44 protein-coding genes (1 of these 44 running past the window's edge) are annotated in these 57,671 nt (G+C 72.8%); 28 read left to right on the top strand and 16 right to left on the bottom strand.

Annotation, left to right across the window (positions count from 1 at the left end; genetic code table 11):
- The 5 genes from A3Q37_RS05120 to A3Q37_RS37140 form a co-directional block, all read left to right on the top strand.
- A protein-coding gene (locus tag A3Q37_RS05120) for a hydrolytic protein (protein ID WP_065478116.1) crosses the window boundary here: on the top strand, window positions 1-301 show its final stretch. The gene continues 1,043 nt to the left of window position 1, outside the view; 301 of the gene's 1,344 nt are visible here — the last part of the coding sequence; the start codon falls outside the window, past its left edge; the stop codon is at window positions 299-301.
- 775 nt (window positions 302-1,076) lie between these two features.
- Window positions 1,077-2,627: a phage tail sheath family protein gene (locus tag A3Q37_RS05115; protein ID WP_065478113.1), complete on the top strand. Its 1,551-nt coding sequence runs from the start codon at window positions 1,077-1,079 to the stop codon at window positions 2,625-2,627.
- A 75-nt stretch (window positions 2,628-2,702) separates the two neighbouring features.
- Window positions 2,703-3,143, top strand: a complete 441-nt coding sequence (locus A3Q37_RS05110) for a phage tail protein (RefSeq protein ID WP_006127703.1) — start codon at window positions 2,703-2,705, stop codon at window positions 3,141-3,143.
- The gene (locus A3Q37_RS05105) at window positions 3,140-3,655 is read left to right on the top strand and encodes a hypothetical protein (protein WP_065478110.1); all 516 of its coding nucleotides are present in this window, start codon (window positions 3,140-3,142) and stop codon (window positions 3,653-3,655) included. The genes A3Q37_RS05110 and A3Q37_RS05105 overlap by 4 nt, the downstream gene beginning before the upstream one ends.
- Window positions 3,652-3,810, top strand: a complete 159-nt coding sequence (locus A3Q37_RS37140; protein ID WP_003966147.1) for a DUF6760 family protein — start codon at window positions 3,652-3,654, stop codon at window positions 3,808-3,810. Before A3Q37_RS05105 ends, A3Q37_RS37140 begins: the two co-directional genes overlap by 4 nt.
- A gap of 39 nt (window positions 3,811-3,849) precedes the next feature.
- On the opposite strand, the gene A3Q37_RS37655 is transcribed toward A3Q37_RS37140, so the two are convergent.
- Window positions 3,850-4,893, bottom strand: a complete 1,044-nt coding sequence (locus A3Q37_RS37655) for a hypothetical protein (protein ID WP_255311743.1) — start codon at window positions 4,891-4,893, stop codon at window positions 3,850-3,852.
- 1,789 nt (window positions 4,894-6,682) lie between these two features.
- Between A3Q37_RS37655 and A3Q37_RS37650 the strand changes: the two genes are divergently transcribed.
- The 12 genes from A3Q37_RS37650 to A3Q37_RS05045 all read left to right on the top strand — a co-directional run bounded on the left by A3Q37_RS37650 (window position 6,683) and on the right by A3Q37_RS05045 (window position 20,656).
- Window positions 6,683-7,099, top strand: a complete 417-nt coding sequence (locus A3Q37_RS37650; protein ID WP_255311742.1) for a hypothetical protein — start codon at window positions 6,683-6,685, stop codon at window positions 7,097-7,099.
- 62 nt (window positions 7,100-7,161) lie between these two features.
- Window positions 7,162-7,587, top strand: a complete 426-nt coding sequence (locus A3Q37_RS05095; protein WP_006127700.1) for a phage tail protein — start codon at window positions 7,162-7,164, stop codon at window positions 7,585-7,587.
- Window positions 7,588-7,644: 57 nt separating this feature from the next.
- Complete coding sequence (locus A3Q37_RS05090; protein WP_065478104.1) at window positions 7,645-8,367, top strand: LysM peptidoglycan-binding domain-containing protein; 723 nt, start codon at window positions 7,645-7,647, stop codon at window positions 8,365-8,367.
- Window positions 8,364-10,148 (top strand): VgrG-related protein, encoded by a 1,785-nt coding sequence (locus A3Q37_RS05085; protein ID WP_065478100.1) that lies wholly within the window; start codon window positions 8,364-8,366, stop codon window positions 10,146-10,148. Before A3Q37_RS05090 ends, A3Q37_RS05085 begins: the two co-directional genes overlap by 4 nt.
- A gap of 61 nt (window positions 10,149-10,209) precedes the next feature.
- On the top strand, window positions 10,210-10,527 hold the full coding sequence (locus A3Q37_RS05080) for a PAAR domain-containing protein (RefSeq protein ID WP_006127697.1): 318 nt from the start codon (window positions 10,210-10,212) through the stop codon (window positions 10,525-10,527).
- Window positions 10,524-10,982 carry a GPW/gp25 family protein gene (locus tag A3Q37_RS05075; RefSeq protein WP_065478097.1) on the top strand — a complete coding sequence of 153 codons (459 nt, stop codon included), beginning with the start codon at window positions 10,524-10,526 and terminating at the stop codon, window positions 10,980-10,982. The genes A3Q37_RS05080 and A3Q37_RS05075 overlap by 4 nt, the downstream gene beginning before the upstream one ends.
- Entirely contained in the window at window positions 10,982-12,946 is a 1,965-nt protein-coding gene (locus tag A3Q37_RS05070) for a putative baseplate assembly protein (RefSeq protein WP_065478094.1), read from the top strand. Before A3Q37_RS05075 ends, A3Q37_RS05070 begins: the two co-directional genes overlap by 1 nt.
- The gene (locus A3Q37_RS05065) at window positions 12,943-13,518 is read left to right on the top strand and encodes a phage tail protein (protein WP_065478091.1); all 576 of its coding nucleotides are present in this window, start codon (window positions 12,943-12,945) and stop codon (window positions 13,516-13,518) included. Before A3Q37_RS05070 ends, A3Q37_RS05065 begins: the two co-directional genes overlap by 4 nt.
- A gap of 841 nt (window positions 13,519-14,359) precedes the next feature.
- Window positions 14,360-15,154, top strand: coding sequence for a zinc ribbon domain-containing protein (locus tag A3Q37_RS05060; protein ID WP_255311741.1), 795 nt, complete (start codon window positions 14,360-14,362; stop codon window positions 15,152-15,154).
- Between the two features lie 389 nt (window positions 15,155-15,543).
- A complete protein-coding gene (locus tag A3Q37_RS05055) occupies window positions 15,544-16,521 on the top strand; it encodes a terpene synthase family protein (RefSeq protein ID WP_065478089.1) in 978 nt (325 codons plus the stop codon).
- A 222-nt stretch (window positions 16,522-16,743) separates the two neighbouring features.
- The gene (locus A3Q37_RS05050) at window positions 16,744-19,113 is read left to right on the top strand and encodes a peptidoglycan recognition protein (protein WP_065478086.1); all 2,370 of its coding nucleotides are present in this window, start codon (window positions 16,744-16,746) and stop codon (window positions 19,111-19,113) included.
- A gap of 61 nt (window positions 19,114-19,174) precedes the next feature.
- Window positions 19,175-20,656 (top strand): carboxylesterase/lipase family protein, encoded by a 1,482-nt coding sequence (locus A3Q37_RS05045; protein ID WP_107471494.1) that lies wholly within the window; start codon window positions 19,175-19,177, stop codon window positions 20,654-20,656.
- Here the strand turns inward: A3Q37_RS05045 and A3Q37_RS05040 are convergent.
- The 7 genes from A3Q37_RS05040 to A3Q37_RS05010 all read right to left on the bottom strand — a co-directional run bounded on the left by A3Q37_RS05040 (window position 20,653) and on the right by A3Q37_RS05010 (window position 27,744).
- Entirely contained in the window at window positions 20,653-21,699 is a 1,047-nt protein-coding gene (locus A3Q37_RS05040) for a CopD family protein (protein WP_065478083.1), read from the bottom strand. The two genes, A3Q37_RS05045 and A3Q37_RS05040, sit on opposite strands and share 4 nt — an antisense overlap.
- 145 nt (window positions 21,700-21,844) lie before the next feature.
- Window positions 21,845-22,060: an EF-hand domain-containing protein gene (locus A3Q37_RS05035; RefSeq protein WP_006127690.1), complete on the bottom strand. Its 216-nt coding sequence runs from the start codon at window positions 22,058-22,060 to the stop codon at window positions 21,845-21,847.
- 39 nt (window positions 22,061-22,099) lie between these two features.
- Window positions 22,100-22,924 carry a polysaccharide deacetylase family protein gene (locus A3Q37_RS05030; protein ID WP_065478079.1) on the bottom strand — a complete coding sequence of 275 codons (825 nt, stop codon included), beginning with the start codon at window positions 22,922-22,924 and terminating at the stop codon, window positions 22,100-22,102.
- A 399-nt stretch (window positions 22,925-23,323) separates the two neighbouring features.
- Complete coding sequence (locus A3Q37_RS05025) at window positions 23,324-23,839, bottom strand: ATP-binding protein (protein WP_065478076.1); 516 nt, start codon at window positions 23,837-23,839, stop codon at window positions 23,324-23,326.
- Between the two features lie 296 nt (window positions 23,840-24,135).
- Window positions 24,136-24,903: an enoyl-CoA hydratase/isomerase family protein gene (locus A3Q37_RS05020; RefSeq protein WP_065478073.1), complete on the bottom strand. Its 768-nt coding sequence runs from the start codon at window positions 24,901-24,903 to the stop codon at window positions 24,136-24,138.
- A gap of 83 nt (window positions 24,904-24,986) precedes the next feature.
- Window positions 24,987-26,237 (bottom strand): Ig-like domain-containing protein, encoded by a 1,251-nt coding sequence (locus A3Q37_RS05015; RefSeq protein WP_065478070.1) that lies wholly within the window; start codon window positions 26,235-26,237, stop codon window positions 24,987-24,989.
- A 265-nt stretch (window positions 26,238-26,502) separates the two neighbouring features.
- Window positions 26,503-27,744, bottom strand: coding sequence for an Ig-like domain-containing protein (locus A3Q37_RS05010; RefSeq protein ID WP_065478068.1), 1,242 nt, complete (start codon window positions 27,742-27,744; stop codon window positions 26,503-26,505).
- 153 nt (window positions 27,745-27,897) lie between these two features.
- On the opposite strand from A3Q37_RS05010, the gene glgX reads away from it, so the two are divergent.
- Window positions 27,898-30,189, top strand: a complete 2,292-nt coding sequence (gene glgX / locus A3Q37_RS05005; RefSeq protein WP_065478064.1) for a glycogen debranching protein GlgX — start codon at window positions 27,898-27,900, stop codon at window positions 30,187-30,189.
- 10 nt (window positions 30,190-30,199) lie between these two features.
- Here glgX and A3Q37_RS05000 read toward each other — a convergent pair whose 3' ends face one another.
- From A3Q37_RS05000 to A3Q37_RS04985, 4 genes are all read right to left on the bottom strand, one after another.
- A complete protein-coding gene (locus tag A3Q37_RS05000) occupies window positions 30,200-30,853 on the bottom strand; it encodes a response regulator transcription factor (protein WP_065478062.1) in 654 nt (217 codons plus the stop codon).
- 92 nt (window positions 30,854-30,945) lie between these two features.
- Window positions 30,946-32,235 carry a sensor histidine kinase gene (locus A3Q37_RS04995; RefSeq protein WP_065478058.1) on the bottom strand — a complete coding sequence of 430 codons (1,290 nt, stop codon included), beginning with the start codon at window positions 32,233-32,235 and terminating at the stop codon, window positions 30,946-30,948.
- Between the two features lie 14 nt (window positions 32,236-32,249).
- Complete coding sequence (locus A3Q37_RS04990) at window positions 32,250-33,050, bottom strand: ABC transporter permease (RefSeq protein ID WP_065478055.1); 801 nt, start codon at window positions 33,048-33,050, stop codon at window positions 32,250-32,252.
- A gap of 1 nt (window position 33,051) precedes the next feature.
- Window positions 33,052-33,969, bottom strand: coding sequence for an ABC transporter ATP-binding protein (locus tag A3Q37_RS04985; protein WP_065478052.1), 918 nt, complete (start codon window positions 33,967-33,969; stop codon window positions 33,052-33,054).
- 198 nt (window positions 33,970-34,167) lie between these two features.
- Between A3Q37_RS04985 and A3Q37_RS04980 the strand changes: the two genes are divergently transcribed.
- The 4 genes from A3Q37_RS04980 (at window position 34,168) to A3Q37_RS04965 (ending at window position 40,103) form a co-directional block, all read left to right on the top strand.
- Window positions 34,168-36,144 carry an ABC transporter ATP-binding protein gene (locus A3Q37_RS04980; protein WP_079137666.1) on the top strand — a complete coding sequence of 659 codons (1,977 nt, stop codon included), beginning with the start codon at window positions 34,168-34,170 and terminating at the stop codon, window positions 36,142-36,144.
- On the top strand, window positions 36,141-38,024 hold the full coding sequence (locus A3Q37_RS04975) for an ABC transporter ATP-binding protein (RefSeq protein WP_065478049.1): 1,884 nt from the start codon (window positions 36,141-36,143) through the stop codon (window positions 38,022-38,024). The genes A3Q37_RS04980 and A3Q37_RS04975 overlap by 4 nt, the downstream gene beginning before the upstream one ends.
- Before the next feature lie 121 nt (window positions 38,025-38,145).
- Window positions 38,146-39,462, top strand: a complete 1,317-nt coding sequence (locus tag A3Q37_RS04970; protein WP_065478045.1) for a diacylglycerol kinase family protein — start codon at window positions 38,146-38,148, stop codon at window positions 39,460-39,462.
- Entirely contained in the window at window positions 39,459-40,103 is a 645-nt protein-coding gene (locus A3Q37_RS04965; protein ID WP_065478042.1) for a phosphatase PAP2 family protein, read from the top strand. The genes A3Q37_RS04970 and A3Q37_RS04965 overlap by 4 nt, the downstream gene beginning before the upstream one ends.
- 23 nt (window positions 40,104-40,126) lie before the next feature.
- On the opposite strand, the gene A3Q37_RS04960 is transcribed toward A3Q37_RS04965, so the two are convergent.
- A complete protein-coding gene (locus tag A3Q37_RS04960; RefSeq protein ID WP_065478037.1) occupies window positions 40,127-40,840 on the bottom strand; it encodes a nucleotidyltransferase domain-containing protein in 714 nt (237 codons plus the stop codon).
- Between the two features lie 75 nt (window positions 40,841-40,915).
- Here A3Q37_RS04960 and A3Q37_RS04955 point away from each other — a divergent pair, with 75 nt between their 5' ends.
- On the top strand, window positions 40,916-42,835 hold the full coding sequence (locus tag A3Q37_RS04955) for an SMI1/KNR4 family protein (protein WP_065478034.1): 1,920 nt from the start codon (window positions 40,916-40,918) through the stop codon (window positions 42,833-42,835).
- 82 nt (window positions 42,836-42,917) lie between these two features.
- Here A3Q37_RS04955 and A3Q37_RS04950 read toward each other — a convergent pair whose 3' ends face one another.
- Window positions 42,918-43,979, bottom strand: coding sequence for an NAD(P)/FAD-dependent oxidoreductase (locus A3Q37_RS04950; RefSeq protein ID WP_065478687.1), 1,062 nt, complete (start codon window positions 43,977-43,979; stop codon window positions 42,918-42,920).
- Window positions 43,980-44,122: 143 nt separating this feature from the next.
- On the opposite strand from A3Q37_RS04950, the gene A3Q37_RS04945 reads away from it, so the two are divergent.
- Entirely contained in the window at window positions 44,123-44,713 is a 591-nt protein-coding gene (locus A3Q37_RS04945) for a TetR/AcrR family transcriptional regulator (protein ID WP_065478031.1), read from the top strand.
- A 400-nt stretch (window positions 44,714-45,113) separates the two neighbouring features.
- On the top strand, window positions 45,114-47,159 hold the full coding sequence (locus A3Q37_RS04940) for a M4 family metallopeptidase (protein WP_065478028.1): 2,046 nt from the start codon (window positions 45,114-45,116) through the stop codon (window positions 47,157-47,159).
- Window positions 47,160-47,250: 91 nt separating this feature from the next.
- On the opposite strand, the gene A3Q37_RS04935 is transcribed toward A3Q37_RS04940, so the two are convergent.
- Together A3Q37_RS04935 and glgP are read right to left on the bottom strand one after the other, a co-directional pair.
- Window positions 47,251-48,471, bottom strand: coding sequence for an alginate lyase family protein (locus tag A3Q37_RS04935; RefSeq protein WP_065478025.1), 1,221 nt, complete (start codon window positions 48,469-48,471; stop codon window positions 47,251-47,253).
- A 244-nt stretch (window positions 48,472-48,715) separates the two neighbouring features.
- On the bottom strand, window positions 48,716-51,385 hold the full coding sequence (glgP, locus tag A3Q37_RS04930) for an alpha-glucan family phosphorylase (RefSeq protein WP_065478022.1): 2,670 nt from the start codon (window positions 51,383-51,385) through the stop codon (window positions 48,716-48,718).
- Between the two features lie 686 nt (window positions 51,386-52,071).
- Here glgP and A3Q37_RS04925 point away from each other — a divergent pair.
- The 3 genes from A3Q37_RS04925 to A3Q37_RS04915 all read left to right on the top strand — a co-directional run bounded on the left by A3Q37_RS04925 (window position 52,072) and on the right by A3Q37_RS04915 (window position 57,414).
- On the top strand, window positions 52,072-54,090 hold the full coding sequence (locus A3Q37_RS04925) for an alpha-1,4-glucan--maltose-1-phosphate maltosyltransferase (RefSeq protein ID WP_065478019.1): 2,019 nt from the start codon (window positions 52,072-52,074) through the stop codon (window positions 54,088-54,090).
- Window positions 54,087-55,793: a maltose alpha-D-glucosyltransferase gene (treS, locus tag A3Q37_RS04920; protein WP_065478016.1), complete on the top strand. Its 1,707-nt coding sequence runs from the start codon at window positions 54,087-54,089 to the stop codon at window positions 55,791-55,793. Before A3Q37_RS04925 ends, treS begins: the two co-directional genes overlap by 4 nt.
- A gap of 199 nt (window positions 55,794-55,992) precedes the next feature.
- Complete coding sequence (locus A3Q37_RS04915) at window positions 55,993-57,414, top strand: maltokinase N-terminal cap-like domain-containing protein (protein WP_065478013.1); 1,422 nt, start codon at window positions 55,993-55,995, stop codon at window positions 57,412-57,414.
- Window positions 57,415-57,671: the final 257 nt, after the last annotated feature.

Raw genomic sequence — 57,671 nt, 5'->3', positions numbered from 1 at the left:
CGCCTACAAGGTTCCGGCCGGGAAGGTGTTCCGCGTCACGGACGTCGTGGTGGCGAACTTCCAGGGCGACGAGGGCCTCGTGACGATCTCCTTCGGAGAGAACAAGATCACGACGATCGCTCTGGAAACCTTCCGCAACCAGGACTATCACTGGGTCACCCCCATTCAGGTTCCGGAGAACGCCACCGTCACCGCTTCCGTCACCTGCGCCAAGCCCGGCACTCCGGCTACCGGAACTCAGGCTTCCGGGTGCCATCAGGTTCTGAATGTCAGCGGCGTACTGAGCGATCTCGCACGGTAGAAGAACGGCAGAAGGAACGATAGAAGGACGGCGGAAGGGCGGCAGAGGGACAACCGGCAGGGCGACGGAATCAGCGACGCCGAGCCCTCCGCTCCGCCTTCCGACGAGACAACAGCAGAAACCCGGCCGAGAGGAAACCCGGCGTGCCGGGGAGTGGCGGAATCGCCTTCCCGGATACGCCGGCGGCCTCCCCCGGTTCGGTCGCCCGCGGCGTCGGCAGCACAGGAAGAATATCCGCTTCCGGTGACCACGGGCACGAACCGACCTGCTCAGGGCCAGTTCTGACGGTTCGACGGCAGATGCCGGGTGCCCGTTCGGAGCGTCTTCGTGCCCGCTTCCCGTCCCCACCCCCGGCCGAATCCACCCACCTTCTCGGCGCATTCTGGCCGAATCGCACCACCTCGGAGTGTTTCGCCGACACCCCCGGACGGTTCCCGGCCACCGGTGGTTTACCGGGAAAAAGAGATACCAAACACATGGGGTCTCCGGCGCGCCGTCCCGCCTTCCCCCAATCCCCCTGCCGGGGCGGCTCGGCCGGGCCGTGGCGTAACACGTTGTTCTCGTTCTCTTCATGTGGACGGCGGAATGCGCGTGGCCGACCGGGAATAGGGGCGAACGCTTCCGAGCGGACCGCCAAGGGCAGGGTTACCCGGCGTACGAGAGTCCGGAAAGGGCAGTCTCCTTGCCCCGCGTCCAGGACTCCGGGACCTACTCCCGGCCCGCGCGGCCGGTCAAGACTGGGCGGTGATCGAGTGACCGTCCAGAAGGAGCGAGCATGCCGTCGTACCTCACCCCCGGTGTTTACGTGGAGGAGGTGCAGTCCGGAGCACGGCCCATCGAAGGAGTCGGCACCGCGGTCGCAGCCTTCGTCGGCTTCGCGGGGACGGGCCCCTTCCACCGGCCGACGCTGGTGACCAACTGGGACCAGTACGTGCAGACGTTCGGCGCCTTCACCGCCGGCACCTATCTGGCGCACGCCGTCTACGGCTTCTTCGCCAACGGCGGCGGCGCGGCCTACATCGTGCGCATCGGCGGCCCCGCGCAGGGCTCGGACGGTGCCGACGGCGCCGGGCAGGCCTCCGTCGCCCAGGCCCCCGCACCCGTCGCGCTCGGCGGGTTCCTGGTCGCCGCCAGGCCCGGCACGGGCGACGGCCTCTCGGTGGAGATCGCCGACGCCGAGGGCGAGAACCCGCCGGAGGACCGCTTCCGGCTGCTGGTCCGCCAGGGCGGCAAGGCCGTGGAGACGTACGACGTGTCCACCCGCAAGAACGTCAAGGGCTACCTGGTCACCCAGACCCGCGACTCCAAGCTGATCCAGGTCACCGAGCAGCCCGGCACGGCGCAGAGCCGCCCCGAGAAGCAGACCGTGGCCCTGGCCCCCGCGACGGCGGCCGCGCCCGGCAACGGGGTGGCCAGGATCGACGCCTCCGAGTACGTGGGCGACGCCTCCGCGCGTACCGGGTTCGCCGGTCTCGAAGCGATCGACGAGATCACGATGGTCGCCGTCCCGGACCTGATGAGCGCCTTCCAGCGCGGCGACATCGACGCCGAGGGCGTCAAGACCGTGCAGCTCGCGGTCATTTCGCACTGCGAGCAGATGGGCGACCGCGTCGCCGTCCTCGACACCCCGCCCGGCATGAACGCCCAGCGCGTCCGCACCTGGCGCAACGAGGACGCCGGTTACGACTCCCGCTACGCCGCCCTCTACTACCCGTGGGTCAAGGTCTTCGACCCGGCGAGCGGCCGCAACTCCCTGGTCCCGCCGAGCGGTCACGTGGCCGGTGTCTGGGCCCGCAGCGACAACGAGCGCGGAGTCCACAAGGCCCCCGCCAACGAGGTCATCCGAGGAGCGGTGGACCTGGAGATCCGGCTCTCCAAGGGCGAGCAGGACCTCCTCAACCCGATCGGCGTGAACTGCGTGCGCGCCTTCCCCGGCCGCGGCATCCGCATCTGGGGCGCCCGCACGCTCTCCTCCGACCCGGCCTGGCGCTACCTCAACGTCCGCCGGCTCTTCAACTACCTGGAGGAGTCCATCCTCCTGGGCACCCAGTGGGTGGTGTTCGAGCCGAACGACGACCGCCTCTGGTCGAGCATCCGGCGCAACGTCACCGCGTTCCTCACCGAGGAGTGGCGGCGCGGCGCACTGTTCGGCCGCACCGCCGAGGAGGCGTTCTACGTCCGGTGCGACCGGAGCAACAACCCGCAGGAGTCGATCGATCTCGGTCAGGTCGTCTGCGAGATCGGGGTGGCGCCGGTGAAGCCCGCGGAGTTCGTGATCTTCCGGCTCTCGCAGTTCTCGGACAGCACGAGCCTCGTCGACGAGTGACCTTCGCGGTCCTCTCCCCCCACCCCTTCACCTCCCTTCACTTCCCTTCCCGATCAGAACAGGTGACACACAGCCATGGCAGAGGGCGACGCTCTTTCCACCCACGTCTTCGGCGTTCAGCTCGGCGGCTATCTCGTGGAGTCCATCCAGGAGATCAGCGGCATGACCGTCGAGGAGGAGGTCGTCGAGGTCCGTCAGGTGACCGCCGACGGCAAGCAGATCATCCGCAAGCAGCCGGGCGCGCGCCAGGCGGGCGAGGTGACGATCACCCGCGGGCTCGACAAGAGCAGCGAGTTCACCACCTGGATCAAGGAGACCCTCAACAACGGGGCCGTCGACACCGCCCGGCAGAACCTCACGATCGAGATCAAGGACTCGACCGGTGAGACCGTCCGCCGCATCCAGCTGATGCAGGGCTGGGCCTCCAAGTGGGAGGGCCCCTCGCTCAAGGCCGGCGAGTCCAGCGCGGCGACCGAGACGGTGACCATCACCTTCGAGGAGATCGTGGTCGAATGAGGCGCCGGACCGTTACGCCGGGCGCCGGGCTCGAAGAAGTCCTGGACAACCTCGCCGCGGCCCCGGCCGCGCGCGAGGACTCCTCCGCACCGGCCTCCTCCGCCCCCGCCCCCGCTCCCGCCCGCTCGCGTGAACGGGACACGTTGCAGACGGAGTTCACCTTCGAGCTGCCGCGCGGGTACGTCGACGACGAGGGCCAGGTGCACCGCGACGGCACCATGCGGCTCGCCACGGCCCGGGACGAGCTGCGGCCCCAGATCGACCTGCGGGTGAAGGAGAACCCGGCGTATCTGTCCGTGGTGCTGCTGAGCCAGGTGATCACCCGGCTCGGCCCGATCACCGACATCCACGCCGGGATCGTCGAGCGGATGTACGCGACCGACGTGGCGTTCCTCCAGGACTTCTACCGCCGCATCAACAGCGAGGGCCACACGCATGCCGCGGTGACCTGCCCGCTGTGCCACGGGTCGTTCGAGGTGGACCTCTCGGGTGGGCGCCTGGGGGAATCGTGACGTACGCGCTTCCCCGGTTGCGGGAGGAGATCGCGTACGTCGCCTACCACTTCCATTGGCAGCGTGAGGACATTCTCGACCTCACCCACGGCGAGCGTCAGCAGTGGGTGCGGGAGATAGCGCGGATCAACACCCGCGTCAACGAAGGCGGGTGATCGTGTGGGGTTCGGGGACTGGCTGCGCCGGACGGGCCGTCAGCGGTCGGTGACGCCGTCGGGGGAGGGCGAAAACCTGGGCGGGGGCGACGACATGTCTGCCGTGCCCACCGGAGTCGCCGTGCCCGCCGTGTCTGCCGGGCCCGCTGTGTCCGGCGAGGCCGGGGGCGGTGGCGACGGTGCCGGTGGCAGTGCCGGTGCCGGCGGCTGGGACGGCGGGTGGCGGCGGGTGGCTCCGCCGTCGGTGACCGTCGCCCGGTCCTCGATCGGTGTGAGCGACGGTCTGCGGTTCCGCTCGCGCCTGGCCTCCTGGCAGAACCCGTCCCTCGGCGGCGAACTCGGCCACGCGGTCCTGCCGTCGGCCCCGGTCGGCCTCATCCACGGCGTCGCCCGCCCGGGCAGCGCCCGGACCGCCTCCCCCGGCGGACCGCTGCTGCTGCGCGCGGTCCGGCCCCAGGACGCGGATGAGCCCCCCGAGCCCACGCAGGACCTGCCGTCCGCCTCGGTGAACCGGGCTGCGGGCCGGGCCAGCCGGACCGGCGGCGGTGCGCGTACGGGGTCGGGGTCCGGGTCAGGGTCGGCTTCTGGTACGAGGCCGGGGAAGCCGGGTCCTGGGGCGCCGTCGGTCCAGCGGTCGGCGTCGGTCCAGAGGTCGGACGGGGCTGCCCCGTCGGCCGCGAGCCGATCGTCGTCGGGGTCACCGGACCGGTCGGGGTCGGCCGGTCGGTCGGGGTCGGCCGGTCGGTCGGGGACTTCCGGTTCCTCGAAGTCCTCGGGTCCGTCCGGGGCTTCAGGGGCTTCAGGGGCTTCAGCACCATCGCGTTCTTCCGGTCCGTCCGGCTCATCCGTAGCTCCGGGTGCCGACTCCTCCGACTCCTCCGGCCCCTCCGGCCCCTCCGGCTCCGACGCTTCCTCGCGTGCCACCACCGGCCACGGGCGCGGACCGGGCTCCGGGTACCGGGCCCGGCCCGCGGCCGTACGTCCGCAGCGGATCGCCCCGCCGCTGATCGTCGCCCGGCGCCCGGCGATGCCGTTGCGGCAGATCGCCGGGCTCCCGCCCGCGGCACCCGTCGCGCCCGTCACACCCGTCACACCTTCTGGTCCTGCCGCCCCTTCGGCTGCTTCCGCCGCTCCGGCTTCGGCTGCTCCTGCCGCTGTCCAACGGGCCGTGTCCGAGCGGCGGAGCGGCCCGGACCGTACGGCTCCGGAACCCCCGTCTCCCGACCGTGCCTCCGGCCCGCCCGCCGCCGAAGGGGTGCGCCCGGCCCTGGGCAAGCCTCTGCGCGCGCTGCCGGACGGAGCCAGGCCGGCCGGCGACGGCGGTCCGGCGGGCGTCGTGCCGTCCGCACCCGCGACGGCTCCCCCGGCCGCGGACATGCCGGTGCTCCAGCGCCAGGCGACGGACCCGCCGAGCTCTCCGGCCACGCCGTACGCGACGCCCCAGGTGCCCGCACCCGGTTCGGCTCAGGCGAAGGCGTCGGCCCGGCAACAGCCGTCGCCGGCACCGGACTCCCGCTCCCGGACATCTCAGCCGTCCCAGCCATCGCGGTCGTCCCAGCCGTCGCAGTCCCGGACACCCGGGCCGTCCACGACCTCGGGCCCCTCCCCCTCCGTGCAGCGAGCACCGGCCCCGCGCGGCGCGACGCCCACCACCTCCTCCCCGGCATCCCGGCCCGACGCTTCCGGCGGTTCACGGGCGCGGGCGCGGGTACGGGGCGGAATCGGCGCGCCGCTTCCCGCGCTGCCGCCGACCGCCCGGCTCGGCGGCGACGCCCCGCTGCTCGGCGACCGTACGTCTCCGGGGGCGGGGACGGGGACACGGCCGGACCCGGTCCGCGCCTCGGGCCACGGACCGGCGACTTCCCCGGGTTCCGGGCCCGTCGTTCCAGCGCACGCACCCGCACCGCAGGGGCCGCCCGCCGCGATGCCACTGCGATCGGCTTCCGCTACGCCTGCCGCGCCCGCCGCACCCGCCACACCCGCCGTACCGTCCTCGTCCTCGCCCGGACCCGCCTCCGTTCAGCTCGCGGCGGCCCCGGGCCACGCCCGTACCTCCTCCGACGCTCCCCCGCCCCCCGTACGCATCCGCCCCGTCGCCCGGGACCGGGCGACGACTCGGGGCTCCGGCGGTACGGCACCGTCGCTCTCGCCCACCGTCCAGCGGTCACGGGCCCTGCTCACCGAACGCCGCCTGACGGTGAACACCGGTTCCGCCGAAGGGTTTTCGGCACCGCCGACGGCAGCTGCGGCGGGCGGCAGCACCGCTCGTCCGGTCGTCGCGGCCACCTGGCGGCGTGACGTACCGCAGCCGGGCCCCGCCGACGCCCGGACCGGAAACCTGCCGAGCGCCCGGCAGCCCACCCCTTCCGGCGCGGTGCCGGGTGCCCGGGTCCAGCGTTCCACGACCGCGACCGCGCACCCTGCCCACCGAGGCAGCGGCGGCCCGGTCACCCCCGGCCGAGCCCGGCAGTCCACCGCCACCACCAACGCACCCGCCTCCGCCCCCTCCCCGGCCCCTGCCGGTGGCGTGCTTCAGCGACTCGTACGACGGTCAGGGCGGGCCACGAACCCCTCGCCCGCATCCCCCGGCGCTCCGCAGCCGAGCCCCGCACACCACACCGCTCCTGCCGCCCCCGTCGTCCAACGCACCGCCGCCTCCCCATCCGCTCCACCGGCTCCAGCCGCTCCGTCCGCGCCGCTCCCGTACGCCCCGTCCTCCCGGCCGGGCATGCCATCAGCACCGTCAACGTCTTCCGGGGCATCGGCGTCGGCCTCCGCAACCGCCCCCGGTCCGCGCCGCGTTCCCGTCGTCCGCCCCCATCCGCCCGCCGCACCCCGGTCAGCGCACGCCGTACCCGTACAGCGGCAGGCGATGCCGGTCGTGCCCGACAGTGCCGGTCCGCCCCTCACCGGGCCGAGCCCTGTCGGCGGTGCCGTTCCTGGCGGGACCCCGCCCCCCTCCGTACGGGTGCCGCCCCGCGCGCCCGCTCAGAGCACCGGGCCGGGGCGGCCGGAGACCCGGGCCCAGGCCGTTCAGCGTGCGGCGGCGAACGCCGGGATCGCCGGGGTGCCCGTGCGGGCCGCCCCGGCGAAGCCCGCAGCCGGGGCCATGGGGGCGGCGGCCAGCGGACCCGTCGGCACTTCCGACGCACCCCCGGCCGACCGGCTGAGCGGGACGGAGATCGAGGAGCTGGCCCGGCGGCTCCTCGATCCGGTGAGCCGGCTCATCCGTGCCGATCTGCGGCGGGGCCGGGAACGCAGCGGGCGGCTGCACGACGGCCGCCGCTGACGGCACCGTCACCGTCACCGAAACGCCCCCGTACGAGAGACCGCAGAGAAGACGAGAGACGCATGACCGACAACATCTTCGCGACGAGCGTGTTCTTCAAGCTCGCGATCGGCGGCAGCGACCTGGGCGCGTTCCACACCTGCTCGGGCCTGGGCGCCGAGGTGGAGATGGAGACGTACGCCGAGGGCGGCAACAACGGGTTCACCTGGCAGCTGCCGGGGCGGATCACCTGGACGAACATCACGCTGACCCGCCCGGTGACCACCGACACCCTCAAGATCGCCCGCTGGCTCAACGAGACGATCCAGCGCGTCGAACCTAAGGACGGCGAAATCGTGGCGCTGCGCCCCGACTTGAGCCGGATCATCAGCTGGCAGGTCCACGGCATCGTGCCGGTGCGCTGGCAGGGGCCGTCCTTCGATCCGGCCAACTCCCAGGCGGCGATAGAGACGTTGGAGATCGCACACGAGGGCCTGGAGCCCTCCTGACCGCACACAGCACATCCAGCAGGACCAGGACACCTGGACACAGGAAGGAGGAACGCAATGTCACCCGCTCTCCGCGCGAGCCGCGCTCGTGCCCAACTCACCATCATGGAGCCGCCGTCGGCCGTCGGCGCCAAGCCCGGCGGCACGCTCGCCCGCCTCACGTTGCAGTTCAACCCCGCCAAACTGTCGCTCAGCAAGAGCACCGAGTGGCGGCGTACCCCGTCCCGGATGGCCGGGCAGTCCGCGCTGCCCGAGTTCGTCGGCAGCGGCCCCCGGGCCCTGTCGCTGGAGGTGTTCCTCGACGCGACCGCCACCCACGACAACTCCGTGGAGAAGGCGGTCGAGCAGCTGATGACCGCCTGTGTCCCCACCCCCAGCAGCCTGGCCCGCAAGACGCCCGCCAGCCCCTGGGTGCGGTTCGACTGGGGGACGTCGAAGACGACCTCGTTCGACGGGGTGCTCTCCAACCTCTCGGTGTCCTACACCCTGTTCGACGTCGACGGGAAGCCGCTGCGCGCCACCTGTTCCCTCTCCATCGAGGAGGCGAGCGTCGATCCGGCGGGCCAGAACCCCACCTCGGGTTCGAAGGAGGCGCGGCGCACGCACCGGGTCGTGGCCGGGGACAGCCTGCCCCTGCTGGCCTGGCGGGAGTACGGCGACGCCACCGCGTGGCGCACCATCGCGTACGCCAACGACATCGACGACCCGATGCAGTTGACGCCCGGCCGGGAACTCCTGATACCCGGGCGGGAAGACCACCTGGCGGAGGAGAGCCGATGACCGGTAAGGACGCCCCCGGCCGTTCCTTCGCCGCCGACCCGATCGTGGAGGCGCCCGCCGAACTGCCCGCCGCCTGGGCCACCCAGCTGGTGAGCTGCGTGGTCGACGAGAACGTGGGCCTGCCGGACACCGCCGTCCTGATGTACCGGGACCCCGACCACACCTTCCTCACCAGGACCGGTATCGGCATGGGGACTCCGCTGAAGATCTCGGTGGTGACCGTGCAGGACCGGGCGCGCGAGCGGCTGTTCACCGGGGAGGTCACCGCGGTCGAGCTGGACACCGACACCACCGGCTCGTTCACCGTCGTACGGGCGTTCTCCAAGGCGCACCGGCTCCAGCGCGGCCGGAAGGTGATGGCGTACCGGAACATGAAGGCGGCGGACATCGTGCGCAAGGTCGCCGCCGGGGCGGGGCTGGCCTGCGGGCGGATCGAGGCCGCGCCGGTCACGTACAAGCAGCTGACCCAGCCGAACGTGTCGGACTGGGAGTTCCTCCAGCACCTCGCGGCCGAGAGCGGGGCCACCGTACGGGTGGACGACAAGGGCCTGTTGCAGTTCACGAAGCCGGACCCGGCCTCCTCGGCGCCCTCGCCCTCGACGTCCGCCACCCGCGACCCGATGGTCCTGGAGTACGGGAACAATCTGCTGGCCCTGCGCGCGGTGCTGACCGGGGCGGACGGGTCGGACAGCGTCGAGGTGCGCGGCTGGAACGTCGACACCAAGACCCGGCTGGTGGCCCGGCAGCAGTCCGTGCGCAGCGACACCGTCGCCCCGGGGATGAGCCCGTCGGACGCGGCGCGGATCTTCGGCTCCGGCGGCTCCCGTACGACGATCGCCGACACGCCGTACCGCACCCAGGCGGAGACCCGGGCCGTGGCCGGGGCGCTCGCCGCGTCCGTCAGCGCCGGGTTCGGGGAGGTCGAGGCGGTGGCGTACGGGAATCCGCAGCTGCGGGCGGGCCTGCCGGTGGCGCTCGGCAACGTGGGCCCCGCGTTCTCCGGCCGCTACACCGCGACCGCCGCGCACCACGTCCTCGAACCGGACACCGGCTACCGCACGACGGTGATCGTCAGCGCCTCCCCGGACCGGTCGCTGTCCGGGCTGACCGCCGGCGGCAACGCCCCCTCGCGCGGCCCGCGCATGCCCGGTCTGGCGATCGGCGTGGTCACCGACATCCGCGAGGAGGGCAAGGGCCAACGCGGCTGGGTGCGGCTGAAGTTCCCCTGGCTCGACGACACGTACGTCACCGACTGGGTGCGCACCGTGCAGTGGGGCGGCCAGGGCGGCGGCGGGGTGTTCAGCCCCGAGGTCAACGACGAGGTGCTGGTCGGGTTCGAACAGGGTCTGCTGGACAGCCCGTACGTGCTCGGCGGGCTCTACAACGGCGTCGACAAGCCCTCCCCGCACGACGTCCCGCTCGTCGACCCCACCAGCGGAAAGGTCAACCGCCGTTCCCTGGTGTCCCGTTCGGGGAACCGGCTGGAGCTGCTGGATGCCCCGCGCGGTCCGGCCGGGGTCCGCATCGCCACCGGCGACAAACGGCTCGACGTCGTCCTCGACGAGAAGAAGGGCGAGATCACGTTGAGCGTCAAAGCCCGTGGCGGAACACGGGAGTTGAGCTCCGTGACGCTGTCCGCCTCGGGCATCACGCTCGACGCGGGCGCCACCGGCGACGTGAACATCAAGGGCCGCTCGGTGACCGTCAACGGCAAGACGGGGGTCACGGTCGACGGCGGACTGCTCGCGGTCCTCAAGGCCAAGCTCATCAGGATCAACTGACCGCCCCCCCCGACCCCGATTCACCCCGAAGTCCCTTTTCACAGCAAGGAGAACCCCGGCCATGCCCCCCGCAGCCCGCACGGGCGACAGCACCGCCCACGGCGGTCTCATCGGCACCCCGCCCCCGGGTGCGTTGGCCGTGGCCACCGTGCTCATCGGCGGCCGGCCCGCGGCCGTCACCGGGAGCCTGCACGGGTGCGTCGTCCCCCCGCACGCGGCGCTCGGCCCCGGCAACGTGATCATGCCCAACCCGGCCGCGGCGATCGGCGGTGCAGTGCTGATCGGCGGACTGCCCGCCGCCCGGATGGGCGACAAGACCACCTGCGGCGCACCCATCATCAGCGGTGCGTTCAACGTCCTGATCGGGGGCCCGATGTGAGCGGCGACGGATATGCCGGACGCGGCGGCGGATTCATCGGACGCGGCTGGGGCTTCCCGCTGCGGGTCGGGCCGACGGGCGGCATCGCGCTGGTCGAGCGGGACCGGGAGATCGAGGAGGCGATCGGGCTGATCCTCGGCACCGCGCCGGGCGAGCGGCCGATGCGCCCGGAGTTCGGCTGCGGCATCCACGAGTACGTGTTCGCGCCCGGCGACGGGGCGACCGCCGGGCGGATCGCGCAGGAGGTCCGCAGCTCGCTGGAGCGGTGGGAGCCGCGGATCGAGGTGACGGATGTGGTGGTCGCGTTCGACGCCGTCGAGGAGGGCACGCTCTACATCGACGTGCACTACACCGTGCGGGCCACCAACGACCTGCGCAATCTGGTCTTTCCCTTCTACACGATCCCGTCGGCGCCCGGTTCCGGGGCCGGCCCGGCCGAAGGGGGTGTGCGCTGATGGCCCTGCCCTCACCCAACCTGGACGACCGGCGCTTCCAGCAACTCGTCGACGAGGCCAAGCGGTTCGTCCAGCAGCGCTCCCCCGAGTGGACCGACCACAATGTGTCCGACCCCGGGGTCACGCTGATCGAGACGTTCGCGTACATGGTCGACCAGTTGCTGTACCGGCTGAACCGGGTGCCGGACAAGAACTACGCGGCCTTCCTCGATCTGCTCGGTGTGACGCTGTTCCCGCCGACCGTGGCACGGGCCGAGATCGACTTCTGGCTCTCCGCGCCGCAGCCGGAGACCGTGCTGCTGCCCGCCGGTACGGAGGTGGCCACGGCGCGCGGTGAGGCCGAGGAGCCGGTGGTGTTCTCCACCTCCGAGGACCTGCCGATCGTGCCGAGTTCGCTGGTCCGGCTGGTGACCGCGCCGGTGTCGGGCGACCAGACGGACCGGACGGCGCCGCTCGGCGCGGGCAAGGACATCCCGTGCTTCCAGTCCCGGCCGGAGCCCGGCGACGCCCTGCTGTTCGGGCTGCCGACAGCCGTGCCTCGGTGCATCGTCGCCGTCCGGCTGGACAGCCGGGTGGAGGGCGTGGGCGTCGACCCGCGGCAGCCGCCGCTGGTGTGGGAGGCGTGGGACGGGGCTCGCTGGGTGGCCTGTGCGACCGGCACCGACTCCACCGGTGGCCTCAACCGGCCGGGCGAGGTCGTGGTGTTCGTCCCGGCCGGGCACACCGCGTCCGTCGTGGCGGGGACCCGGGCGGGGTGGCTGCGCTGCCGGGTGACCGCCCCGGAGCCGGGCCAGCCGTTCTACTCGGAGTCGCCGACGATCCGGGAGGCCGAGGTGTTCACGGTCGGCGGCACGACGGCGGCCGAGCACGCGGAGACCGTCCTCGATGTGCCGCTCGGGGTGTCGGAGGGCGTCGCCGGGCAGCGGTTCACGGTGAGCCGGGTGCCGCTGCTGCTGGACGGGGATCCTCCGGTCGTCCAGGTGTCGACGGACGAGGGCTGGGAGATCTGGACCCCGGTCGAGCACTTCGGGGCGTCCGGGCCCGGGGACCGGCACGTCCGGGTCGACGCGGTCGCCGGGGAGTTCGCGTTTCCGCCGGAGGTGCGGGAGCCGGACGGCACGATGCGCGCGTACGGGGCGGTGCCCGAGAAGGGCGCCCAGCTCCGCGTCCCGCGCTACCGCACGGGTGGCGGGTCGGCGGGGAACGTCGCCCGGGGTGCGATCTCCGTGCTGCGCAGTTCCGTGCCGTACGTCGCGGGCGTCAACAACCGTGAGGCGGCGACGGGAGGCGTCGACGGGGAGACCGTCGAGAACGCGAAGGTGCGCGCGCCCACCATCCTGCGGGTGCAGGAGCGGGCGGTGACCGCCGAGGACTACGAGCTGATCGCCCGGGAGGCCGCGCCGTCCCTGCGCCGGGTGCGGTGCCTGCCGGCCGTACCGGGCGAGGCGGGTGCGGTACGGGTGCTGGTGGTGCCGGACGCGGTGGCGGACGAGGACGGGCAGGTGCGGTTCGAGCAGCTGATCCCGTCGGACGCGGTGCTCGCGGCGGTGACGGAGCGGCTCGACGAACGGCGCCTGGTCGGCACCCGGTTGATCGTCGAACCGCCCGCCTACCAGGGCGTCACGGTCGTCGCCCGGCTGGTGACCGCCGCGCCCGGTGACGTGGACCGGGTGCGGGCCGAGGCGCTGGAGGCGCTGTTCCGCCACATCGACCCGTTGCGGGGCGGGGCGGACGGGCGGGGGTGGCCGTTCGGCAGGCCCGTGCAGTACGGGGAGGTCTTCGCGGTGCTCCAGAACGTGGAGGGGGTCGGGCTCGTGGAGGACGTCCGGCTGTTCCCGGCGGACCCGATCACGGGGCGGCGCGGGGCGGCGGCGGACCGGGTCGACGTGGCGCCGGGGGCCCTGGTCTTCTCGCACCAGCACCAGGTGGTGGTCACCGCGAGCGGGGCCGGTGAGGCCGTATGACGCGGGCGGCGGTGCCCGGGCTGCCCAGCCGCTACCCGATCGGGGAGCTGCTGCCCGCCCTGTACGCGGACGACGACCTGGCCCAGCGGTTCACGGCGGGCCTGGACACGGTGCTGGCCCCGGTCCTGTCCACGCTGGACAACCTGCCCGCGTACGTCGACCCGGCCCTCGCCCCGGCCGACTTCCTGCCGTGGCTGGCGTCCTGGGTGGGGGTGGAGGCCGATCCGGCGTGGCCGGTGGAGCTGCGCCGGGCGGTCGTCGCGCGCGCCGTCGAACTGCACCGGTGGCGCGGTACGCGGCGGGGTCTCGTCGAGCGGCTGCGGCTGGTCTGCGAGGTGCACGCGGAGGTCCGGGACGGCGGGGGCGCGACGTGGTCGGCGGAGCCGGGGTCGGCCCTTCAGCCCGCGCCGACCGGTGAACTCCTCGTCCGGGTCTGGCCGGTGCGCGCGGGTGACGCGGTGGACGCGGTGGACGCCCACCGCGTCCTGGAGGTCGCCACCGCCTCGTGCCCGGTGCACCTGACCTGCCGCGTCGAGGTCCTGCCGGGCCCGCCCGAACAGACTGGAGACTGACGTGACGCGTTCGTGCCCGGCATGCGGTACGGCCAACGGCGAGACAGACGACTTCTGCGGCAACTGCGGGAGCTATCTGGGCTGGTCCTCGGAGCCTGTACGAGGGGGGCGGGGGGCCGAGCCGGGGCTGGTGCCGGAGTTGGCGCCGGAGCCGGAGTTGGTCCCGGAGCCTGCCGCCGAGCCTACGGGGAGGCCGGGGGCCGAGCCGGGGCCCGCTCCGGTGGCGGGTGCCGAGCCGGAACCGGAGGCGGCCCCGGGGCCTGCCCCCCAGCCGACGGCGAATCCGGTGGCCGAGCCACGGTCCGGCCCCGCCCCCGCCTCCGCGCCCGTACGACGAGGGCGCACGCCGGAGGCCGAGCCGGAGCCGGAGTCGGTCCCCGAGCCGACGGCGAACCCGGTGGCCGAGCCGGGTCCCGCTCCGATGCCGGGGCCCGCTCCGGCGCAGGGTGCCGAGCCGGGATCCGTTCCCGCTCCGGCCTCCGCGCCCGTACGGCGAGGGCGTACGCCGGAGGTCGCACCGGAGCCGGAGTCGGTTCCCGAGCCTGCTCGCGGGCCGGGGGCGAATCCGGCCGCCGCGGCCGAGGCTCCAGCCCCGGAGGCCGCACCCGACCCCGGCCCGCCCGCGCGGCCGGAAACCCCCGCGCGCCCCGAACAACCGCCGGAGGCGCCCCCGTCGGTTCCCGCGCGCCCTGCGGCACCCGCACCCGCCCCCGTACCGCAGCGGCCTTCCGCTCCTCCACCGCCCCCCGTGCCCCCGGTACCTCCGACGCGGCCCGCACCCGCCCCCGTACGCCCCGGCGTCCCGGCGTCCTCGCCGGCGTCAACTTCGGCCTCCGGGTACGTGTCCGAGGCGGACGAGCCGGTGCGGGCCGTGCAGCCCGCTCGGCCCGTGGCGCGGCGGCCCGTCGTGCGGCCCGTGGTGGCGGACGAGGCGCCGGACGGGCCGCCCTGTCCGGCCTGCGGTACGCCGAATCTGGCCGGGCGGAAGTTCTGCCGGCGGTGCGCCGCCCCGTTGCAGGTCCGGGAGCAGCCCGCCGCCCTGCCGTGGTGGCGCACGGTGTGGCCGTTCCGCCGCCGGGTGCGCGGCGGTTCGGGCCGGGCGCTGCGGCGGACCCTGCTGGTGCTGGCCGTGGCCGCACTGGTGCTCGCGGGCTTCCTGTTCTTCCCGCTGGGGCGGTACGTCTACGAGGACGTCCGGGACAAGCTCGGCGGCACGGCCGAGATCAGCCCCACCGGGGTGACCGCGAGCGCGGCCGCTCCCGGTCATCCGGCGAGCGCGGCGGTCGACGGTCTGACGAACAAGTACTGGGGCGCCCCCGCGCTCGGCGCATCCCTGACCTGCTCGTTCGAGACGCCGTTCCGGCTGGTCGGCATCGTCGTGCACACCGGGGTGTCGAAGGAACCGCAGGAGTTCCGGCGGGGCGCGCGGCCGACCCGGGCGGACCTGCTCGTCACCACCGAGGACGGCAAGGTCCACCGGAAGGCGGTGACCTTCAACGACAAACCGGGTGAGCAGACCGTACGGATGGGTATCAGCGACGTCCGCTCCGTCGAGCTGGTGCTGCGGGAGGCGACCGGGCAGGGCGAGGGCCGGCCGATCGCGGTCGGCGAGGTGGAGTTCTTCCGGCGCTCCTGAACCGGGACTGCCGCCGTCGCCCCAGGAGTTCACCAACGCCTCAGTAACGATCGGAGAGTTATTGGCGATCAAACAATTTCGGTCACAAATGGCTTCCCTCGGCACCCCCACACGGGGTTGACTGGGCATTACCCATGGTGACGCGCCCGCCCACCGGCTCGTCGGCCCTGCCCCGGCGCCGCGGCTCCCCGCGGAGGAAGGAGGACAGCGAATGGCCAGCTCTCCCGCCTCGCGACGTCACTCCGCCGCCCGGCCCCGGGGCTCCCGGCAGCCGCGTCCCGACGGGCCCGTCCCCTGCTCGATCACCCGGAACGCGCCGTTCACATCGTCCGTCCGTATTCATCAGACGAGGGGCAGCAATGAGCCAGATCACGTTACCGGCGTTTCATATGCCGTTCCAGAGCGCTGGATGCCACCCAGGCTTGGCGAATACCCGTGAGGCCGCCTGGGAATGGGCCGAATCCGAGGGTCTCGACCTGTCCGTACCGGCCCGGAAGAAAATGATCCGGACCCGCCCGGAACTGTGGATATCCCTCATCTTCCCGAAGGCCTCTCAGGACCATCTCGACCTGTTCTGTCAATGGCTCTTCTGGGCCTTCCTGGTGGACGACGAGTTCGACGACGGCCCGGCCGGACGCGATCCGCTGATGTGCGAGAGGGCGATCACCCGCCTGGTGGACGTCCTCGACGGGGCCGCGCCGAACGGCCCCATGGAGCGGGCGCTCGCCGGGCTGCGGGACCGGACCTGCCCCGGGCGGTCACCGCAGTGGAACCGGCAGTTCCGGCGGGACACCGCCGCCTGGCTGTGGACGTACTACGCCGAGGCCGTCGAGCGGGCCGCCGGCCAGGTTCCCAGCCGGTCCGAATTCGCCAAGCACCGGCGGGATTCGGTCGCCATGCAGCCCTTTCTCTGCCTGCACGAGATCACGGCGGAAATCGATCTCCCGGAATCCGCCCGGAGCCTGCCCGCGTATATCGCCCTGCGGAACGCGGTCACCGATCATTCCGGGCTCTGCAATGACATCTGCTCCTTCGAGAAGGAAGCCGCTCTCGGCTACGAGCACAACGCCGTACGTCTCATTCAGCGCGACCGGGGATGCACACTCCAGGAAGCCGTGGACGAGGCCGGGATCCAACTGGCCCGGATAGCGGAGCGGGTGCAGCGGGCGGAAAAGGAACTGATCCAGGAAATCGAGGCGGCGGGTATCACCGGCCCGACCCGGGCGGCCCTGGAGCGCTGTGTCCAGGACTACCGGGGGCTCGTGCGCGGCGACTTCGACTACCACGCGCGCGCCGAGCGCTACACCCGTCCGGATCTGGTGGAGCTGGACGAACGGGACTCGCTGTCCCAGTACTTCGCGGCCTGAGCAGCCGGACCGGGCAGACCGGGCGGGGTGGGTGGTTCGGCCGAGCCACCCGCCCCGCCCCCGCCGGCTCCGCCCACCACCCCACGCGCATGGAAGACTGTCCGCGAGCATGTCCCGGGTCGCCCCACCGACCGGGCCGACGGTCCCGTCGTGCCCCCGGTCAGCGACCGACCGGCCGGAACGCCCTGCCCTCCGTCCGCGTCGTCCCCCGGGGAATCACACGTGAATGCACAGCGAAGAGTCTGGGCCACGGCCGCCGTCACCACGGCGGCCGTGGCAGGTGTCCTGGTGTTCCAGGGCATGACCGGCATCTCCGGCACCGGCCCCGACCGCGACGGACGGGCGGCCGACGCCAAGTCCGCCCCGGTGAAGGCCGATGTGCACCGGACCGCGCTGAAGACCTCCCCCGACGGCAGCTCCGCCTCGCTCGCGCCCCGCGACACCGAACCATTCAGCCTGCTCGGCGTCACCTGGACCGACCCGGCCGCCAAGGTGACCGGCCGGGTCGAGGCCCGTACCCGCTCGGCCGCCACCGGCGAGTGGACCGGCTGGCTGCCGCTGGACACCGAGATCGACGCGCGTACCGAAGCCGGCCGGTCCGGCGTCCGGGGCACCACCGAACCCCGCTGGGTCGGCCCCTCCGACGGTGTCGAGGTCCGTGTGCGCACCGCGAACGACGCCCGGGCCGGACTGCCCGAGGGGCTGCGGCTCGACACCGTCGACCCGGGCGGCAACCCGGCCCCGCTCGCGGCGGACGCCGACACCGCACCACCCGGCGCCGAACCCACCCCGCCCGACGCCGACGCCACCCCGCTCGCCGCCGAACCGGCCGCGTTCGCCGTCGACGAGACCCCCACCGACGAGCCCTCGCCGAGTGAGGAACCCCCGGTCACCCCACCCACCGAGGAACCGGGCGCGACGCCCACGGACGAGCCGGCACCCACCCCGACCCCCGAGTCACCGCCGCCGAACCCCACCCCCACCCCGAGCACCGCGTCCCCGACGCCGTCCGCCTCGCCGACGACGACGCCCACCGGCTCCCCGGCGCCGACGGTCCCGCCCGCGCCGCCGTCCACCGTTCCGCAGCCGCCGATCGTCTCCCGTACGGCCTGGAAGGCGGACGAGTCGCTCAACAGCGAGGCGCCCGACTACCTGGACGGGGTCAAGGCCGTCTTCGTGCACCACACCGCGCAGACCAACGCGTACTCCTGCGCCGACTCGCCGGCCATCGTGCGCGGTCTGCACACGTACCACGTGAAATCGCAGGGCTGGAAGGACCTCGGCTACAACTTCGTCGTCGACAAGTGCGGCACGGTCTTCGAGGGCCGCAAGGGCGGCGTGGACCGGCCCGTGATGGGGGCGCACACCTACGGCTTCAACCGGGACACCGCCGGGATCGCCGTGATCGGCATGTACACGGACACGCAGGCCGCGACCGCCGCGACCACCGCCGTCGCCCGCGTCGCCGCGTGGAAGCTCGGGCAGTACAAGGGCGACCCGGCCGGTTCGGTGCAGCTGACCGCCGGGGCGACCGGCAAGAACTTCGCCGGGAAGGCGTTCACCGCGGGCCAGGCCTACCCCTTCCAGCAGATCTCCGGGCACCGCGACGGGTTCAACACCGAGTGCCCGGGCGGCAGTCTGTACGCCCAGCTCCCCGCCATCCGAGCGCTGGCCGCCGGACCGGTCACGGGGCTGACCATCGCCTCGGTTACCGGAGCGAGCGCCTCCGGCTCCACGTACTACACCCGGTCGAAGGTCACCGTCGGATGGCGGGCGACCACGCCCGCCTCCCTCATCAGGAGTTACGAACTGCTCGTCGGCGGAAAGCCCGTGGCCACCGTCAAGGGCGGCGTCACCTCGGCCGCCGCCACCCTCGCCGTCGGCAAGCACACTGTCCAGGTGCGGGCCACCCACCAGTCGGGGAAGACGTCCCTGTCCCCGGCCGCGACCGTGGTCGCCGAGACCACGCCGCCGGTCTTCTCCACCAAGCCCGCCCTCACCCTGCGCCCCGGCACGGTGAACGCCACCGCCGTCCCGCTCACCCTGAAGTGGAAGGCCACCGACGCCGCCGCCCTCAAGGAGGTCCGGCTCACCGCGCCCGTCGCAAAGACGTACGGCCCCACCACGGGCAGCGCCTCGCACACCGCGAAGCCCGGCACGGCGACCGCGTGGAAGATGACGGCGTACGACCACGCGGGCAACACGGCCGCCGCCTCGGTCTCCGGCACCCCGGTGATCCTCCAGGAGTCCGCCGCCACGAAGACCGGCACCTGGACGACGAAGTCCTCCGGCAACTACCTCGGCGGCAAGTCGTACTCCAGCGGCACCAAGAACGCCAGCCTGACCTGGACGTTCACCGGCCGGTCAGCCGCCTGGGTGGTGTCGCGAGCCGCCACTTCGGGGCAGGCATACGTCTACGTCGACGGCAAGAAGGCCGCCACGGTGGACCTGAAGTCCGCCACCACCAAGTACCGCGACGCGATCTGGACGGCGTCGTGGCCCTCCAGTGCCAAGCACACGGTCAAGATCGTCGTCGTCGGCACGAAGGACCGCCCGACCCTGACCACGGACGGGCTGGTCTATCTGAAGTAGCCGCCCGCGACCGGAGCAGGGCGGCCGCACCACCGCACCGCGAGAGGAGTTGGCAGGCACCATGACCGACATCGTGGCGGGGGCTCCCCCGCAGGTGAGGACCGTGCACGGCACCATGCGCGGGGCGGTGGAGCGGGGCGTCGCGGTCTTCCGCGGCATCCCGTACGCGGCCGCGCCGGTGGGCGCGCGGAGGTTCCGCGCGCCCGGACCGCCGGAGCCGTGGACCGGAGTGCGCGAGGCCGTGGCGTACGGCCCGACCGCCCCCAAGCGGCCCTACGCCCCGCCGCTGGACCGGCTGCTGCCGGACCCGGCGGTGCCGGGCGACGACTGGCTGAACCTCAATGTGTGGACGCCCGCGCCGGGCGCGACCGGGCTGCCCGTCCTCGTGTGGATCCACGGGGGCTCGCTGGTGCACGGCTCCTCGGCGGTGCCGGTGTACGACGGATCCGCGTTCGCCCGGGACGGGGTGGTCCTCGTCTCCGTCAACTACCGCCTGGGCGTCGAGGGCTTCGGCGTCCTCCCGGACGCGCCCGCCAACCGGGGCCTGCTGGACCAGCTGGCCGCCCTGGAGTGGGTGCGGGACAACATCGCGGCGTTCGGCGGCGATCCGGACCGGGTGACGGTGGCCGGGGAGTCGGCGGGCGCAATCTCGATCGCCGGGCTGCTGGCCGCGCCCCGGTCGGCGGGGCTCTTCCGGCGGGCGGTGCTCCAGAGCGGGGCGCCCGCCGCGCTGCCCCCGGACGCGGCGCGCGGCACGACCGAGCTGATCGCGCAGCGGCTCGGGGTGCCCGCGACGGCCGCCGCGCTGGCCGCCGTGGACCCGGAGACGCTGCTGGACGCGCAGACCGAGGTGACCAGCGGCGGCAACCCGCTGACCGGCCGCAACTCCTTCCAGCTGGTCGTCGACGGCGACCTGCTGCCGCAGGACCCGGTGGCGGCGCTGGAGGCGGGCGCGTCCGCCGGGGTGGATCTGCTGCTGGGGACGAACACCGAGGAGTACCGGCTCTGGTTCGTGCCCGGCGGCCTCACCGAGAAGATCAGCCGGCTGAAGCTGCGCCTGGCGCTGCTGAAGTTCCGGGTGCCGAACGCGACCGCCCGCACGTACCGCGCCAACCGCCCGGACGCCACGCCGGGTGAGATCCTCGGAGCGCTCGCGACGGACCTGCTGCTGCGGATCCCGCTCAACCGGCTGGCCGACGCCCGGACGGACACGCCCGGTGCGACGTACGTGTACGAGTTCGGCTGGCCCACCCCCGTACAGCGACTCGGCGCCTGTCACGCGCTGGAGCTGGGCTTCGTCTTCGACACGCTCGCCCACCCCGACACCCGGGCCCTGACCGGCCCGGACGCCCCGCAGGAGCTGGCGGACGCGATGCACCGGGCGTGGGTGGACTTCGCGACGGGCGGGGACCCGGGGTGGCCGTCCTGGGACGCGCGGCGGCCGGTGGGGTTCTTCGGCCATGACGGACAGAGCGGTCCGGCCGTGGTCCTGGCCCCGCGCGACGACGAGCTGCGGAGCTGGGAGCCGTACCGGAACGCCTAGGGTCTGAGCGAGATCCAGTGCGGGTCGGGGACCACGGTGAGGACCGCCGAGACGACCACGACAAGCCCCAGCACGACCTGTTCGCGGCGGGCGAGGCGGTGCGCGACGGCCGGGTCGGTGTCCCGGAGCATGCGCCGCCGCGCCGCCAGGGCCAGCATGCTGACGACGGCCATCAGCGCGAGCTTGAGCAGCAGGGTGCGCCCGTAGGCGGAGGTGAACACCACGTCCAGCGGCAGCCGGCGCAGGGTCGAGGCGGTGCCGGTGGCGGCGAGGGCGACGTACAGCCAGATCGCCAGGCGCGCGTACCGGCCGAGCAGCGCGCGGGCCGCGACGGGGGAGCCGCGCCAGAGCCACATGGTGCGCAGGACGTACAGCAGGACGCCGGTCCACAGCGACGCGGCCGTCAGATGGACGACGGTCAGGGCGGCGCCGAACTCGGGGCTGTACGCCTCCGGGTGAGCGCGCAGGGCCTCCGCGCCGATGACGACGGCGAGCGGGGCGAGCGCGAGGACGGGGCGTTTGCTGCCGGCGCAGAGGGCGGCGAGGACCAGGCCGTTGGCGATGAGGAGGAGCAGTCCGCCCTCGCGGGTGCCGTAGGTCTCGGTGATCCCGAGGTCGCTGACGGCGGCGAGCCGGACGATCTGCCCGGCCGCGGCGGCCGCCCCGGCGAGCGAGGCGAACACCGCCCAGCTCCGTACGGCGGTACGGGGGCGGCCCCGGACGGGCCGGATGAGCTGCGGGGCGACCAGTTCGCCCAGGTGGAGGGCGAGCGCGGCGAACAGGACGGTGCGGAGCACGGTGGTGAGCCCCGCGCCGGGTATCCGGAGTTCGCCGGTGCCGCGGGCCATGAGGCCGGGCCCGAACAGCGCGATGAGGAGGGCGAGGACGCCTGCCGCACCGAGCAGGAGAGGGGCCGTCCACGAGCGGCCGGACGGCGACGGCGCGGTCGCCCGCCCGGGTATCTCGCCGGGGCGCGGCACGCTGCCCGCCGACGTCGTCGGCGGGATCGGCGTGGCCGGGTCGGCCGGGGGTCCGGAGAACATCACGGCTCGATCCTCGTCGGTGGACAAAGCCGCAGCAAGCCGCGCACGGCGGACGGGAGGGGCTCCTCCGGACGTACCCGCGGCGGCCGGCCCCGACGTGAGGAAGGAGGGACCGACCGCCGCGACGGTTGAAACTGTGCTCTGCTCAGGCCTTGTTCTGCGCGGCCCAGAACTCGTCGAAGGTGAGCTGGCCGTCGCCGTTGGCGTCGTGTGCGTTGATGATCGCCTGCGCCACCGTCTCGGTGACGAAGGGGTCGCCCAGCTGGGCCATCGCGCTCTTGTACTCGTTGGCCGTGATGAGGCCGTCGCCGTTCGCGTCGAACTTCTCGAATACCGCGCGCGCCGACTCGATGTCCGCCACTGTTCCGCCCCTTCGTGATGCCGGATGTCAGGGGTCAGATTATCGGGCCGTACGGGTGAAGCCGGCGGCCGGTCGGCCCAGTAGCTCCGTCGCCGTGACCGCGTGCAGCCCGCGTCGGCCGATCTCCGCGAGGAGCAGCGGCAGGGCCTCGACGGTGACCGGGCGGCCGAGGCTGAGCTCCACCACCGATCCGTTGCGCAGCTCCCCGGCGACCTTCCGGGTGACGGCGGCGACGCGGGTGGCCTCGTGGTCGCGCGACTCGACGTCGCAGCCGAGGACATGGGGGTAGCCGGCCCGCCGGGCGAGGCGCTGGACGAGCGGGGAGGCGTACGCGGTGGGCGAGGGCCGGAACCAGGCGCCGATGGACCCGGTGAGCCGGCGCAGCCGCCGGGCGCAGGCGGCGATCTCCTCGTACGCGGCACGCTCGTCCAGGGCCGCGAGGTCGAGGTGGTGCTCGGTGTGGTTGCCGATCTCGTGGCCCCCGTCGAGGATGCGGCGGGCCAGTCCGGGGTGCTCGGCGAGCCAGGTCCCGACCGCGAGGACCGTGACGCGCGCCCCGGCCCGTTCGCACCGGGCGAGCGCGGTACGGGCGAGGTCGGGGTCGCCCCGCCCGTCGAAGGTGAGGGCGATGCGGGGCCGGTCGCGGGGCCCGTGCGCGATCCGGAAGGGCAGCCCGGGGAAGCGGTGCGGGGCGGCGGCCGTGGCGGGGGCGGCGGAGCCGGTGGGGCCGGGAGCACTGGGCCCGGGGGCGACGGGGGTGCCAGGGGCCGGGGCGGCGCAGCCTGCGGCAAGGACGGCGACCAGCGCCCCGGCGCCCGCGCCGAGCACGTCGCGGCGGCCCATCGGAGCCCTGCGTCCGTCCATGCCCGCCCACCTCACGTTCCACGGATTTCACCGATTCCCGGGGACACAGTAGAGGCGCGCTGACCGAAATAAGACGATTGCGCAGTTCAGCAGATGATCAATGAATCATTCAAGCACTGCCATAAAAATGCATGGAAAACCAGGCAAGTGACCGAGCACACCTACGATTCAACCAAGAGTTGCCCGTTTGTTCCTTAAATGTTCCGACAAGTCGCTTTGGCACCGGGGTCGCCCGTCTGCCATAGTCGGAGCCACGACCCCCATCGACCCGGGTTCAGGTCGTCACAAGCGGCCGCGGACACACCCCCCATTTCGCGGCCCCCCACAGAAGCCCCCGCAGCGCCGCACCACGGCCGACCGGGGGCTTCTGCGTTCCGGCGGCGCGGAGCCCTCCCCGTATCAGCGGTCGGAGATCCGCATCTCGAACCAGGTGGTCTTGCCGCGCGGCAGCAGGTCCACGCCCCAGCGGTCGGAGAGCTTGTCGACGAGGAAGAGCCCGCGGCCACTGACGTCCATCTCGCGCACCGGCATCAGACACGGCAGCCCGCGCGAGGGGTCACGCACCTCGACCCGGATCCACCCCCGCCGGCGCACCATGCGTAACCCGAAGACCCGGGCCCCGGTGTGGCGCACCGCGTTGCCGACGAGCTCGGAGACCAGGAGCACCGCGTACTCCGCGGTCTGCGGCGAGAGGGCCCACTGACGGAGGACGACACAGGAGGTGAGCCGACGGGCCGTCGCCGCCGACTCCGGGCGGGACGGCAGCCGGACTTCCTTCTCGGTCGGATTTCCGAACAACTCCAGCGCCTTGAACGCCTGTTCGTCATCCATGGTCGACGAACTGCGTGCCGCCGTCGCGCTACTGCGCGGTCGCGGCTGCTCCACACCCTCCAGGCCCGCCATGCCCACCATCATGGCCGCACGGATCGCCTTCCGGGGCCGTTCCTTCGGAATCCGCACCCCGCATCGACACGACCCCGGGAAGGCTTTTGGCATATGCCTTCGGCAACACAGCCCCGCGAACGGCTTGCCTGAGCTGCGACGACACCCCACCCGACGCACACGGCCCGAACGACGACGGCACCGGGCCTTAAGGTTGCCTTAAGGCCCGGATAATCCGCCCTCAGGGATGAACCCCCACGCGAGGCCCACCCGAGCCGACTACCCGCGGCCCCGATCTGACTACGGATCACCGGCCATCTGACTATGGATCAGCGGAACGTCGCCTTCCCCGGCCCCTCCTCCACGAAGCTGCGCATGCCCCGCTCGCGGTCCTCCGTGGCGAACAGGCCGGAGAACCAGTTGCGCTCAATGGTGAGGCCGGTGTCGATGTCCGTCTCCAGGCCCGCGTCGATCGACTCCTTGGCCGCGCGCAGGGCCAGCGCGGGGCCCTTGGCGAGCTGGGCGGCCCAGGTGTGGGCCTGGTCGTAGACCTCGGCGGCCGGGACCACGCGGTCGACGAGGCCCAGGGTCAGGGCCTCCTCCGCCTTGACCATGCGGCCGGTGAAGATGAGGTCCTTGGCGCGGGAGGGGCCGATCAGGCGGGCGAGGCGCTGGGTGCCGCCGGCGCCGGGGATCAGGCCGAGGAGGATCTCCGGCTGGCCGAGCTTGGCGTTGTCGGCGGCGATCCGGAAGTCGGCGCAGAGCGCCAGTTCGCAGCCGCCGCCCAGCGCGTAGCCGGTGACGGCGGCGACGACCGGCTTGGGGATGCGGGCGACGGCGGTGAAGGCGTCCTGGAGGCCCTTGGAGCGGAGGACCATCGCCGTGTGGTCCATCGCCTGCATCTCCTTGATGTCCGCGCCCGCCGCGAACACCTTCTCGCCGCCGTAGAGGATCACGGCGCGCACGTCCTCGCGCCGGGTCGCCTCCTCGGCCAGCTCCCGCAGCCGGTCCTGGATCGCGACGTCCAGGGCGTTCATGGGCGGCCGGTCGAGCTGGATGGTGCCGACGCCGTCGCGTACTTCGAAGGTCACAGTCATGGCTAGAGGTTAACCACCGCTAACGACTGCGGGCCCGGTGCCGTTGGTCACAGCACCGGGCCCGCTCGAAGAGGGGAAGGGAGTTACTTCTTCCACTCCTCCCAGTCCATGTTCCAGCCGTTGAGGCCGTTGTCCGGCTGGATCTGCTTGTCCTTGGAGTTCTTCACGATGACCACGTCGCCGATCATCGACTTGTTGTAGAACCACGCCGCCGGCGTCTGGTTGTCGTAGCCGCCGCGCACATCGCGCAGACCGACGCAGCCGTGGCTGGTGTTGGTGGTGCCGAAGATCGAGGACGCGCCCCAGTAGTTGCCGTGCAGGAAGGTGCCGGAGGTGGACAGCCGCATGGCGTGCGGGACGTCCTTGATGTCGTACTCGCCGCCGAAGCCGACGGTGTCGCCGTTCATCCGGGTCACCTTGAGCTTCTCGCTGATGACCATCTGACCGTTGTACGTGGTCGTCGCCGGGGCGCCCGCCGAGATCGGGATGTCCTTGATCTGCTTGCCGTCGCGGACCACCTTCATCCGCTTGCTGCTCGCGTCGACGGTGGAGACCTGGCTGCGGCCGATGGTGAACGTCACCGTCTTGGACTGCTGGCCGTAGACGCCCGGCCGGCCCTCGACGCCGTCGAGGTTGAGTTCGACGGTGACCTTGGTGCCCGGCTTCCAGTACTTCTCGGGGCGGAAGTCGAGGCGGTCGTTGCCGAACCAGTGGCCCTCGATCTCGACGGCCGGTTCGGCCGTCACCTTGATGCCCTTCTCGACCGCGTCCGGGGCGGTGATGCCACGGGTGAAGTTGATGGAGACCGGCATGCCGACGCCGACGGTGGAGCCGTCCTCGGGCGTGTAGTGCCCGATGAAGGTGTTCGCGGGGACGAGCGTGGTGAAGGTGGTGTCCTTGGCCGACTCGCGGCCGTCGGAGTCCTTGGCGACCGCGTGCACCGTGTACTTGGTGGAGGCGGCGAGGTGGCGCTCGGGCGTCCAGCTCGCGCCGTCGGCGGAGATCTCGCCCTCGACCTCGTTGCCCTTGGGGTCGGCGACCTTCACCGTGGTCAGCTTGCCCTGCTCGGCGCCGATCTTCAGGGCGCCGCTGGTCGCCACGGACTCCGCGCCGTCCTTGGGCGCGATGGTCACGACCGCCCGCGAGGCGGTCGTGTCCTCCTTCTTCGTGCCGCCCGCCGGCCCCTTCTCGTCCCCCGCGTCGGCGCTGCCGCCGCCTCCGCACGCCGTCACCAGCACCAGCAGAGCCCCCAGAACCAGGGCCAGAAGCCCCGGTCCGCCGCGCCGCTTCCCGCTCGCCCCGGCCGATGCCCCCGATATCGGCTGCCCGTTCACTGTGGTCGTCTCCCCTCGCACGGCCCGGCTCCCGCCGTGGCCCGCACCCCCGCGCGCTACACCTGCACGCCCGCCGCAAGATAATCACATCGCGGGCGCGGAGAACTCCCCCCGGAATGTCACCGTTCCGTCCCAACTGGTCGGGGCGGCTCCGCGGGGAGCTGTGCAGGTGGCGCGGGGTGCCGGGGCGAGGCGGCCGGGGCCGGGGCGGCAGGGCGGGGACGAGGCGGCCGGGCCGGGCTCCGGGAGCGCCGGACCCGGGTTCTCAGCGCAGGGCGGAGCCCGCCGTCCACTTCTTCCAGCTCATGTTCCAGCCGCTGAGCCCGTTGTCCGGGGCGACTTTCTTGTCCTTGGAGTTGACCACCTCGACCACGTCGCCGATGAGGGTCCGGTCGAAGAACCAGCCGCCGGGGGTGGAGCCGCCGCCGCCCTTGGCGTCGCGCAGTCCGATGCAGCCGTGGCTGACGTTCTCCTCGCCGAAGACGGACTCGTCGGCCCAGTAGTTGCCGTGCAGGAAGGTGCCGGAGGTGGTGAGCCGGATCGCGTGCGGTACGTCCTTGATGTCGTACTCGCCCTTGCCCTCCTTGTCCGTGAAGCCGACGGTCGCCCCGTTCATCCGGGTCACCTCGTGCATCTCGGTGACCACCATCTTCCCGTTGTACGTGGTGGTCTTCGGGGCCCCCGCGGTGATCGGGACCGTGCTGACGAGCTCGCCGTCCCGGCGTACCTCCATGGTCTTGGCCTCCGCGTCGACCCGGGAGATCTGGTGGCGGCCGACGGTGAAGACGACCGTCTTGTCCTGGCTGCCGTAGACGCCCGGGGCGCCCTCGACGTCCCGCAGCCCGATGTCGACGGTGACCTCGGTGCCGGGTTTCCAGTACGTCTTCGGGCGGAAGTCGAGCCGGTCCTTGCCGAACCAGTGGCCGACGACCTCCACCACCGGATCGGACGTCACCCGGATGGCCTTCTCCACCGCGGCCCGGTCGGCGATCGCCCGGTTGAAGGCAAAGGAAACGATCATGCCGGTGCCCACGGTGGACCGGTTCTCCGGTTTGAAGTAGCCGATGAAGCGGTGCTCCGGCACGAGCGTGGTGAACGTGGCGTGCCGGGCGGAGCGGCGGCCCCGCGCATCCACGGCCACCGCGTCGATGCTGTACTTCGCGGCGAGGGCGAGCCGGGCCACCTTGGGTTCCGGGGCCCAGGAGCGGCCGTCCTCGGCGATGCGCCCCGCCACCGTCTGCTGCTGGGCGTCCTCGATCCGCATGACTTTCACGCTCTCCAGCCGCCCGTCGGGGACCTTCACCGCGATCCGGGTCTCCTCGTCGACGTCCTCGGCCCCGTTCTCGGGGAAGACGCTGATCGCGTCGCCGGGGGACCGGGCCTTGCCGTTGAGCAGGGCCTCCCGGGTGTCGGTGCAGCCGGTCAGAAGGGCCAGCACGGTCAGCAGTCCTGCCCAGGTCAGCACGGCGGCCGAGGAGGCGCGTGCGCTCTTCGCTGTGTGGTTCACGCTCCCCCAACGACCAGGGCCGGTCGGGGGAAACGTGAGTGCGGGCCGCCCGGTGGGCAGAACAGAGGGGAGGACTACCTGAAAGGGGCCGCGGCCGGGACGCCGCGCGCCCCTTCTCCGGTGCCCGTCCTACGAGCCGCGGGAGGCTACACGGTGTCGAGCGCAGCCGAGCAGGAGGCAGTACAGGATCCCGAGCGGGAGGCGGTGCAGGATCCGGGGACGGTGGCCGCCGTCCGCGCGGAGATCGTGGAGGTGCAGCGCACCGAGCACGCCGAGGCCGTACGGGCCGCGGCCCCGGCCCCGGCCGTGTGGCCCGGGGCCCCGATGCCTCTGGGGGCCCGCTTCCGGGTCGGCCCGGACGGGGTGGCGGGGACGAACTTCGCGCTGTGGGCGGGCGGGGCCGAGGCGGTCGAGCTGTGTCTGTTCGACGAGCGGGGCGCCGAGACGCGCTGCCCGCTGACCGAGCTGACCCATGAGATCTGGCACGGCTTCGTCCCCGGCGTACGGCCCGGTCAGCGCTACGGCTACCGGGTGCACGGCCGCTGGGACCCGTGGACGGGGGCCCGCTGGAACGCGGCGAAGCTGCTGCTCGACCCGTACGCCCGTGCCGTCGACGGGACCTTCACCCTGCCGCCCGAGGTGTACGGGCATGTCCGGGACTGGCCGGACCAGCATGTCGCCGACACCGTGCGCGACGACCGGGACTCGGCCCCGTACGTCCCCAAGGGGGTCGTCGTCCACGATGACGACGACTGGGTGGAGGACCGGCGGCCCAAGACCCCGTGGGCCGACTCCGTCATCTACGAGCTGCACGTACGCGGCTTCACCAGGCTGCACCCGGACATCCCGCCCGAGCTGCGCGGCACGTACGCCGGTCTCGCGCACCCGGCGGCGATCGAGCACCTCACCCGGCTGGGGGTCACGGCGGTGGAACTGCTGCCGGTGCACCAGTTCGCGCACGAGGACCATCTGCTGCGGCGCGGGCTGCACAACCACTGGGGCTACAACTCCATCGGCTACTTCGCCCCGCACGCCGACTACTCCGCCTCCGGCACCGCCGGCCAGCAGGTCGGCGAGTTCAAGCGGATGGTGCGCGCGCTGCACGACGCCGGGATCGAGGTGATCCTCGACGTCGTCTACAACCACACCGCGGAGGCGGGCGAGCTGGGCCCGATGCTGTCGCTGCGCGGCATCGACAACCGCGGCTACTACCGACTGGAGGGCGACCCGCGCCGCTACGCCGACTACACCGGCTGCGGCAACACCCTGCACGTCGTGCAGCCGCAGGTGCTGCGGCTCATCACCGACTCGCTGCGCTACTGGGTCACCGAGATGGGCGTCGACGGCTTCCGTTTCGACCTGGCGGCGGCGCTGGCCCGCTCGATGCACGACGTGGACATGCTCTCCCCGTTCCTCGCGGTGATCGCCCAGGACCCGGTGCTGCGCCGGGTGAAACTGATCGCCGAACCGTGGGACGTCGGCAACGGCGGCTACCAGGTAGGGGCGTTCCCGCCGCTGTGGACCGAGTGGAACGACCGCTACCGGGACGCCGTGCGCGACTTCTGGCGCGGCGCGCTCCCCGACGTACGGGATCTCGGCTACCGGCTGACCGGCTCCAGCGATCTGTACGCCTGGGGCGGGCGCCGCCCGTACGCCTCGGTCAATTTCGTCACCGCGCACGACGGCTTCACCCTGCGCGACCTGGTCTCCTACGAGCAGAAGCACAACGAGGCGAACGGGGAGGGCAACCGGGACGGGACGAACGACAACCGGGCGTGGAACTGCGGGGTCGAGGGCGAGAGCGACGATCCTCAGATCAACGCGCTGCGCCGCCGTCAGCTCCGTAATCTGCTGACCACGCTGCTGCTGTCCACCGGGGTGCCGATGCTGGTGGCGGGCGACGAGATGGGCCGGACCCAGGGCGGCAACAACAACGCCTACTGCCAGGACAACGAGACCGGCTGGCTGGACTGGTCGCTGCTGGAGCAGCCGCAGTGGCGGGAGCTGATCGCGCTGACGGCCCGGGTGCTGACGCTGCGCCGGACCCATCCGGTGCTGCGGCGCCGCGCGTTCTTCTCCGGCCGGGCGCAGGCCCCGGACGGGCTGCGGGATCTGGCGTGGTTCGCCCGGGACGGCCGGGAGATGACGGAGGGAGACTGGTACGCCCCCGCCGCCACGCTCGGGCTCTACCTCTCGGGCCGGGACATCCCGGGGCGGGACGCGCGGGGCGAGCCGGTGACCGACGACAGCTTCCTGGCCGTCCTGCACGCGGGCGCGGAGCCGACGTCCTTCGCACTGCCGGGAGCGCCGTGGGGAGCCGCGTACGAACTGGTCCTGGACACCTCGCGGGAGGAGCAGGCCGAGGCTCCGGGCACGGTCCTGGACGGCGGTACGGAGATGGCGGTGCCGGCCCGTTCGGTGCTGCTGCTGCGGGTGGTGGAGTAGCGGGGGCCGCTCAGCCGAGGATGCCCCGGTCGTAGCCGACGGCGACGGCCGCGGCCCGGTCCTTGGCGCCCAGTTTGGCGAAGACATGGGTGAGGTGGGTCTTCACGGTCGCCTCGCTGATGAACAGTTCGGCGGCGATCTCGCGGTTCGTCGTGCCCCGGGCCACCAGGACCAGCACCTCCCGCTCCCGGGCCGACAGGGCGGTCTCGGCCGGGTCGGCGGCGGGGGTGCGGACCCGGGTCATCAGCCGGGAGGCGACGGCGGGCGACAGGACGCTGCGCCCGTCGGCGGCGGCCCGGACGGCGGCGAACAGCTCCTCGCGCGGGGCGTCCTTGAGGAGGTAGCCGGTCGCGCCCGCCTCGATCGCGGGGAGGGTGTCGGAGTCGGTGTCGTACGTGGTCAGCACCAGGACCTTCGAGCGGGCGCCGCGCCGGGTCAGCTCCGCGATGGCCGCCACTCCCCCGCCGCCGGGCATCCGCAGGTCCATCAGGACGACGTCGGGGTCGAGTTCACCGACGACGGCGAGCGCGTCCACACCGTTGGCCGCCTCGCCGAGCACCTCGAAGCCGGGGGCGGCGGTGAACATGCCGCGCAGTCCGTCCCGGACGACCGGATGGTCATCGACGACGACGAGGGTGACGGTACGGGCGGGGGTCTCGGTCATGATCGCACCGTACGGGGGGTCATGGGCCTCTGGCCAGGACCTGGGGCCGGGGCCGCTCACGGGTGCCCGACCAGGTTGCTCAGCAGGGCCGTTCACGGGTGTCTGACCAGGGGCACCCTGGCCGAGACCGCCGTGCCGCCGCCCGGTTCCGACTCGACCTCGACCGCGCCCGCGATGCGCTCCGCGCGGGCCCGCATGCCGCCGAGGCCGAAGCCGCCGGTGCGGCTCGCCGGGGCCGCGGCCGCCGGGTCGAAGCCGCGGCCGTCGTCCCGGACGTCCAGGGTCAGTTCGTCGTCCATGAACGACAGCGTCACCCCGACCCGGGATGCCCCGGCGTGCCGGCCGGCGTTCGCCAGGGCCTCGCCCGCGATGCGCAGCAGGGTGGCGGCGATCTCGTCGTGGACCGGTTCGACGGTGCCGGTGACGGTGAAGTCGGCCCGGACGCGGTGCTGTTCGGCCCAGGCCGCGACGGTCTTCTCCAGCGCCCCGGTCAGCTCGTCGTGCTCCAGGGCGCCGGGGGCCAGGTTGTGGACGGAGCGGCGGGCCTCGCCGAGGCTGTGGCGGGCGAGCGCGGCGGCCCGGTCCAGGTGGACGCGGGCGGTCTCCGGGTCGCGGTCGGTGAGCGAGGTCACGACCTGGAGCTGGGCGATGATCCCGGTGAGGCCCTGGGCGAGGGTGTCATGGATCTCGGCGGCGAGCCGGCGCCGCTCGTCGTCGACCCCGGCTTCCCTCGCCTGGACGAGGAGTTGGGCGTGCAGGGCCGCGTTCTCGGCCATGGCCTGCTCCAGCCGGAGGTTCGTGCGCTCCAGCTCCGCGATGGTTTCGGCCTGGACGCGGGCCTTCTCCTCCTCGCGCATCCCGACCTGCCAGAAGAAGAGGGCGAGGACGGAGTTGATGAGGTAGAGCGCGCCGAAGGCCACCCAGTTCATCAGGGTGGCGGGCGGCAGGCCGCCGCTCTGCGAACCGGCCAGAGTGACGGCGGTGGTGAGCAGGCCGGCGCGGACGAGGCGCTTGGGGAGCAGGGGTCCGATGTCGAAGTAGCCGAGGGCGGCGTAGATCGCGAAGAACGGGTTGAGCCAGGACAGGGCGAAGGCGAGGACGGTCCGTGCGGTGTAGTAGGCCACCCCGGCCGGTCCGCCCGGTGCGGTACGGGGACGGGCCCGGCCCCACCAGACCTGGAGCCCGTACGCGACGGCGGCCAGGACCCCGGCGGCGTACATCTCGGTACGGGTCATGATCAGGTCGGCGGCGACCGCCCCGACCAGGACCGCGAGGGTGAGAACGGCGTAGGGCCCGTACCGGTGGAACTGCTCCCAGCGGTCCTCGACCGTGCGGGGCCCCGTCGCGCCGGACGGGTACGGGGAGCGGGGCGGCTGCGTCATGCGCGCAGTCTCCGTCACTGCCACCGGAAGAGTCGAGTGGCCGCGAAGCCCAGAACAACGGTCCACAGGGCGAGGATCCCGAGGTGGATCCAGCCCGGCCAGCTCCCGGACGCGGCCTGGTCCAGTGCCTGGGAGGCGGCCCCGAACGGGGTGATCTCGACGATGCGGCGCAGGGCGTCGGGCATCGCCTGGACGGGCAGCCACACCCCGGCGCTGAACATCATCACGAGGTAGGCACCCGTGCCGACCGCGGTGGCCGCCTTCGTCGTCCCGGACAGGGCGCAGATCATGGAGCCCAGGGTCAGCGCGGCGGCGACGGCGAGCAGCAGCGCCAGCAGGTAGCCGGGGAGCTGTTCGGGCAGCGCGACCCCGTAGGCGATCCGGCCGATGGCGGTGACGAGGAGCGCGGAGGCGAGGCAGGCCGCGCCGTGCAGCAGGATCTGGGCGGAGAGCAGGGCGGAGGGCCGCACCGGGGTGGCGGACATCCGGCGCAGGATTCCGCGCTCGCGGTAGGCGGTGAGGACCGGCGGCATCGCCTGGACCGCCGCCGTGATCATGGCGAGCAGGATCGAGATGGGGACGTACAGGTCGATGACGCGCCGTCCGTCGAGGTCGTCCTGCGCCTCCTTGAAGGCGGGGACGAAGCCGAGGATCACCAGGAGGACGGAGGGGAAGGCGAAGATCCAGAACAGGTTGCCCGGTTCGCGGAGGAAGAGCCGGGTCTCGGCGATCAGGACGGCGGCCGCGGGACCGCGTCGCCGGGCGACGCGGGGCTCGGGGGCGGTGGCCGGTGCGGTGGTGGTCTCGGTCGGCATGTCAGACGTCCTGTCCGGTGAGGTCGAGGAAGGCTTCGTCGAGGCTGGTCTCGGTGATCCGCAGCCGCTGGGCGGTGACGCCGAGTTCGGCGAGCAGGGCGACGAACGGGGTGACCGTCTCGTCGGTGCCGTGCAGCGTGAACGCCCCCTCGCGGTCGGGCGGGTTCACGGTCGCGACGCCGGGAAGCGCGGTGAGCCGGGTGAGGTCGGGGCCGGTGAGCGCCCGCGAGGGGACGAAGGAGAGCACGGTGGAGCCGGTGGCCCGCCGGATCAGCCCGGTCGGGGTGTCGAGGGCGACGACCTTGCCCCGGTCGATGACGGCGATCCGGTCGCAGAGGCGCTGGGCCTCCTCCATGAAGTGGGTGACGAGCAGGACGGTCACCCCGCCGGCGCGGACCTCCTCGATGAGCTTCCAGGTGTCGCGGCGGGCGCGCGGGTCGAGCCCGGTGGTCAGCTCGTCGAGCACGACGACCTTCGGGTCGCCGATCAGGGCGAGGGCGATGAACAGGCGTTGCTTCTGGCCGCCGGAGAGCTTCGCGAAGCGGGTGGTGAGCCGGTCGGTCAGGCCGAGCCGGTCGGCGAGCGGCCGCCAGTCGACGGGGGCCGGGTAGAGGGCGGCGTACAGCTCCAGCGCCTCCCGTACGGTCAGTTTGGCCTGGAGTTCGCTCTCCTGGAGCTGGGCGCCGAGCAGCCGGGTCACCTTGTCGTGGTCGACGACGGGGTCGAGCCCGGCGACCCTGACCGTGCCCGCGTCGGGGATGCGCAGACCCTCCACACATTCGACGGTGGTGGTCTTGCCCGCCCCGTTGGGGCCGAGGATGCCGAAGATCTCGCCCTCGTCGACGGAGAAGGAGACGCCGTCGACCACGTCGCGGCCCGCGTAGGTCTTGCGCACCTCGTTGACTTCGATGATTGCCATGCCCTCAGGGTTCCGGCGGGCGGGCCGGGCCGGTATCCGCCGTCACGCTCGACGTCGTATCAGCCGATCGGTTGAGGGAGGAGTACGACCGGGACCGCCGGGACCACGCGGAGGGGGCAGCGGGCGGCGAGGGGCGAAGGGCGGGCGGCCGGAAATTCGGAGGCCCGATGTCAGTGGTGAAACGTAGGGTCGGCCCTGATGCCCAAAATGCCTGCCGAGCGCACGGACCGGTCCGCCGTGCGCTCCCTCCTGCGCCTGTGGCCCTATGTCCGACCCGTGCGGGTGCGCCTGTTCACGGCCGCCTTCGTGGCGATCCTGGCGTCCTGTCTGAGTCTGGTGATCCCGCTGGTCCTGAAATGGATGGTGGACGGCCCGGTCGCCGACCGCGATCCGGGCGGGGTGTGGCTGGGGGCGCTGTATCTGCTGCTGCTCGGCATCGCGGAGGCGCTGCTGTTCGGGTTCCGGCGGTGGCTGGTGGCGCGGCCGCTGGCCGGGGTCGAGGCGTCGATGCGGGCGGATCTCTTCCGCCATCTGCAACGGCTGCCGGTCGCGTTCCACGACCGCTGGGCCTCGGGTCAGCTGCTGTCGCGCGGGACGACGGACCTGATGCTGCTGCGGATGTTCCTGGCGTTCCCGCTGACGTTCCTGGTCGTCAACACGGCGACGATCCTCGTCGGGTTCGTCCTTCTGTTCGCCCAGGACTGGACGCTGGGGCTGGTGCTGCTGGCGCCCGCGGTGCCGCTGATCATCCTGTGCTCGCTGTTCGAGACGAAGTACTCGGTGGTGGCGCGCCGGGCCCAGGACCAGGTCGGCGACCTCACGACGGTCGTCGAGGAGAGCGTGCTGGGCATCCGCATCGTCAAGGGCTTCGGCCGCCATCGCAGCCAGGCGCGGGCGTTCCGGGCGCTGGCGCACCGGTTGCGCGACACTGAGCTGGGCAAGGCCCGGCTGCTCGCCGGGATCTGGGCGCTGATCACGGCCGTCCCGGAGCTGGCGATCGGCGCGGCGCTGGTGCTGGGCACGATCCAGGTGGCGGACGGGACGCTGTCGGCGGGCACGCTGGTGGCGTTCCTGTCGACGGCGCTGGCGCTGCGCTGGCCGGTGGAGTCGATCGGCTTCCTGCTGGCGATGAGCCAGGAGTCGGCGACCGCCACCGACCGGTACTTCGAGGTGATGGACGTGGCGGAGGAGCCGGGTGCCGTCGCCGTACGCGAGGACGCGCCGGCCACCGCGCCGGGGATGGTGTTCGAGGGCGTCGAGTTCCGCTACCCGGACGCGGACCCGGACTCCCCGCCCGTCCTGTCCGGGATCGATCTGCACATCCGGCCGGGCGAGACGCTGGCTCTCGTCGGGGGTACGGGGTCGGGCAAGACGACGCTGACGGCGCTGGTGCCCCGGCTGCACGAGGTGACCGGCGGGCGGATCACGCTGGACGGCGAGGACATCGCCACGATGGAGCGCTCGCGGCTGCGGGAGCTGGTGTCGGTGGCGTTCGAGGAGCCGACGCTGTTCTCCGCGACGGTCGGCGAGAACGTGACGATGGGCGCGGCGGACGCGGACGAGGCGCGGGTGCGCCGGGCGCTGTCGGTGGCCCAGGCGGACTTCGTGCACGAGCTGCCGCGGGGTCTGGACACGGAGGTCGGCGAGCAGGGCCTGAGCCTCTCCGGCGGCCAGCGCCAACGCCTGGCCCTGGCCCGCGCGGTGGTGGGCGAGCCGCGCTTCCTGGTGCTGGACGACCCGCTCTCCGCGCTGGACGTGCACACGGAGACGCTGGTGGAGGCCGCGCTGCGGGAGGTCCTGGCGCGGACGACGGCGGTGGTCGTGGCGCACCGCCCGTCGACCGTGATGCTGGCGGACCGGGTGGCGCTGCTGTCCGGGGGCCGGATCGCCGCGGTCGGCACGCATCAGGAGCTGCTGCGCGACAACGCGGAGTACGCGTGGCTGATGTCGGGCGCGGGGTCCGGCGGGGCGGACGGCCCGGCAGCGGACGGCGAGGCAGCGGCGCCTGCGGGTGCCGGGCCCGCCGATGCGGAAGCGGCACCCGGGGGCGTCCGGCGCGCCGACGCCGCGCCGGAGCGCACGGTGCGGGTGCGTGAGGGCGCCGCGCCGCCCCTCGCCGCGCCGGCCCACGCCCCCGCCGAGCAGATCCCCGCCGAGGAGGGCAGTGCCCGATGACCACGACCACCGATGACGCCTCGCTTCCCGCGGCCGAGGACGACGGCCCGCGGAAGAAGGGTCCGGCCGCGCCCGAACCGGGGCCCGCGGGCGACCCGTTCGACCAGGACGACCTGCCCGCGCCGCCCGGGGCGACCCTGGCGCTGCTGTTCTCGCTGCTGGCCCCGATGCGCGGCCGGGTCGCGGTGGCGGCGCTGCTGCTGGTGGTGCAGCAGGTGGCGATGCAGGCGGGCCCGCTGCTCGTGGCGTACGCGATCGACAGCGGGGTTCCGGCGTTCCGGGACCACGACTACGGGCCGCTGGTCGCGGTCGCCGTCGGCTACGCGCTCTGCTCGGTCGGCGCGGGCGTCCTCCAGTACGGCTTCATCCGGGCGGCCGCGCGGATCAACCAGGACGTGCTGCTGGAGCTGCGCGGCCGGATCTTCCGGCATGCGCAGGCGCTGAGCGTCGACTTCCACGAGCGCTACACCTCGGGCCGGCTGATCTCGCGCTCGACGACGGACGTGGAGTCGCTGCGGGAGCTGCTGAGCGAGGGGCTCCAGGAACTGATCGGCGTGGTCCTGTCGTTCGTGTCGATCGCCCTGGTGCTGCTCTGGCTGGACCTGGGGATCGGCGCGATCGCCACGCTCTCCTTCGTACCGCTGTATCTGATGGTCCGGATGTACCGGCGGCGGGCGTCCGTCGCGTTCACCGCGCGGTCCACGGCGATCGCGGCGGTGATCGTGAAGTTCGCGGAGACGATGAACGGCATCCGCCCGGTCCAGGCGTTCCGCCGGGAGCGGAGCAACGACGCCGCCTTCACGGAGCTGAACACCCGCCACGAGCGGTCGAACGGCGACGCGATCCTGGAGATGGCCCGCTATGTCGTCGGCTCCCGGCTGATCGCGAACACGGCGGTGGCCGGGATGGTGCTGTGGGGCGCGTACCGGGTGGCGGAGGGCACGCTGGCGCTGGGGGTGCTGGCGGCGGCGGTGCTGTATCTGCGCCGGCTGTACGACCCGATCGACCGGCTGGGGATGTTCCTCAACTCCTACGAGTCGGCGGCGGCTTCACTGACGAAGATCGCGGGCCTGCTGGCCCAGACGCCGAACGTCCCCGAGGCCGAGCGGCCCGTCGAACTGCCGCCGCGCTCGGGCGATCTCCCGGGCCGGGAGGTCGTGTTCGACGGTGTGCGGTTCGCCTACCGTACGGGCGGCGAGGTGCTGCCCACCTTCGACCTGCGCATCCCGGCGGGCCGGACGGTGGCGGTCGTCGGCTCCACGGGCGCGGGCAAGTCGACGCTGGCCAAGCTGCTGGCCCGCTTCTACGACCCGACCGACGGCCGGGTCCTGCTGGACGGCACGGACCTGCGCGACCTGTCCACCGCCGAGCTGCGCCGGGGGGTGGTGATGGTGACGCAGGAGGCGTTCCTGTTCTCCGGGACCGTCGCGGAGAACATCGCGATCGGCCGCCCGGACGCCACCCGCGAGGAGATCGAGCACGCGGCGAAGGCGATCGGCGCGCACGACTTCATCGCGGCCCTGCCGGACGGCTACGACACCGACGTACGCAAACGGGGCGGCCGGATCTCGGCGGGCCAGCGCCAGTTGGTGGCCTTCGCCCGCGCCCTGCTGGCGAACCCGTCGGTGCTGATCCTGGACGAGGCGACCAGCTCCCTGGACATCCCCGGCGAGCGCGCGGTGCAACGGGCCATGGACACGGTGCTGCACGGCCGCACGGCGGTGGTGATCGCCCACCGGCTCTCGACGGTGGAGATCGCGGACCGGGTGCTGGTGATGGAGCACGGCCGCATCGTGGAGGACGGCGCGCCCGCCGAACTGATCGGCGGTACGGGGCGGTTCGCGGGGCTGCACCGGACGTGGAAGGACAGTCTGAGCTGAGAGGGGGGCGGCGTCCAGGGTCCCCGGTTCCGGGGACCCGTGCGCGGCGCCGCCGCGTCCGGCCCGGCCCCGGATGCCGGGCCGGGCGACATCGTTGAGAATCGGACCGGAGGTGGTAGGGGTGACCGGTCGTCGACCCTCGCGCGGAGCTGCGCGGTTCCTGGCCCGATGCGCGCTGGTGGCGCTGGCGGCCGTGGTCGCGGTGCTGTGCCTGGCGCTCGTCGACGTCGGGGTGCTGGTCTTCGTCGCCGGGATCGCGGGTCTTGTCCTGTCCGCCGTGGGCCTGTGGTGGCTGCTCTCCCTGCGCGGGCTGCCCCGCCTGCTGGGCGCCCTGCTCGCGGTCGCCGCGCCGGTCGCGGTGCTCGTCTACTACATCTGGCGGGGTGTCTGGGTCTGGGCGCTGATCGCCCTGGCGCTGTACGGCCTGGCCCTGGTCTGCGGCCGGGCGGCGATGCGCGCGCACGGCAAGGCGTACGTGGTGCGCGGCAGCGCCGGAAAGCGGCCGCGGCAGCCCTTCCTCATCATGAATCCGCGCTCCGGCGGTGGGAAGGTCGGCCGCTTCGGGCTCGTGGAGAAGGCCGAACGGCTCGGTGCGCGGGTGCACGTGCTCGACACCGAGGGCGGCGGGACCGATGTGGAGGAGCTGGCGCGCGAGGCCGCCGCGAACGGTGCCGACCTGCTCGGCGTGGCCGGCGGTGACGGCACCCAGGCGCTGGTCGCGGGGGTCGCGGCCGAGCACGGGCTGCCGTTCCTGGTGATCTCGGCGGGCACCCGCAACCACTTCGCCATGGACCTCGGCCTCGACCGCGCCGACCCGGCCCGCTGCCTGGACGCGCTGACCGACGGCGAGGAACTCCGCGTCGACCTGGGCATGGTGAGCGGGCGGCCCTTCGTCAACACCGTGTCGTTCGGGGCGTACGCGGATATCGTGCAGCAGCCCGAGTACCGCGACGCGAAGGCGGGGACCGCGCTCGCACTGCTGCCCGACCTGCTCGGGACGGAGGGCAGGAGGCTCGACGCGGCCGTCGGGGAGAAGCTGCTCACCGGACAGCAGGCCGTGCTCGTCACCAACAACCCCTATGCCAGGCCCGATCCGCTCGCCGCGGGGCTGCGGCCGCGCCTGGACCGCGGCAAGCTCGGGGTGATCGCCGTGCGCGTGGAGAGCGCGGCCCAGGCCGCCGACCTCGCCGTACGGGGCGAACGTGCGCAGGGCGTCGTCTTCGCGACGGTGCGCGGCGTCGAGGTGACGGCCCCGGAAGAGGTGATTCCGGTCGCGGTGGACGGTGAGGCGCTGATGCTTCCCGCCCCGGTCGCCTGTACGGTGCGCCGCCGGGCCCTGCGCGTCCTGGTCCCCCGCACCCGGCCGGGCACGGTGGCACCGGCTTCGCCGCTGAACTGGCGCTGGATCACGGCGCTGGCCCTCGGGCGGGCGCGATGAGGGCGGCGGACGGGCACAGCGCCACCGGTGTTCCCGACGACGAGGCGGGCGGGGCGCGCCGGGCCGGGTCCGTGGGGGCGATCGTCGCCGCCGCGCTGCGCGACCTGCGCGCCATCGACGGTGCGGTGTACGCGGCGGTGGCCACCACACCCACACCCACGCTGGACACGGCGCTGCGGCGGCTGTCCCGGGCGGCCGACCACTCCAAGCTCTCGCTGGGCATCGCCGCCGGGCTCGCTGTCTTCCCCGGACGGCCCCGGCAGGCGGCCTGTGCGGGGCTCGGCGCGGTCGCCGTGGCCTCCGCCTCCGCGAACCTGCTCGCCAAACGCCTGGTCCACCGGCGCCGCCCCGACCGGGAGGCGGCCCGGGTCGCGGTCGCGCGCCAGGTCCCCATGCCCGCTTCCGCCTCCTTCCCGTCCGGCCACACCGCCTCGGCCGTCGCGTTCGCGATCGGAGCCGGCACCGTCCTGCCGGGGGCCCTGCTGCCGCTCTGGAGCCTGGCGAGCGCCGTCGCCTACTCCCGCGTCCACACCGGCGTCCACTACCCCGGCGACGTGACCGCGGGCGCGGCCCTGGGCGTCGCCAGCGCGGTCACGGCAGGCCGGCTGCGCAGGGGGCTGCGCCGGGGAGGACCCTGCTGACAGCGGGGAACTGCGGCCGGGGTTCAGGCCGTCCTCCGCGGTCCGCTGCGGCGGTACCCCTCCCAGACGGGGCCGCCCGCCGCGTCGAGGACCTCGGTGACCCGTGAGATCAGGCCCTCCGACGCGCCACGCAGCGCGGCCTGCGCCGCCTCGTCCAGGCGCGCCGCCAGGTCCGGCGCGACCGGTTCGAGGCGTCGGGCCAGCCACTTGCCGCCGCCGAGCCACGTGCCGTGGGTCAGCAGCGCCAGTTCGCCGGTCCGCCGGACGAGTTCGGCCACGACGAACAGCCGCTCCCCCGCGTCCGTGACGGCGGCGAAGTCGTCGAGCAGGTCCGTCAGCGCGTACCGGGCGTCTTCGAGCGCCGTGTCGGTGACCGGGGGCGGCCCCTCGGCCGCGAGACGTTTCGCCGTCTCCGCCATCCGTGCTCCTGTCCCGTCGGCGTCGAGCAGCAGCGCCCCGTCGGCGCACATCCACAGCAGGGGCGATGTCCGCTGCGCGATCTCCGGGATCACGAAGCCGTGCCAGGAGTCCTCGGTGTGCACGAACAGTTCCACCGGCCACTCCCCGTACCGCAGGCTCTCGCGGTACGGGGCGGGCGGGCCGTCGAGCAGGACGACGACGTCCAGGTCGGACCGGGCGGTGCGGCGGCTCGTCAGGACACTGCCGCCGAGGAACGCGGCGCGGGCGTCGGGGTGACGCTCCAGGACAAGGGCACGGGCAACTTCGAGTACGTCCATGCCCCCACTCTGCCGTGCCCCGCGTGGTCCGGGCGTCGCGGGGCACTGTCAGTGGCGGGTGGCAGCATCGGTCGTATGACGGATGCGACGCCCTTCACCTGGGGACCGTTCCTGCGCGACTGGAGCGGGGAGTGGTCGGACTCCCTGTCCGACGACGGGACGCACGCACGGGAGGACGAGGCCGCCCGGCGGGATCGTTGGCTGGGGTTCCCGGCGGCGGCCGAGGACCGGACAGCGGCCCTGGAGGAACGCCTCGGCCGGCGGTTGCCCCCGTCGTACCGGGAGTTCCTCGCCGTCAGCGACGGGTGGCGGCACGCGGGCGGGTTCATCACCTTGCTGGCGGGGACCGCGGAGGCCCGCTGGCACAACGACGCGTCCGGGCTCGCGGCGATGTTCGAGGAGTATCTGGACGACGACCCCACCCCCGAGGAGCTGCGGGACGTGGCGGTCTGGCGCCGCGGGCTCCAGCTCGACGTCGAGTCCGACGCGACCTACGTGGTGCTGGATCCGGAGGACGTGGACGGGGACGGCGAGTGGGCCGTGTACACCTGGGCGAGCTGGCGGGCCGAACCGCCCCGGCGATTCCCGGACTTCGCCACGTTCATGCGGGACATGCACCGGGAGTTCCACCGCTTGCGGGCCCGGACGGCGGACGGGGAGCCGGAGTTCGTCAACGCCACGACGCGGCGGCTGGACGCCCGGGTGGACGAGGCCCGGCTGTGGGCGCTGGGCGGCGACTGGGAGCGGGCCGAGCGGGCGCTGGACGGGGCGAGCGCATACGGCCGGCCGAGGGCCGCCGGGCTGGGCGACCAGATACGCCGCCTGCTCGGACGGACGGACCTGTCCTACGAGGACCTGGCGATCGACCCCCGGTACGCCTCCGAACTGCTTCCGCCGTTGGTCGCCGAGCACGCGAGGCACCGGCACCGGGACGACTCCACGCCGACGTACCGCCTGAGGGGAGCCACCGACGACGTGGTGACGCGGGCGCACACGCTGCTGGAGCAGGTGTGCTCGGGCACGTACCGGTACACGGTGGCCGGACCGTTCGGGGAAGCGGTCGACCGGGCGCGGGAGTCGGCCCGGTGGGGCGACACCGACGGGGCGTGGCGGACGATGCTGGAGGCCCTGCCGCTGTGGCAGCCGCTGGGGCCCGACCATCTGGCACCGCTGGGCTGGGTGGCCGATCCGCTGCTCGGCCCGCTGCTGACCCCGGAGCGGGGCCGCGCGCTGCTCTCCACTCCCCGGGGCGGACAGCCGGGTGAGCCACGGGGCGAGGCGGCCCCTTCCGATCCGGCGGGCCTGTCCTGGCTCGCGGACCCGGACGCCCCCGGCGGCCACACGTCCTACCGGTTCGTCCTGGTCGAAGGGGTGGAGCCGCAGGACCTGCCCGGACGCCTCGCGGACGGGGAGGGGGCCGCGCTGGACGAGCCCATGACCTTCCACGAAGCACACGGGCGGTGGCTCCGTGGGCGGCGGGAGTTCCCGGCCTTCGAGGACAGGGCCCTCGTGGCGGTCGGCCGGGCAGGCGCTCGCTGGAGCTTCGCCTTCGACGGCAGCCGTCCGCGTCTCGCACCGCGGCTGTTCGTCTCTCCGGCCGCTGCCGCCTGCGCGGACGGCCGCGCTGTGGTCGTGTGGGGCGGTCTGCGGGACGGGCACGGGGGCCCGTTCTTCCACCTCTCCGTGGCGCAGGCCGGTGCGGAGCTGTACGCCTTCACGTACGCGGACGGAGAGGTGCGGCGGACCGGGCCGATCCCGCCGGCCCTGGACCCGGGCCGGTTCTTCCCCTCCCAGGAGGGGCCCGCCGGGACGGAGGCGGTCCTCAGGACGGAACGGGCGCTGCTGGAGGCGATAGCCGACGAGTTCGGAGTCCACCTGCCGCGCCACGCGATCACGTGGGGACGGCTGCACACGTTCACCAGCCGCTCCTGGATCCGCCCGCCGAAGGACGGGGAGACTTTCACCGTGACCCGGTTCGCGTGGGGCCCGAACTGACGGCGGCAGGGCGCCCGTACGACGCGTAGGTAGTGCACCGGCCCGGCCGGACGGGACACCCGGGCGACCGGATGCGCCGTCCTCACCCCGGCAGCAGCCGCACCACCCCGTTCCGCAACCGGGTGCGCTCCGTGCTCATGAAGCGGTGCAGCGTCCGGGAGGCGAAGGCGGTCCGCTGTGCGCTGCGGCGGCGCTCCCGGTCGTAGGCGCGCAGGGCTCCGGCGACGCCCGCCGGGCCCGGGGGCGCCGCGGCGAGCGCGCGGGTCAGGGCGTCCGCGTCCAGGATCGCGGTGCAGGCGCCCTGGCCCAGGTTGGGCGTCATGGCGTGGGCCGCGTCGCCGACCAGCGCCACGTGGCCCGCCGAGGCGTCGGCGGAGACGAAGGACGGCAGCGCCGGGTACAGGTGGCGCATCTCGTAGCGGATCCAGGTCGCCGGGTCGGTGGCGTCCAGGATGCGCGGGATCGGGTCGTGCCAGCCGGCGAAGAGGCCGCGCAGTTCGTCGGCCGTGGTGGCCTCGGGGGCGGTGGCGTACCAGTTGGTGCGGCCCGGTTCGACCGGGGTCAGCCCGAAGAAGCGGCCGCTCCCCCAGGTCTCGCCGTGCACCGGGCTCTCCATGTCGGCGATGCCGATCCAGGCGACCGTGCCGACCTGGCGCGGGCCGCTGCGGTCGCCGAAGCGGGTGGTGCGGACGGCGCTGCGGATGCCGTCGGCGCCGATCACCAGGTCCTGCCCGGCGGCGAGCGCGTCCACGTCCGTGACCCGCTCGCCGAGTTTGAGCGGTACGTCACCGAAGGCGTCCAGGCCCGCGAGCAGAGCGTCGAGCAAGTACGGGCGGGAGATGAGGAGTTCGGGGCGGCCCGCCTTGCGCTCGATGCGTTCCAGCGGGAGCCGGGCGACCGGCCTCCCGTCGGGCGTACGGATATGCGCGTCGCGGTACGGCACGGCGTGGTCGCGCAGCGCGTCGCCCACGCCGAGGCGGTCGAGTGCGGACTGTGCGGTGGGGTGGATGCCGAAGGCCGCTCCGTACCGCTCCAGTTCCGTGCGGCGCTCCAGCACCGTCACGCTCCAGCCCGCGCGGCGGAGTCCGATCGCGGTCGCCAGTCCGCCGATGCCCGCGCCGACCACGGTCGCCGTCCTTGTCATGCCGCGCTCCCACATCATGTCGCGCTCCCGAAGCTCGTCCGGCCCCCGCAGGAGGCCCCCTCACAGAAACCACCACATCCGTGGTACCACGGCTGGGGTACCATCGGCAAGGACGGGTGGCGGAGACGAGGGAGCGAGCGCGGGTGAATCCGGACCGACGGGACCGGCTGCGGGACGCGGCGATCGAGGTGCTGGCCCGGGACGGCGGCCGCGGGCTGACGCACCGGGCCGTGGACCGGGCCGCCGATGTGCCGTCCGGCACCACCAAGAACTACTTCCCGACCCGGGACGCCGTGCTCCGCGCAGTGGCGGAACGCTGCCTTGAGCAGTACCTCACCCTCACCGAACAGCTGGCCGCCGGTCCGGGTCCGGTCGACCGCGAGGGGCTGGTGGCCCTCTTCCGCTCGCTCCTGGAGAACGTCGCGGGGCCCGGGCGCGCCCGGCTCCTCGCCGTGCTGGAGCTCCAGGCCGAGGCGACCCGGCGGCCCTGGCTCTCCGGCATCCTCGACCCGATGGCGAGCGGCGACTTCGCGGGTTTCGAGCTGGCCCAGCGCGCCGCCGGGCTGCCCGTGACCCCGCAGCGGGCCGCCGTCGTCACCCTCGCCCTGCACGCGGCGGTCCCGCATCTCCTGACGGACGGGCCCGGCACGCTCGCGGCCGCGGGACTCGACGACCCGGACCGCTTCGTGCGCGACCTCCTGGACACGGTGTACCCGCCGGACGCGACCGCCTGAGCGCCACACCCCGCCCGCCCCACTCCCACGGCGACCGCACCCTGACGGACCGGCACATTCCGGCGCGTAGATCTGGCCAGAACCCGACGCTGTCTCAACTGGCGGTCATCACACCTCTCCCCGCCCGCGACGGCCCGGTGACCTTTGCGCACGAAACCTGTGACCACCCTGTGAATACCGGGCTCCGGAACGCCTGGTAACACTGCGGCAATGATCGACGAAACGTCCGCTTAACGAACATGACCTTTCCGGCAACGAACGAAAACCGGCCAAGTTATTGACGCGCTCCTGACAGGCACGGTCGTCTGCTGACACTCTTCACCCCGTTCTGCGCACCGCCTGCACCGTCCGGACGGCCCCTTCCAGGCCGCCCGGTACCCCCCTCGCAGAAGGAGTCCGCGTGAGATCCACGCCCAGCCGTCGCGCCACCGCGACCGGCGCTCTGATAGCCGCCGCAGCCCTCATAGCCGTCGCCGTTCCGTCCGGCGCCGCGACCGCCACCTCCGCCCCCGCCGCGGCCCCGGCCGGCGGGATCACCGCCGGCACGAAGGCCGACCCGGGCGCCCTGCCCGCCAAGCTCTCCCCCGCCCAGCGCGCGGAGCTGCTCAGCGAGGCGAACGCCACGAAGGCGGCCACCGCCAAGGAGCTCGGTCTCGGGTCCACCGAGAAGCTCGTGGTCCGTGACGTGGTCCAGGACCGCGACGGCACCACGCACACCCGCTACGAGCGCACCCTCGACGGGCTCCCCGTCCTCGGCGGCGACCTCGTGGTCAAGGAGTCCGCGGCCGGGAAGACCGAGGGCGTCAGCAAGGCGTCGACGGCGACCAGCGCGCAGCTGAAGGCCGTCGGCCTGACCGCCGACGTGGCCCCGGCCGCCGCCGAGAAGCAGGCGCTCGGCGCGGCGAAGGCCGAGGGGTCGGACGCGAAGAAGGCCAGCGAGGCCCCGCGCAAGGTGGTCTGGCTGGGCGGCGGCTCCCCGCGGCTCGCGTACGAGACCGTGGTCGGCGGACTCCAGCACGACGGCACCCCGAACGAGCTGCACGTGCTCACGGACGCCACCACGGGCGAGAAGCTCTACGAGTGGCAGGCCGTCCACAACGGCACGGGCAACACGCAGTACAACGGCCAGGTCACCCTGGGCACCGCGCCCTCGTACACCCTGACCGACACCGGGCGCGGCAACCACAAGACGTACAACCTGAACCGGGGCACCTCCGGCACCGGCACGCTGTTCACCAACTCGACCGACGTCTGGGGCAACGGCACGCCGCAGAACGCCGAGACGGCCGGTGCGGACGCCCACTACGGCGCGGCCGAGACGTGGGACTACTACAAGAACGTGCACGGCCGCAACGGCATCCGCGGTGACGGCGTCGGCGCGTACTCCCGCGTCCACTACGGCAACAACTACGTCAACGCGTTCTGGCAGGACAGCTGCTTCTGCATGACGTACGGCGACGGCGACGGCAACGTCAAGCCGCTGACCTCCCTGGACGTGGCCGCCCACGAGATGACGCACGGTCTGACCTCGGTCACGGCCAAGCTCATCTACAGCGGCGAGTCCGGCGGCCTCAACGAGGCCACCTCCGACATCTTCGCCGCGGGCGTGGAGTTCTACTCCGACACCGCCGAGGACCCGGGCGACTACCTGGTCGGCGAGAAGATCGACATCCGCGGCAACGGCACCCCGCTGCGCTACATGGACAAGCCCTCCAAGGACGGCTCGTCCAAGGACTACTGGTACTCGGGCATCGGCAACGTCGACGTCCACTACTCCTCGGGCCCGGCGAACCACTGGTTCTACCTGCTCTCCGAGGGCAGCGGCGCCAAGACCGTCAACGGCGTCAACTACGACTCGCCGACCTCCGACGGCCTCCCGGTGACCGGCATCGGCCGGGACAAGGCGCTCCAGATCTGGTTCAAGGCGCTCACCACCAAGTTCACCTCGACGACCAACTACGCCGCGGCCCGCACCGGGACGCTCGCGGTCGCCAGTGAGCTGTACGGGGCCACCAGCCCCGAGTACGCGGCCGTGGCGCACGCCTGGGCCGGCATCAACGTGGGCGCCCGTCCCGGCGGCGGCGACCCCGACCCGGGCGGCAAGGTGTTCGAGAACACCACCGTGGTGAACATCCCGGACGCGGGCGCGGCCGTCACCAGCTCGGTCAACGTCACCGGTGTCGCGGGCAACGCCCCGAGCACCCTCAAGGCGGACGTCAACATCACCCACACCTACCGCGGTGACCTGGTCATCGACCTGGTGGCCCCGGACGGCGGCACCTTCCGGCTGAAGAACTCCTCCGCCTCGGACTCCGCGGACAACGTGGTGGCGACCTACACGGTCAACGCCTCGTCCAAGGTGGCCAACGGGGAGTGGAAGCTGCGGGTGCAGGACGTGTACCGCTCGGACACCGGCCGGATCAACAGCTTCAAGCTGACCTTCTGATCCGTCCGATCCGTCCACCTGCTGTGACCGAACGGCCCGGAAGAGGTTTCCCCCTCTTCCGGGCCGTTCGTCGTTCTCGACCCGCCTACGGTCAGGCCGGGTTGTTCGCGTGCGTCAGGGTCTCCCAGGCGACGAACAGGTTGTTCGACCCGGCGGGCCGCTGCCGCTCGGTCAGCGTCTGCGTGTTGGTCATCGCGTAGCCGAGCCGGTTGGCGAGCGCGTTGAAGCCGACCTCGGTGACCGGCCCGAGGCTGTCCTTCAGCGAGCCGCCGCAGAGCGAGGACGGTACGGGGGTGCCCAGCTGGTGCTTGGAGTGCAGCCCCATCGCGTGCCGCAGCCGGTCGGCGATCTCCGGGTAGAGGTCCTGGCCCTGGATGCGGCCGGTCTCGGCGATGTGCGAGATCGCGGAGATGCCGTAGCCGGTGTGGGTCAGATCCCGGCAGGTCTCCTGCGAGAGCCCGTCCATGAAGGTGGACTGGCCCTGCCAGTAGTTGATGACCTTGGCCCGGGTGTCGAGCCCGCTGCCCGGCGCGACCTTCGGCAGCGAGCCGTCCGCGGTCACATAGATGTACGCCGGGACACGTCCGCGGAACTTGCCCACGGCCTTGTCGTACGCGGCGCGGTCCTCCAGGAAGACCGCGATCCCGATCGCCGCCTCGGTCATCGACAGCTCCCAGTTGCCGTTGGAGTGGGAGCCGTTGGTGACCTTCGGCAGATAGACGTTACGGAGCATCGTGCCGAAGCGGCCGGAGTTCGGCCAGCTGCCGTAGGTGTACTTGATGATCTCGGCGGCCCGCGGCCAGGAGGAGCCGGCCCAGCCGGTCTGGAGCCGCGCGTTGCTGTTGGTGTGGTCCTTGATCACGGCGGACCAGGCGTCCATGATCTCGATGGCCTTCTGGGCGTACCTGCTGTCCTGCGTGATGTACCAGGCGAGCGAGAGCGTGTACGCGGCGATGGCGTCCTCGCGCTCGTCCGTGCAGCCGTAGTTGGGGTTGGAGTACGAGCCGCACTCGACGATCGCGCGCGGCTTGGCGGTGCGGGAGAGCGAGGCGTACTTGCTGCCCATCATCTGGTCGTAGGCGCTCTTCCAGGGCTGCGCGCCGGCCTGTACCCGGCCCCGGACGAAGTCCAGTTGGGGGCGGCTGACGAGGACGCCGGGGTGGGTGAAGTTCGCCGGGGCGGCGGCCGTGACGGGTGTCTCGGCCGGCGTCGTGGATCTCTCCGCCACGGCCGGTGCGGCGAGGGCCGTGGTGATCAGCGCGGCCAGGGCGGCGGCGGTGCCGAGGACGCGGGGGATGGTGCCGGTACGCATGTGGGGTGCCTTCCGGTGGGGTGGCGGTTCAACGGCCCGGCCCGACAAGGGGATTCATGGGTGTGAACGTTGGGCTGCATGATGAACCGTGCGATGAGTCAGGAACGTAAAGCCATTCCATGAGCACGTCAAGGTTCTGTGTTCACCGCACGAAGACACCGCCGGACAGACAGACAGGCAGACAGGCAGAGGGGCCCGGCACCGGGTGCGGTGCCGGGCCCCTCGGGTCCGCAGGGGCGCGCGCTCAGCGCATCAGCACGCCCCCGCCCTCCCCCGTCGCCTCGGTCGGCAGGGCGACCAGGCCCAGTTCGGCGCTGGTGGCCAGCAGCGGGTGGGCGGGCAGAACGCGCACGGTGTAGCCGTACGGTCCCGTCCGGTCCGGGGTGAGCGGGCCCTCGTACAGCCAGCGGTCCTCCAGGTCCTGACCGCCCGCCGGCTTCAGCGGGAAGGTCTGGGCGTCCGCGATGGCGTCGCCGGAGTCGACCCGGCCCGCGACCACCTGGACCTCGACGTCGTCCGGCTCCAGGCCGCCGAGCGCGATCCGTACACGCAGCGCCAGGGTGGCCCCCAGCTCCGCCGAACCGCCCGCGGCGTCCCCGGTGACCGTCTCCACATGGTCGACGGAGACCCCGCGCCAGGCCGCCCGGACCTTGGCCTTCCACGCGGCGAGATCCTGCGCCACCGCGGGCTCCAGCGCCCGGCGGGCCTGCGCGGCGGGGGCGTACAGGCGCTCCACGTACTCGCGCACCATCCGCCCCGCGAGCACCTTCGGGCCGAGGTTGACCAGGGTGGAGCGGACCATCTCGATCCACCGGTCGGGCAGGCCCCCGGCCCCCCGGTCGTAGAAGCGCGGGGCGACCCGGTCCTCGATCAGGGCGTAGAGGGCGTTCGACTCCAGCTCGTCCCGGCGGTCCTCGTCGACCGCGGAGCCGTCGGCGGTGGGGATCTCCCAGCCGAAGTCCGGGTCGAACCACTCGTCCCACCAGCCGTCGCGCACCGACAGGTTGAGGCAGCCGTTCAGCGCCGCCTTCATCCCGCTCGTACCGCAGGCCTCCAGCGGGCGCAGCGGGTTGTTGAGCCAGACGTCGCAGCCCGGGTAGAGCTTCTGCGCCATGCCCATGCCGTAGTCCGGCAGGAACACGATGCGGTGGCGCACGCGCGGGTCGTCCGCGAACCGCACCAGCTCCTGCACCAGCCGCTTCCCGCCGTCGTCGGCCGGGTGGGCCTTGCCCGCGACGACGATCTGGATCGGGTGCGTCGGGTGGAGCAGCAGCTCCCGCAGCCGGTCGCGGTCGCGCAGCATCAGCGTCAGCCGCTTGTACGAGGGGACGCGGCGGGCGAAGCCGATGGTCAGGACGTCCGGGTCGAGGACGCCGTCGATCCAGCCCAGCTCGGCGGTGCCCGCGCCGCGCCTGCGCCAGGAGGCGTAGAGGCGGCGGCGGACCTCGGTGACGAGCTGTCCGCGCAGGTCCCGGCGCAGGTCCCAGATCTCCTGGTCGCCGATGCCGGTCACCGCGTCCCAGCGGCGGGGCGTGCCGGTCTGCGCGGAGGCCTCGTCGGCCACCGGGCCGCCGGCCAGCACCTGGTGGGCGCGGCCCTCGCCGACCTGGCCCGCGCCGAGCCGGAACACCTCGGGGGCGACCCAGGTCGGGGCGTGGACCCCGTTGGTGACGGAGGTGATGGGCACCTCGGCGGCGTCGAAGCCCGGCCAGAGCCCGGAGAACATCTCCCGGCTGACCGCCCCGTGCAGGGTGGAGACGCCGTTGGCGCGCTGGGCGAGCCTGAGGCCCATCACCGCCATGTTGAACAGCTCCGGCTCGCCGCCGGGGTAGGTCTCGGTACCGAGCGGCAGGATCTTCTCGACGGGTACGCCGGACAGTTCGCCCTCGTCGCCGAAGTGGCGGGCGATGAGCCCCCGGTCGAAACGGTCTATGCCGGCGGGCACCGGGGTGTGGGTGGTGAACACGGTCCCGGCCCGGACCACTTCGAGGGCGGCCTCGAAGTCGAGCCCGGTGGGGACGAGTTCGCGGATGCGCTCCAGGCCGAGGAAGCCGGCGTGGCCCTCGTTGGTGTGGAACACCTCCGGCTCCGGGGTGCCGGTCAGCCGGCACCAGGTGCGTACGGCGCGGACGCCGCCGATGCCGAGCAGCATCTCCTGGAGGAGGCGGTGGTCGCTGCCGCCGCCGTAGAGCCGGTCGGTGACGTCGCGTTCGCCGGGGGCGTTCTCCTCGACGTCGGAGTCGAGGAGGAGCAGCGGCACCCGGCCGACCCGGGCGAGCCAGATGCACGCGTGCAGCGAGCGTCCGCCGGGCAGCGCGAGGACGACCCGGGCGGGGGTGCCGTCGGCCTCACGGACCAGGTCGAGCGGGAGTTCGTTGGGGTCGAGGACGGGATAGTGCTCCTGCTGCCAGCCCTCGCGGGAGAGGGTTTGGCGGAAGTAGCCGTGCCGGTAGAGCAGCCCGACGCCGATGAGCGGGACGCCGAGGTCGCTGGCGGCCTTGAGGTGGTCGCCGGCCAGGATGCCCAGGCCGCCGCTGTACTGGGGCAGAGCGGCGGTGACACCGAATTCGGGTGAGAAGTAGGCGATGGCGGAGGGGAGTTCGGCTCCGGCGGCCCGCTGTTCCTGGTACCAGCGCGGGCCGTCCAGATATTCCGCCAGATCGGCGGAGGCCGCGGCGAGGCGGCCGAGGTACTCCGCGTCCCCGGCCAGTTCGGTCAGCCGCCCGGCGGACAGCGAGCCGAGCAGGCGTACGGGGTCGGCGTCCGCGGGCCGCCAGCCCTCGGGGTCGGCGGCCCGGAAGAGCTCGCGGGTCTCGGTATGCCACGACCAGCGCAGATTGCGCGCGAGGTCGTGGAGGGGTCGGAGGGGTTCGGGGAGGACAGGACGCACGGTGAATCGACGAATGGCCTTCACTGCTCCACCTTTACAGGGGACTTGCGCATCCGAGCGGACGCACCACGGTGTGCGTCCCTTCCGTCACCCCTGACGGTAGCGGCCGTCCGTGGCGGGCTGCCACGGCGCGCGGACGGCGCGCCCGGTCCGGGGACCGTCCGCCGCGCGCCTCCCCGCAGGCGCCCCACGCGCCCCATCGGTGATCCCCCGTCACTCCTCCCACCTGGGGGTTTGGCCGATTTCTCTCCCGTACGCAGCCTTGTGGACCTCCCTGCCACAGGGAAGGCTGCCGTGTGGCGCCGCAGAACGGGTATCCGGAACCCGTGGGGGCGCTTCGGGTCTCCCGCGCCCCACGGGGCGTGCGCGCCGCGTGCGGCGGAGCCCGGGCGGCCCGTTACGACCGAGTAGTTAACACGGCGCCGGATTTCCCACCCTTCGACGCGGGGAAGGCTTCCCCGGTACACGGCACGACCCGGCCCGCACACGTTCTCCCGTGCATCCCGAAACATGCACGAAACCCCCGCGACCCACCCATTCGAGTGCCATTCGAGTGAACGCGGACAGGAGCGGCCATGCCCACAGCCCGTCAGCAGACAGCTGAGCAGTTACAAAGGACAGATCCCCGTCTTCGCGGCACACGCGGTCGGTCCTCCGCGCCCGTGCCGTCCTCCGTGCACGCCGAGCTCCTCCAGCCCTCAGGTGATTCCATGATCGGTCGTATTCCCGTCCTGGACGTCCGTCCCCTCGTCGACTGCGGCAGACGGGCGGCGAAGGCCGTCGTCGGTGAGACCTTCCAGGTCACCGCCACCGTCTTCCGCGAAGGCCATGACGCGGTGGCCGCCAACGTCGTGCTCCGCGATCCGAGCGGGCGGGTCGGGCCGTGGACCCCGATGCGCGAGCTGGCGCAGGGCACGGACCGCTGGGGTGCGGACATCACCCCGGACGCCGAGGGCCGCTGGACGTACACCGTGGAGGCCTGGAGCGATCCGGTCACCACCTGGCGGCACCACGCCGCGATCAAGATCCCGGCGGGCATCGACACGGACCTGGTGCTGGCCGAGGGCGCGGCGCTGCTGGAGCGGGCCGCCGCGGGCGTCCCGAAGAAGCACGGCCGCGAGGCGGTGCTGGCCGCGGTGGACGCGCTGCGCGACACCGCCCACCCGGCCGAGGCCCGGCTGGCCGCCGCCCTCACTCCGGCCGCCGACGCGGTGCTGGCCCGCTACCCGCTGCGCGAACTGGTCACCCGCTCCAAGCCGCTGGCGGTGCGGGTGGAGCGCGAGCGGGCGCTGTTCGGGTCCTGGTACGAGCTGTTCCCCCGCTCCGAAGGGGCGAAGCGGGTGCCGGTGGATCCGGCGGACACCTCGCCGGACGCGCCGACCCGGCTGGTCAGCGGCACCTTCCGGACGGCCGCCGAGCGGCTGCCCGCGGTCGCCGCGATGGGGTTCGACGTGGTGTACCTGCCGCCGATCCACCCGATCGGGACGACCCATCGCAAGGGCCCGAACAACACCCTGACGCCCGGGGAGCACGACCCGGGCGTGCCGTGGGCGATCGGTTCGCCGGACGGCGGGCACGACGCGGTCCACCCGGAGCTGGGCACGCTGGAGGACTTCGACCACTTCGTGGCGGCGGCCCGCACGCTGCGGATGGAGATCGCGCTGGACTTCGCGCTCCAGTGCTCGCCGGACCACCCGTGGGTCAAGGAGCACCCGGACTGGTTCCACCACCGCGCCGACGGTTCGATCGCGTACGCCGAGAACCCGCCGAAGAAGTACCAGGACATCTACCCGATCGCCTTCGACAAGGACATGCGCGGTCTGGTGGCGGAGACCGTACGCATCCTGCGCTTCTGGATGGACCACGGGGTGCGTATCTTCCGCGTCGACAACCCGCACACCAAGCCGGTGGTGTTCTGGGAGAAGGTCATCGAGGAGATCAACGGCACCGACCCCGACGTCATCTTCCTGGCGGAGGCGTTCACCCGCCCGGCGATGATGCACACGCTCGGCGCGGTCGGCTTCCAGCAGTCGTACACGTACTTCACCTGGCGCAACACCAAGCACGAACTGACGGAGTACGTCACGGAGCTGGCCGGCGAGGCCGCCTCGTACATGCGGCCCAACTTCTTCGTGAACACCCCCGACATCCTTCCCGGCTATCTCCAGGAAGGCGGCCGCCCGGCCTTCGAGGCGCGGGCGGTGCTGGCCGCGACGCTGGCCCCTTCCTGGGGCGTGTACGCGGGATTCGAGCTGTGCGAGAACACCCCGGTGAAGCCGGGGAGCGAGGAGTACCTGCACTCGGAGAAGTACGAACTGCGCCCGAGGGACTGGGAGTCGGCGGAACGCGAGGGCCGCACGCTCACCCCCCTGATCACCTCGCTGAACCGGATCCGCCGGCGTAACCCCGCTCTGCGGCAGCTGCGCGACGTCCACTTCCACCACACCGACAACGAAGCGCTGATCGCCTACAGCAAGCGCTCCGGACCGAACACCGTTCTGGTGGTCGTGAACCTCGACCCGCACCACACCCAGGAGGCCACGGTCTCGTTGGACATGGAGCGGCTCGGCCTTTCCTGGCACGAGCGCGTACCGGTGCGCGACGAGCTCACCGGCGACACCTATCACTGGGGCAGGAACTTCTATGTGCGCCTAGAGCCGGGCATCACGCCCGCGCACATCGCCGTCCTGCGACCGTCCCCGCCGACCGGAGGGTCACCCACACCATGATCGTCAATGAGCCTGTCCCCGACACGTTCGAGGACACCCCCGCAAAGGACCGCGATCCCGACTGGTTCAAGCGAGCCGTCTTCTACGAGGTGCTCGTCCGGTCCTTCCAGGACTCCAACGGCGACGGAATCGGCGACCTCAAGGGCATCACCGCCAAGCTGGACTATCTCCAGTGGCTCGGTGTCGACTGCCTCTGGCTGCCGCCGTTCTTCAAGTCGCCGCTGCGCGACGGCGGTTACGACGTCTCCGACTACACCGCCGTGCTGCCGGAGTTCGGCGATCTCGCCGACTTCGTGGAGTTCGTGGACGCCGCGCACCAGCGCGGCATGCGCGTCATCATCGACTTCGTCATGAACCACACGAGCGACCAGCACGAGTGGTTCCAGCAGTCCCGTACCGACCCCGACGGGCCGTACGGCGACTACTACGTCTGGGCGGACGACGACAAACAGTTCCAGGACGCCCGGATCATCTTCGTCGACACCGAGACGTCGAACTGGACCTTCGACCCGGTGCGCAAGCAGTACTACTGGCACCGCTTCTTCTCCCACCAGCCGGACCTCAACTACGAGAACCCGGCGGTCCAGGAGGAGATCCTGGCGGCCCTGCGGTTCTGGCTGGACCTGGGCATCGACGGCTTCCGGGTCGACGCGGTGCCCTACCTCTACCAGCGCGAGGGCACCAACTGCGAGAACCTCCCCGAGACCCACCACTTCCTCAAGCGGGTCCGCAAGGAGATCGACGCCAACTACCCGGACACCGTGCTCCTCGCCGAGGCCAACCAGTGGCCGGAGGACGTCGTCGACTACTTCGGCGACTACGAGGCGGGCGGCGACGAGTGCCACATGGCGTTCCACTTCCCCGTCATGCCGCGGATCTTCATGGCGGTGCGCCGCGAGAGCCGCTACCCGGTCTCCGAAATCCTCGCCAAGACCCCGGAGATCCCGAAGAACTGCCAGTGGGGCATCTTCCTGCGCAACCACGACGAGCTCACCCTCGAAATGGTCACGGACGAAGAGCGCGACTACATGTACGCGGAGTACGCCAAGGACCCGCGGATGCGCGCCAACATCGGCATCCGCAGGCGGCTCGCCCCGCTGCTGGACAACGACCGCAACCAGATCGAGCTGTTCACCGCGCTGCTGCTGTCGCTGCCCGGCTCCCCGATCCTCTACTACGGGGACGAGATCGGGATGGGCGACAACATCTGGCTGGGCGACCGGGACGCGGTGCGCACCCCGATGCAGTGGACGCCCGACCGCAACGCCGGGTTCTCCTCCAGCGATCCGGGGCGGCTCTACCTCCCCACGATCATGGACCCGGTCTACGGCTACCAGGTCACCAACGTGGAAGCGTCGATGGCCTCGCCGTCCTCGCTGCTGCACTGGACCCGCCGGATGATCGAGATCCGGAAGCAGAATCCGGCCTTCGGTCTCGGCGAGTACACCGAACTCCCGTCCTCCAACCCGGCGGTGCTGGCGTTCACCCGCGAGTACGGGGACGACCTCGTCCTGTGCGTGCACAACTTCTCGCGGTTCGCGCAGCCGACGGAGCTGGACCTCCGATCGTTCAACGGACGTCATCCGGTGGAATTGATCGGCGGGGTACGCTTCCCGGCCATCGGTCAGTGGCCCTACCTGCTGACCCTTGCGGGACACGGCTTCTACTGGTTCCGGCTGCGCAAGGACGCGCCGCCGGCCTGATGCGTCCGCCGCCCCGTGCGGGACGGTTTCCGCCGTCCCGCACGGGGCACTCTGGACGCAGGGCCCGGGCCTTCACGGTTCGGCCGTTCGAGTCCGTAAGCACCTTCCTCTCCCGACACGTCCCGCACAGCCGGACAGCCATTGCCGCAATCCGGGACACTCTTCGCATCCTGTGTGCCCGGGGAAAGGACGCGATGCCATGTCGGAGGCTGCATCCACTCACGTCGCCCTGGCGAAGAGCACGAGGAACAGCGCGACCACCAGGAGTACGACGGACGGGGCCCTGCTCCCGTCCCTCGCTCCGCTGCTCCACGAATGGCTGCCCCGGCAGCGCTGGTTCGCCGGCAAGGGCCGGCCGGTCACCGGCTTCCGGCTGGTCTCGGCCACCGAGATGGTGCCACTGGACGGCACGGCGGGCCCCGGACTCCTTCACCTGCTGCTGCGGGTCGAGCAGCCCACCCGGTCGGTCCGCGCGGCCGACGACTGCTACCAACTGCTCCTGGGCGTACGGACATCACTGCCGTCGCTGCTCGCCGGAGCGCTGGTGGGCCGGGTGGAGCGGGGGCCGCTCGCCGGGCGGACCGTGTACGACGCGCTGCACGACCCCCGGCTCGCCGATGTACTGCTGGAGAGGTTCCGCCGCCCCGGCACGCTCGGCTCGCTGCGCTTCGAGCGGACCGCCGACATCCCGGCCGGTCTCGCGCCCCGGGTGCTGGACGCCGAGCAGTCCAACTCCTCGCTGGTGTACGGGGACGCGTTCATCCTCAAGATCTTCCGGCGGGTCTTCCCGGGCACCAACCCGGACCTGGAGCTGCCGCTCGCCCTGACCGGCGAGGGGTGCGAACGGGTGCCCGCCCCGGTCGCCTGGTTCGAGGTCCCCGGCGCCGAACCGCTCACCCTCGGTGTCCTCCAGCCCTTCCTGCAAGGGGCGCGCGACGGCTGGCAGCTCGCCCTGGCCGCGCTCGCCGCGGGCCGCGACTTCCTGCCCGAGGCGCGGGCGCTGGGCCGGGCCACCGCCGAGGTGCACACCGCGCTCGCCGCAGCCCTGCCGACCCCGGCGCTGCGCGGCACCCAGACCCGGCAGCTGGTGGCCCGGATGACCCAGCGACTGGAGGCCGCCGCCCAGGCGGTCCCGGCGCTCGTGCCGTACGTCCCGGGGCTGCGCGCCGCGTTCGACGCGGTGACGGATCTCGGGGTCCGGGGCAGCGGCTGGGCCCAGCAGCGGGTGCACGGCGATCTCCACCTCGGGCAGACGCTGCGCGCCGCCGACGGCTTCTGGTCCCTGATCGACTTCGAGGGCGAACCGGCCCGCCCGCTGCCCGAGCGCCGGCTGCCCGCACCGCCGGTGCGCGATGTGGCGGGCATGCTGCGGTCCTTCGACTACGCGGCCCGCTCGCACCGCCCGTGGAACCCGGAGTGGGCGGCCCGCTGCCGCGCCGCCTACTGCGAGGGGTACGCGCAGGCCTCGGGCAGCGATCCGCGCGGCGAACCGGAGCTGCTGCGCGCCCACGAGACCGACAAGGCGGTGTACGAGGTGGTGTACGAGGCCCGGCACCGGCCCGACTGGCTGCCGGTGCCGATGGCGGCCATCCAACGCCTGGCCCAGTCCGCGGCGGCCTGAGCCCACTCGCCCTCGACCCCTGCAATCCTCCGCCCCGCTCCCCCTCCGCCCGTGCTCTCCCCCTTCACTCCCCGAGGAGGCAGTCCCTGTGACCGCCCGCAAGCCGTCCCGTAAGGCATCCCGCAAGTCCGCCGAGCTCCCCACCGAGGTGGCTGCCGAGACCGTCACCGAACCGGCCGTCGAGACCGCCGCGGCCAAGACCCCCGCGCCGGCGCCCGCCGCCACGGCCACCAAGGCCGCGCCCGCCAAGCGCACCC

This window comes from Streptomyces sp. PTY087I2, assembly GCF_001687325.1.
In the GTDB taxonomy this organism is placed as follows: Bacteria; Actinomycetota; Actinomycetes; order Streptomycetales; family Streptomycetaceae; genus Streptomyces.
This window is presented reverse-complemented; position numbering and strand designations above follow the sequence as displayed.

Excerpts from the sequence above, each read along its gene's own strand:
- A3Q37_RS05115 (WP_065478113.1), top strand. The coding sequence starts at position 1,077 with ATGCCGTCGTACCTCACCCCCGGTGTTTACGTGGAGGAGGTGCAGTCC.
- A3Q37_RS05110 (WP_006127703.1), top strand. The coding sequence starts at position 2,703 with ATGGCAGAGGGCGACGCTCTTTCCACCCACGTCTTCGGCGTTCAGCTC.
- A3Q37_RS05105 (WP_065478110.1), top strand. The coding sequence starts at position 3,140 with ATGAGGCGCCGGACCGTTACGCCGGGCGCCGGGCTCGAAGAAGTCCTG.
- A3Q37_RS37650 (WP_255311742.1), top strand. The coding sequence starts at position 6,683 with ATGCCGGTCGTGCCCGACAGTGCCGGTCCGCCCCTCACCGGGCCGAGC.
- A3Q37_RS05095 (WP_006127700.1), top strand. The coding sequence starts at position 7,162 with ATGACCGACAACATCTTCGCGACGAGCGTGTTCTTCAAGCTCGCGATC.
- A3Q37_RS05090 (WP_065478104.1), top strand. The coding sequence starts at position 7,645 with ATGTCACCCGCTCTCCGCGCGAGCCGCGCTCGTGCCCAACTCACCATC.
- A3Q37_RS05085 (WP_065478100.1), top strand. The coding sequence starts at position 8,364 with ATGACCGGTAAGGACGCCCCCGGCCGTTCCTTCGCCGCCGACCCGATC.
- A3Q37_RS05080 (WP_006127697.1), top strand. The coding sequence starts at position 10,210 with ATGCCCCCCGCAGCCCGCACGGGCGACAGCACCGCCCACGGCGGTCTC.
- A3Q37_RS05070 (WP_065478094.1), top strand. The coding sequence starts at position 10,982 with ATGGCCCTGCCCTCACCCAACCTGGACGACCGGCGCTTCCAGCAACTC.
- A3Q37_RS05065 (WP_065478091.1), top strand. The coding sequence starts at position 12,943 with ATGACGCGGGCGGCGGTGCCCGGGCTGCCCAGCCGCTACCCGATCGGG.
- A3Q37_RS05055 (WP_065478089.1), top strand. The coding sequence starts at position 15,544 with ATGCCGTTCCAGAGCGCTGGATGCCACCCAGGCTTGGCGAATACCCGT.
- A3Q37_RS05045 (WP_107471494.1), top strand. The coding sequence starts at position 19,175 with ATGACCGACATCGTGGCGGGGGCTCCCCCGCAGGTGAGGACCGTGCAC.
- A3Q37_RS05040 (WP_065478083.1), bottom strand. The coding sequence starts at position 21,699 with ATGTTCTCCGGACCCCCGGCCGACCCGGCCACGCCGATCCCGCCGACG.
- A3Q37_RS05030 (WP_065478079.1), bottom strand. The coding sequence starts at position 22,924 with ATGGACGGACGCAGGGCTCCGATGGGCCGCCGCGACGTGCTCGGCGCG.
- A3Q37_RS05025 (WP_065478076.1), bottom strand. The coding sequence starts at position 23,839 with ATGATGGTGGGCATGGCGGGCCTGGAGGGTGTGGAGCAGCCGCGACCG.
- A3Q37_RS05020 (WP_065478073.1), bottom strand. The coding sequence starts at position 24,903 with ATGACTGTGACCTTCGAAGTACGCGACGGCGTCGGCACCATCCAGCTC.
- A3Q37_RS05000 (WP_065478062.1), bottom strand. The coding sequence starts at position 30,853 with ATGACCGAGACCCCCGCCCGTACCGTCACCCTCGTCGTCGTCGATGAC.
- A3Q37_RS04995 (WP_065478058.1), bottom strand. The coding sequence starts at position 32,235 with ATGACGCAGCCGCCCCGCTCCCCGTACCCGTCCGGCGCGACGGGGCCC.
- A3Q37_RS04990 (WP_065478055.1), bottom strand. The coding sequence starts at position 33,050 with ATGCCGACCGAGACCACCACCGCACCGGCCACCGCCCCCGAGCCCCGC.
- A3Q37_RS04985 (WP_065478052.1), bottom strand. The coding sequence starts at position 33,969 with ATGGCAATCATCGAAGTCAACGAGGTGCGCAAGACCTACGCGGGCCGC.
- A3Q37_RS04980 (WP_079137666.1), top strand. The coding sequence starts at position 34,168 with ATGCCCAAAATGCCTGCCGAGCGCACGGACCGGTCCGCCGTGCGCTCC.
- A3Q37_RS04975 (WP_065478049.1), top strand. The coding sequence starts at position 36,141 with ATGACCACGACCACCGATGACGCCTCGCTTCCCGCGGCCGAGGACGAC.
- A3Q37_RS04965 (WP_065478042.1), top strand. The coding sequence starts at position 39,459 with ATGAGGGCGGCGGACGGGCACAGCGCCACCGGTGTTCCCGACGACGAG.
- A3Q37_RS04960 (WP_065478037.1), bottom strand. The coding sequence starts at position 40,840 with ATGGACGTACTCGAAGTTGCCCGTGCCCTTGTCCTGGAGCGTCACCCC.
- A3Q37_RS04955 (WP_065478034.1), top strand. The coding sequence starts at position 40,916 with ATGACGGATGCGACGCCCTTCACCTGGGGACCGTTCCTGCGCGACTGG.
- A3Q37_RS04950 (WP_065478687.1), bottom strand. The coding sequence starts at position 43,979 with ATGACAAGGACGGCGACCGTGGTCGGCGCGGGCATCGGCGGACTGGCG.
- A3Q37_RS04935 (WP_065478025.1), bottom strand. The coding sequence starts at position 48,471 with ATGCGTACCGGCACCATCCCCCGCGTCCTCGGCACCGCCGCCGCCCTG.
- A3Q37_RS04925 (WP_065478019.1), top strand. The coding sequence starts at position 52,072 with ATGATCGGTCGTATTCCCGTCCTGGACGTCCGTCCCCTCGTCGACTGC.
- treS (WP_065478016.1), top strand. The coding sequence starts at position 54,087 with ATGATCGTCAATGAGCCTGTCCCCGACACGTTCGAGGACACCCCCGCA.
- A3Q37_RS04915 (WP_065478013.1), top strand. The coding sequence starts at position 55,993 with ATGTCGGAGGCTGCATCCACTCACGTCGCCCTGGCGAAGAGCACGAGG.